Genomic DNA, 57,671 nt, shown 5'->3' with positions numbered 1-57,671 from the left:
CAGAACAATGCAGAAGGCCATAAAATAGTTGGTAGCCCTGAAAAAGAGCAGGTTATAGATAGAAATAAACCAACTTTAACTTTAGATGATGGTTCAACTATTGTCTTAACCGCTGGTAAAAATTATACAGATTCAAATGTAACCAGTAATGGAACAGAAATTATTTATAAAAAAGATAGTGAAAAGGGAGGTGCGGTAACAGCGTATAATATCCTAACCATTCCAAGAGGAGGTCAATTTTTTCTGACACTGTCTGATAAAACCAAAGTTTGGTTAAATTCTGAATCAAAACTTAAGTTTCCTAAAATTTTCAGTGATAAGGAATCAGAACGTGTAGTAGAATTGCTATACGGAGAGGCATATTTTGATGTGTCCTCAAGCGAATTACATAACGGAAAGGAATTTAGAGTAATATCAAAAGGACAGAATATTCAAGTCTTAGGAACTGAATTTAATATAAAAGCATACGCTAATCAAGAGTATATAGCAACAACCTTGATAGAGGGTAAGGTACAATTGCACTATGGAGACCTAGAAAAGTCTTTAAAGCCTAATCAAAAATCAGTTCTAAATTTAAAATCAACATCCATTCAAATATCAGAAGTTGATGTTTTTGATGAGATTTCTTGGAAAAATGGCCTATTTAGTTTTAAAGATTTACCCCTCGAAGAGATTATGGAAACCTTGGCTAGATGGTATGACATAGAAGTTTTTTTTGCTAATCCAGAGCTTACAAAAGTGAAGTTTACTGGTGTTTTTTCTAAAAAACAAGCAATAGACAATATATTAACAATTATAGAGAGTACTAATGAATTAAAATTTGAAACTATAGGAAAAACAGTAAAAGTGAAGTAAAAAAGGGAATGGAGTTTAGACTTGGACATTTAAAGCTCCATCCCCAAGATTTGATGATTAATTAATTATAAATAACTAACTAACAATTGCAAATTTATGAAAACTAAATTGATTAGGGTACCTATTGGGTATTCCAAAAGTTTATTGCGTATTATTATGAGAACCTTTATTTTTTTATGTTGTTTAGCAGCATTTGGATTTAGTCCTAAATCAGGATTCTCCCAAAATGACAATGTTACTATAAAAGTGACTGCAGAATTAACCGTAGAACAAGTGTTTGACTTAATCAAACAACAAACAGAACACTCTTTTATTTATAGATCCGATTGGTTCACAAAAGCATCAAAAATAAAGGTTACAAAAGGAGTTATAAATGCAGCTGATTTACTTGATAAATGCCTTAATAATGGGCAGTTTGGATATAGATTTACCAAAGAAGGGGCTATAATAGTTGAAAAACAGATTGGTCCGAAATTACAGTTGAAAAAAAGTGCTCAAGAGGTAATTATAAAAGGTAAAATTCTAGATCAGAATAACTACCCACTTTCTGGTGCTAATATTCTAGAAAAAGGCACCATCAATGGTACACAATCTGATTTTGACGGGAATTTTACCATAACTTTAAAGAACTCAAATGCTACATTAATCATTTCCTATATTGGTTTTTCAACGAAAGAAGTGTCTGTTGCAGATAGAACAGATATACAGGTTGTCTTAGAGGAAAATGCAGAAGGATTAAGTGAAATAATAGTCGTTGGATATGGTACACAGAAAAAGAGTGATGTTACTGGTGCAATTAGTACCGTAAAGGGAGATGAGTTATCCCAAGTAGTGACGACCTCTCCAACGGATGCCTTACAGGGACGAGTTTCTGGTGTGACTGTAAGTTCTTCTTCTGGATCTCCTGGGGCTACCGCAGATGTTATGATTAGAGGAGTTGGTAGTTTTGGAAACAATCAACCTTTATATATTATTGATGGGGTTCAAGCTGATCCATACTATTTGGATCCTAGTACTATTGAATCAATGGAGGTTTTAAAGGATGCCGCTTCTGCAGCAATATATGGGACTAGAGCAGCAAATGGTGTTATTATTATTACGACCAAAAAAGGAAAAAAAGGTAAGCCTAGAATTGAGATTGGATCTAGCATTAGTATAAATACCAATAGAAATGAAATGGACTTATTGGATGCTGATGGTTATCTTAGTGTACATAGAGCTATGTACGAGAATGCAGGTGCCGATTTACCAATTTACTTACAGTCTCCCCCAAATGTGAATACAGATTGGATTGACGAAACTCATAAAGAGGGGCAATTAAGCTTAATGAATGTTCGTATTAGTGGCGCTTCTGATAACGTAAATTATAGTATTGGAGGAAATTTTGCAGAGGAACAAGGATTGCTAATTGGGTCAGAATTTACTAAAAAAGGTATGAATGCTAATTTGTCTATAACGGAAGGTAAGTTTACGTTAGCTACAAACCTGAATTACAGCGAAACCTATAGAGAACCTTATAAATTTTCATTAAGAGAAACCTACTATATGTCTCCTTTAATTCCTGTTTATGATGAAACTAAACCAAGTGGTTATGGGTTTAGAGATGGCGATATCCCAGATCATAGAAACCCGGTTGGAGAGAACAATTTTATCGAACAGTACACAAAAACAAAATATTTTTTGGGTAATGTAAACTTAAGCTATGAAATAGCAAAAGGTTTAACGGCAAAAGCAAGTTTGGCATATTCAGATTTAAGCACATACAGTTTTAGTTTTAATCAACCGTTTCAAGTAAGGGGTGTTCAAGAAGAAGGCAGAGAATTTGCCTTTATTTCGGAGTATAACAGTGAACTTAAAAGGATCAACCAAGAGTACACATTAAATTATGCTCTTGATTTTGATAAACATTCTTTTAATTTCTTAGCAGGATATCAGAGAATTTCAGAACCTTTTAAGCGGAATTATATCCAAAGCGAAGGATATAAAATAGAACGTACTATAGAAGACGGGGCTATTCAAGAAATTAAAGTACCTGCTAACATACTGGATTCAAACTTTAAAACACTTGATGCTTTCTCAGACGGTACTTTCTCAGGGGAAGGTACTAATGCAGAATATAGTTTGGCATCTCAATTTGGAAGGGTAAATTACTCCTATAATGATAGGTACCTTTTCCAAGGTAGTATTAGACGTGACGGTAGTTCTAAATTCGGAGAGAATAACAGGTATGGGGTATTTCCTTCGTTTGCATTAGGATGGAAACTCTCTGAGGAAAATTTCATGAAAAACCAAAACTTTTTCAATTTCTTAAAGCTAAGATATAGTTGGGGACAAGCTGGTAATGACAGTGCTTTAGGGTACTATGATTATGTTGCTTTAATTGCACAGGGAAAAAGCCAAAATAATGGAGGATATGTATTTGGAAGCCCACAAACATCTTTTTTAGGAGGAATAGCCCGAGATTTACAAAATGATGATTTGCAATGGGAGACCAATACATCTTCTAATTTTGGATTGGATTTTAATGCTCTTTCAAATAAAATAAAAGGATCAATCAACTACTATACCGGAACTACTGAGGATTTGTTAATTACTAAAGTAGTATCTCCATCAGCAGGAGTAAACAGTCCAATAGTAAACGTTGGAGAGTTTAAAAATAGTGGTGTAGAACTAGAACTAGGGTATACCAACAAGGATTCAGAATTTCATTATTCTTTATTTGGAACCTTCACTACAATTAACAGTGAAGTAACCAAGTTAAGTAATGAGGATCAAACACTTTATGGTGTCGGTTTATTATTTGGTTCCGACCATTTCGTAAACCAAACTAAAGTAGGATATGAGCCAGGAGCTTATTTTTTACCTGTAGCAGACGGAATTTTTCAAAACCAGAGTGAAGTTGAAGCACACAATGTTGACGGTAATTTAATTCAACCGGACGCTGCTCCTGGAGATATTCGATTTGTCGATCAAAATGGAGATGGTGTTATAGATTCGGATGACGAGAAGTATCAAGGTACTGCCATTCCTAAATTTGAGTATAGCTTTACGCTTAGTGCAGATTATAAAGGTTTCGATATGAGTTTATTTTTTCAAGGAGTAGGAGGGAATAAAATATATAATGGAAATGACTTTACATTATTGAGTTTAGATACAGGAAGAAATTTCAGGCAAGAGGCATTAAATGCTTGGACTCCTTCAAATACTAATACAGATGTTCCAAGAGCCGTTCTCGGTGACCCAAATAGAAATAATCGTGCTTCTACAAGATTTTTAGAAGATGGTGATTATTTAAGAATAAAAACAATTCAAATCGGATATTCATTACCGGAGAATTTAATTCAAACTATGGGAATGAATAGATTCAGAATGTATATAACAGGACAAAATCTATTTACGTTTACGAATTATAGTGGCCTTGACCCAGAAGTTGGTTCAAGTGTTAGTGGACAAAACCAAGGGATTTTATCAAGGGGTATTGATAGAACATTATATCCAAAATATAAATCATTGATTTTGGGTGTACAATTTGAATTTTAATCTTAAAAACTGAAAAAATGAATACGATATATAAAATTTGTATAATATGTGCTGTAATGACACTCGTTACTTCTTGTAATGAAGAGGAGTTTTTAGAACAAACTTCCCCAGATCAATTGACCTCCGTTTCGTATTGGCGAAATTTAGAGGATGCAGAATCAGGTCTTACGGCAGCATACTCAGAATTAGAAGCAAGAAGTAATTTTTGGGATGGATGGCAAGAAGGTAGACCTGTAATTGAATATTTTAGGTCCGACTATGCTTTGCCTGGTCCTGATGCATCAAATTATAGCCATTGGATGTCTATTTTTAATTTTAATTATACCAACGGACATACTTTTTTAAATGTGTTGTGGAGTACGAATTATAAAGGGCTGAATTTTGCGAATCAAGTTATTAGTAAAGTCGGAGAAATGACACCAGAACAAATATCAAGTGAAGACAAAAAGAGAATAATTGGAGAAGCAACGTTTTTACGCGGTTATTACCATTTTAAATTATTGACTCTTTTTGATCAGATAATTGTTAGAACAGATGTCGTTACAGCAGAAACGTTAGATAAACCCCTGGCAACTAGAACAGAGGCTTGGAACATAATTTTGGAGGACTTTAAAGCTGCGGGAGAAGTATTGAGTACATCATACAACGGACAGAATGTTGGACGGGCAACTAAAGGAGCAGCTTATGCGTACTTAGGCAAAGCATATTTGTATAAAGCTGGTGATGATTCTTCTTCTGAAGTTTCAGACTTTGCAAATGCAGCAGATGCGCTTCAAAAAGTAGTAGACAGTAATGTTTATGATTTGTTTCCTGATTTTGTAGGTAATTTTAATGGAGAAAATGAAAATAATATAGAATCGGTTTTTGAATTGCAATTTAAAACGGGTGATGCTACTTCTTATAACGCAACGAGACTACATGCCTTTATAGGGGATTGGTCTATTGGCGGTTGGGGAGGTTTAGAAGCTTCCATTGGATTAGTTGATGATATGAAAACTGAAGGAATGACTGCTACCAATGGTTTGTATGATAATCGTTTATATGGCTCATTGTACTTTAAAGATCCATTTTATAATAATCCAAGTACTAATGAAATGCAAGGAAGTACTTGGGATGTTCTAATGACGGAAACTTATGGAAGTCCTGAAGCTAAGGATAATAGTGCATATTTTAGAAAGTGGTTGCCGAACTTTGTTAGAGACAATAGCTATGTAGGTGTAAATGTGGTGCTGATGAGATATGCAGATGTACTACTTATGTATGCAGAGGCACTAAATGAAATAGGACGAACAGATGAAGCTATTCCAATAATCAATGAGATAAGAGATGTACATGGGTTAATGCCTGCAATTTCAGTTAGTTCTCAAGCAGCTGTAAGGGAACAAATTCAACATGAAAGAACAATGGAACTAAGTCTTGAGTCGGTACGCTTTTTTGATCTACGAAGATGGGGAATGTTAGATTCAGCGATGAATGAAGCCGGTAGAAGTGGGTTTAATGCTACTCAACACAGTTATTTCCCTGTACCTTTATCAGAAATACAGGCAAATACAGCTATTGATTAAATGAATATAATAAAGAGCACCTGGCAATTAATGATTGTCGGGTGCTTATATATGATTTAAAAAATAATGTAATACTTTGGACTTGTTGTGGGCAAGCCATACTGCATACAATCTTGTTTTTTGGGGTGTTTTGACTAATTCAATGTATTTAACATTGTAGTTTTTGTCATCCCTTAAACTGTTAGGAATAATTGAGATTCCCATTTCATTTTCTACCAATTTAAATATTGTAGGTGCATGAATGGATTGATGCTGTATATTAGGACTAAAACCCGCTTCTAAGCATAAATTTAGAATCTGTTGAAAGAACATAGGGCTAAAATCATTTGGAAATAGTATAAAGCTTTCTTTTGACAGCTGTTTAATGGAGGTAAAGCTAACTTCATTCAAGGGATGATTTTGAGGTAATACAAGGGAGAAATTTTCTTCATAAACAAGTTTGATACCCATAATTGAAGGTATGCTATTTGATCTTATAAAACCGATATCTATTTTATTTGAAAGTAAACTTTCAAGTTGTTCTTTGTTGGTTTTTTCTTGAAGATTAAGCATTATTAATGGTTGATCGGAACTAAACTTTTTTAAGACCTTTGGTAAGTATTTCTGCATAGCAGAACCAACGAAACCAATTTTTAGTTGCCCTTTTTTACCTTCTTTTTTCATTTGCCAGTTTTCTAATGATCTGTCAACTTGTTCAACGATTAAGTTAGCTTCTTGTAAGAATACAGAACCTTCATAGCTTAAAGTTACTTTTCTGTTGGTTCTTTCAAATAATTTAGCTCCCAAGGTTGTTTCCAGAATTTTTATTTGCTGACTTAGTGCAGATTGGGATATATGCAATTTTTCGGCAGCTTTACGGTAATGTAAAGTTGTGGATAACATAATGAAATATTGGACTTGCCTTAATTCTAATTGATTTGATTTACTTATCATTTGATATTTAATATGAATTGGAACAAATCAAAAATAAGTATAATTTTAAGAGTGTAATTAAAATATATAAATATGAATACAGAGAAATATAAGAAGCTAGCAAAAATCTATAAGGCTTTATTGGACACTTATAAAAAAGAGGTGCCTAATGTAGAGAAAATAACTAAGGCTATGGTTGAGCATAAAATCATAGCCAATGAAGATGAAATTATTAATGATCATATTGCATTTAGAACCCTTGGAGTTCCTAACCTAGGAATAGCTTCCTTGGAAAAAATTTTTCTGCATTATGGGTACACAAAAAGAGATTATTACTCTTTTGAAGGAAAAAAATTAAATGCCTACTGGTATGCTCCTCCCAAACCGGAGTTTCCAAGAGTATTTCTAAGTGAATTGAGAGTTTCAGAACTTTCAGATGTTGCCAAGGAGGTTATCTATAAATACACCTCTTCAGTGATTTCAGATCCTATTGATACAATTGATTTGAATGATGTAGCGGCTGTAAATAAGTTTTTTGTTGAACCCTTGTGGAACTTACCTACATTAAAAGAGTATAATACGCTTTTAAATGAAAGTGAATATGCGGCATGGACCATTTATAACCGATATTACCTGAATCATTATACCATTAGTATACATAATCTGAAAGGTGCTTATAAAAGTATCGAGAAATTTAATGAATTTATTGAATCACTAGGTATCACACTTAATTCTTCAGGAGGTAAAATAAAAGTAAGTAAAGATGGATTGTTAAAACAAAGTAGTACAATGGCAGAGTTGGTTTTAGCAAAGTTTTCTGATACAGATAAAGTGATGATTCCTGGTAGTTATGTTGAGTTTGCGGAACGTTTACCTTTACCTTCATCTGGAAATTCAGAAAAGATAAGTCGAAGAGAAGGTTTTGAATCTGCGAATGCAGATAAAATATTTGAAAGTACATATATCAAAAAATAAAAGTAAAAAATGGTCGATTATTTAAGTAATAATGAAGAGAATTATTCTGTATCTACAGGATGTTATAGTTGGAAAGCATCGGGTGCTAGCAAGGATATAGTTTCTCCTGTTGATGGGGCGATACTTGGAAGCGTCAAATTGTCAACGGAGGATGATTATAACAAAGTTGTTATAAAAGCAAAAGAAGCATTTCCGTATTGGAGTTCGTTAACAGCTCCTGAAAGAGGAGATATTGTGAGGCAATTTGGAGACGAATTACGTAACGATAAAAACGAACTAGGGAAATTAGTAAGTTATGAAATGGGCAAGAGTTTGCAAGAGGGATTGGGAGAGGTACAAGAAATGATTGATATATGCGATTTTGCTGTGGGCTTATCTAGACAGTTGTATGGATTGCAGATGCATTCAGAAAGGCCCAATCATAGAATGTTTGAACAATGGCATTCTCTTGGAGTAGTCGGTATTATTTCAGCATTTAATTTTCCTGTAGCTGTTTGGGCTTGGAATGCGGCAATTTCTTGGGTTTGTGGGAATGTTTGTATATGGAAACCTTCTGAAAAAACACCTTTTTCAGCGATAGCTTGTCAAGAAATCTTTAAAAGAGTTCTAAAAAAGAATGGATTGCCAGAGGGCATCTCGAATGTGATTATTGGTGACGCACTCATTGGCAAGTTAATTGCTTCTGACCATAACATAAATCTTGTTTCCGCAACTGGTTCCACCCAAATGGGGAAGAGTGTGGCTCAGAAAGTAGCTGGCCGTCTTGGAAAATCAATTTTAGAATTAGGAGGAAATAATGCAATTATTGTTACCCAGCAAGCAGATTTGAATCAAGCCATTCCTGCAATTGTTTTCGGAGCAGTGGGGACAGCAGGACAACGTTGCACGTCAACAAGAAGATTGATTGTTCATAACGAGATTCTTCCGGATTTAGTCGTAAAATTAGAGAATGCGTATGCTCAGTTGCGCATCGGTAATCCCTTAAGTGAAAATAGTCATATGGGGCCCTTAATAGATCATGAGGCAGTTTCATTGTATGAGAAAACTATAGATACAGCGCTAAGAGAAGGGGGAGAGCTAATTTTTGGAGGTTCGAAAATTGAAGGGGAAGATTATGGTTCAGGTTGCTACGTAAAACCAACACTAATTAGAGCAAATAAAACGATGTCTATCGTAACTAAGGAAACCTTTGCGCCTATCCTATTTGTAATAGGGTATGATGATTTCAATGAGGCGATCCAAATTCAAAACAATGTACCACAAGGACTTTCATCCTCTATATTTACGCTAAATTTGAGAGAGTCTGAATTATTCTTATCACAGAAGGGATCTGATTGTGGCATAGCGAATGTAAATATTGGTACCTCAGGTGCAGAAATAGGAGGAGCTTTTGGTGGAGAAAAAGAAACTGGAGGGGGAAGAGAGAGTGGATCTGATGCATGGAAAGCATATATGCGAAGGCAAACATGCACTATTAATTATTCGACAGAAATGCCACTAGCTCAAGGGATAAAATTTAAGTTTTGATGACCTCTTAAGGTGTACTAGTTTATTTGGATTAAAATTATGATTTCCTCTCAACAAAAACCTCTTTGTTGGGAGGTTTTCATTTTATATGAATTCACTTTTATGGTAATAGTTTACGTAATATATGAGGAATGTTCCCTAGATATGAATGAAATATAGGTAATACTTTTACTTCAAATTTTAGTAACAACAATATAATTAATATATGAAAAAACTAGTTGGGGTAGCATTGATTTTTTTTAGCTTGATAGCATGTCAGGAGTCCATAAATGATTCAGAACTGGCTAAAATAAGGGTAAATGGACATATCGAATTTGCTGATAGTCAAGATAGATTTGGTATTACATTGAACAAGAGAAATGAAGATAATGAGTTTGAACTGTTTATGAAAATTGAATTAGATTCTTTGAACAATTACTCTTTTGAGATGCTAACTGAAAATCCTGGGTATTACACTTTAGATGTTTATAAACAACAACGAGTTGAATTTTATGCAGATGATGAAGATTTAACTATTGACTTTAGAGGTATTGATACGGCAAAAGTTAAAATTAAAAACCCTCCACATGTACATATAAATGGAGGAGAAAAAAATAATGTTTTAAATGCTGTTCATTGGTCGAGTTATCAAAATTATCAATATATGATTGCTGTTGGAAGACAACAGTATAGGGCCTCTTTATCGGACTCTGAGGAATGGAAAAGTGATGTGTTAAATGAATGGGATGTAATGTCAAAATACCACGAGAGGGATATTAAAAACATAATTAAAATGTATAGCAAGTATCCTACAGTTATTAAAGCTTTAGAAGGGTTGTCTTGGAAGAATCATAAGGATTATATGGTTGAGCAATATGATTTATTAGCAGCGAAATTTCCAAATGATTCATACATTCTAAATGCAAAATCAGATTTATTTGAGAAGATTGAAAATGTTTCAAAAACGAGTATCGGTGCTGTTGCTCCTGATTTTACCTTTCCAGATTTAGATGGGAATTTAATTTCTTTAAGCTCTTTTAAAGGAAAATATGTATTGATTGACTTTTGGGCTTCATGGTGCGGGCCTTGTAGAATAGAATCACCTAATGTGCAAAAACAATATAGATTATACAGAGATAAAGGTTTTGAAGTCGTTAGCGTTTCGATTGATAAAAAAGAAAAGGAATGGCGAAAGGCAGTTAAAGAAGATAATTTGGAAGGAACACTTTTGATAGCTAAAGATTCAAAAAAAATTATGAAAGATTATGTTTTCTCAGGAATTCCGTACATGGTATTACTTGATAAGGAAGGAAAAGTAATGGCATTGAACCTAAGAGGCGAGGCTTTACAAGAAAAATTAAAAGAGATATTTCCAGCGGAATAAAAAACAAATAAAAAGAACGCATCATATTTTTGATGTGTTCTTTTTTAATATCGTTTAACAATAAAAAGATTGAAAAGTGGTTGTACGTAATTTAAAAAGCGAACTAATTTAAGAGTTTTTACATAATGATGAAATTAATATTTTGTTAGTTATAGCCATAGCCTGTAAATTATTATAACCCGTAATGTCTAATTTTTTAGCAATATTAGTGCGATGGTTGTCAATTGTTTTTGGACTGTTATAAAGCAATTCTGCAATCTCTGAAGTTGATAGATTTTCGGAAATTTTAACTAAGACTTTTAATTCGCTTTTTGTTAAGGTTTGTAAGTTTTCAATTAAGTTTTCTAATGTTTTAATCTCTTCCTGATGTAGGGAAAAAAAATGAAGACAACTTTTACCTTGATAAAAGTTACCTTTTAAAACTTGATCCATACAGGTTTTAATTTCCTCATGCATACCATCTTTAAATAGGAAACCATTAGGTTTTAATTTTTTAGCTTTAATTAATGTGGGGATATGCATACAATTGGTTAAAAGGATAACCTTTTTTTCGGGATATTTCCTTTTAATAATTTCTAAAACTTCAACTCCGTTTATTATGGGCATTTCAAGATCTAATATAAATAGATCTATTAAAGATAAATAATTCAAAACCTCTTTACCATTCGAGGTATCGATCAGAACCTTATATCTACCATAGGAATTAATTAAAGTTTTTAAGCCTAACCTAACGATATAATGATCATCTGCAATAAGCACTTTTATTTCATTCATAATATTAGAAATTGGTTAGTTGTATGATAAAAATAGAACCTACTGGTTCGTTTTTTTTGTATAAAATTCTAGAGTTTACTTTGGATAGCATTTTTTGACATAAGGATAGTCCTATTCCATACCCTTTTTCATTATTTGTTCCTTTTGAATTTGGGATATTTTCTAACTTTTTAAGCCAAATATTTTCAGCATCTTTGTGAAGACCTATGCCAAAATCGGTAACATGAATTTCGATTAGATGTTCTGAAATACGCTTGATTTCAATGATTATTTTTTCATTTTTATGAGAAAATTTCACAGCATTCGATAGTAAATTTCGAAGGGCAAGATCTACAATGTTTTTATCGCTTTTTATTTTGTTATTGCTTTTATCCGGATGAAAATGGATAATTAAATCTTTGACATAAATGGTACTTTCAATAAGCTTTAAGTTAGATTTTATAAGCTTATTAAGGGAAAATGTACTTAGTTTGATATGAGTACCCGATGTTTGAGTAATAATCCAATTTAGGATATTGTTCAAATTATGAAGTAAATTGTTTGAATTAGATTCAATAATACTTAAGTTACTTTTGATCTCTTTGTTACTTAAACTATCAAAATTATTTCTTAAGATAAAAAGTAGATTTTTAAGATTGGTAATTGGACTTTTTACATCGTGGGCAACTATTGATAGCAACTGATCTTTTATTTGGTTAATTCGAATTAATTCACTCCTATTTTCTTTAATCTCTTTATTAGAATTTATCAATTTTTTATGTTGGATAGCAAGACGCGTCTCTGCTCGTCTCTTTTGTAAATATAAAGTTAGAAGCAAAATGGTAATACATAAAACTAATATACTGGAAATCACTAGTGACTTTAACTGTTGACTTTTGTTTTTTAACTGTAGGGCTGTAATATTATTTATAGAATGTAATTTTTCTAATTCATATTCTTTTTTTAGTAGCTTTTGTTGAACTTCTTTTTGTTCATTTAAAGACACAAAATGTTGATTTCTCAAGATTTTATCATATTTAAAATACTCTTCTAAATATTGAAATGCTTTCGATCTATTATTGCTTTGTTTTTCAATTTGAGACAAATTAAAGTAAGTATTTTTTAGAATTTTATTATTAACTATTGAACTATCATTTTTGAGTATACCAATATAAGCTGTACGAGCCTCCTTAAATTTTTGATTTTTTTGAAAATATTGCCCCAAACTAAGAGAAGCTTCTAATTCTTCCTGTTTATAAGAGAATTCTAATGCTATTTTTTTTGAAGATTTGTAATAGTAAAGACTACTATCTTGATTTTTCTTTAGGGTATAAATTTTACCAATCTTTAGCAAGGTTTTACTTTGTTCTTTTTTTAAGCATAATCTTTGATACCCATCTAAAGCTCTTTTATGATATTCTAAGGCTATGTTTAGCTTTTTTAAGAGTTGATTTACCTCTGCTAATTTATCTTGGGTTTTAAAAATTCGTAATGAATCACCGTTTTTTTTAGCTTCATCTAAGGCTCGACTAAACAGCTCTTCTGCCTTTTTATTATCATTTAAATTAAAGCTGACTATACCAGTATTCATATAATACTTATACAGATCAATTTTTGTGGTTAAGTGAGGAATTAATTCATAACAATCTAAATATAACTCAGATGATCGTTTGTATTCTCCTATGTTGTTATATAGAATACCTAAGTTATTTAAGATGGCAAATTGATTGTCTTTGTCTTTGAGTTTCTTATATAAATTTAAAGCTAATTTATAATGATATTCAGCTTCAGTAAATTGATTTAAGTCATTTTCAATGAGACCTTTCAATGTAAATAGTAAGGCTTTACTTTTTAAAGGTAATTTGTTATCTTCTATTTTGTTCAAAACGTCTAATGCTTCTATATATTTTTCGTTTATAAAAAGGGCCGTTGCAAAATTGAGTTTTATTTTAAACTGAATTAATTCTGATTCTATTTTACTCCTGAATTCATATGCCTTTCGGGCATATTCCAAACTTTTAATCGGGTTTTTATGTATGTTTTGGTAGTATTTATAATTGAGTTCGGTTATCAATTGAGAATAATGAATTGAATCCTTTGGCTTTTGACTAAAACATCCCTCAGAGAATAAAACTATCCCTAAAATAATTATGTTAATGAATTTAAAATGCCTCATACGTTATTAATTCGTTAACAAATATAGTAGAACTTAGGACTTTAATTTAAATAAATCTTAAAATGAGGAATTATCCCTATTTTATTTTTAAACACTTCTTTTAAGTTTGCTATCAACAAAACAATAACATAATGTTATGTTTTTGTAACCAACTAATTTATTAACCAATTCAATTTTGTTAATTATGATAGCAAAACAAAAATTAAAGTATATCAACCTACTATTTTTATTTAGTATTTTGATATTAAGTGGATGTACTGAAGATGATGATATTTTTCAAGATGATTTAACGGGTTTTATTCAATTTGGCTTTTCAAATGAAAGTATAAAAGGTTATTCATTTGGAATTGATAATAGTACTTATATCATTGAGAATACCGATATACTCCCTTATCAATTTGATGTGAGTAGTTTAACAGCAACCTTTGTTGCTATTAAGGGAACTACCGTAACTGTTGATGGGGTAGAACAAATAAGTGGAGTTACTGCAAATGATTTTTCAAACGAAATCACCTACACCCTAACAGCTAAAGATGGTGTTTCGAAAAGGACTTATACCGTAAAGGCTAATGTTTCTCTAGTAAATCCTGATGAAGTACAATGGAACCAATTGAGTCCAAATGCTTTCGATGTAGATTATGAATCACAAGAATACTTTAAGCTCAATGGGAAACATTTTTTAATTACTGGTAAAGAAGGAAAATTTGGTGAGTCTAAATTGTATAGTTCTGTTGGAGGTGAAAATTGGACAGAAGAAACACCAATAGGAGATTTTCCTATAGGGTCAAATCATAATATTGTAGTTAGGAATGGAATTGCTTATGTGGTTGGCTTTGCAGAACTGAAAGACCCTTATGGATTGGGGATACCGGCATATTACCAAAAAGCACTGACATTTGATTTGTATACAACATCAGATGGAACCTCTTGGAATAAAATAGAGGAGGCTTTAGCAATTCCAGGAACATGGGGACCTTCTTCCATAGCTTCAATTAATACCTCCTCGTTCATTGTCGAAAATATAATTTATAGTATAGGGGGAAATACAGCAGTGTTTGGGACCTTGAATGGTTACAAGCCAGACGCAGTATATGTTCCGGCAGCAGCAATTTCTTCTGTAACACTAAAATCATTGGATGATGTAACCTTTGATACAACTGGGATATATACCGTTGATATGCCAAGAAGAACACATTCAGCATCTTTTACAGTTGATGGTAGAATGTATATATTAGGAGGGTTAGATTTGAATGGTGTGCCTTTAAGTGATGTTTGGTCTTCAGACGATGGAGTGAATTGGACTCTTGTATCTGAGGATGCTTTTTCTCCGCGATTTAAAGCGAGTATCGTTACCTATGATAATAAATTATGGATGTTTGGTGGTGCTACTTCAGATGGCACTTGTACTTCTGAAATATTAGTATCTGAAGATACTGGTGTTACATGGGAAAAGGCAAAAACATTTCAACAACTACCAGATAGTTTCACGGCAAGATGTAATGCTAATATTGTAGTAGATCATCAAGGTAATATATTAATAATAGGTGGACAAACCACCTCAATTATTGATGGAAAGGCTCAATATACAACCTTAACAGATGTGTGGTCTGGAAAGCTTAACAAACTTAACTAAATAACTTCTAATAAATAAAGGGAGTTATTGATTATCGAAGGAACACATTTTGTTTGCCTATCGAGTACAATACCGTAAATACCCTTTATTTATCTACTAAAGAATATAGAATGAATATTAAAAATATAATAGTACTTGGTATTTTGCTGTTCTGGAATTTAATGTCTTATGCTCAGGATATTAAAAAAACAGTTTCAGTAAAAACAATTGAAATAGAGGGTAAGATTATTTCAGAAGATGATAATTTGCCTATTTCCGGAGCAACTATACTTATAAAAGGATCAAATAAGGGTGTTGCATCTAATTTTGATGGGCTATTTAAAATTTATGCAAATCAAGGAGATGTCTTAGTGATTTCGTCTATGGGGTTTTCTACAAAAGAATATACTATAAAGGATACCAAAAATATAATAATCTATTTGGAAACAAATGTCGAAGCATTAAAATTAGTTACTGTAATTGGGTATGGTATTCAAGAGAAAAGGGATCTTACAGGAGCAATAGGCACATTAAAAGGTGATAAAATAGACCAAACTGCAGTAAGTTTTGACAACGCACTGACAGGAAAAATTTCTGGAGTTCAAGTTATGTCTAGCTCAGGGAGTCCAGGAAGTGCTACCTCGATAACCATTAGAGGAATTAGTTCATTAAACTCAAATAGTAATAATCCATTGATTGTTATAGATGGGGTACCAATTTATGGCTCTAATAGAAGTAATAATACAACAGACTTTGAAAGAGGATCCGTACCTTTTTCTGGTTTTGGAGGAACATCAGTAGCTAGTCCGTTGGAGCATAAATCTGAATTTGAGAGAAATCCATTATCAATGCTCAATTTAAATGACATTGAATCCATAGAAGTTTTAAAAGATGCATATGCTACAGCTATTTATGGATCACGAGGAGCAACTGGTGTTATTCTAATTACTACTAAAAAAGCGAAATCCAAAAAAACAAGAGTGAGCCTTAGTACAAGTACAACTTTTAGTGACCCAATAAATAAACCAGAACTTTTAAATGCTAAAGAGTATTCTAAGGTATACAATGAGTTCTTGAATAGTGAGAATCAAAATGCTTTTCCTGTGAACGGTAACGAAACCAATTGGTTGGATAATGTTTTACGTACCGGAATAACCAGTAGTACGAATCTTTCAGTTGATAAGAAAGGAAAAAAACTTAGCTATTATTTTAGTTCATCTCACTTAAAACAAAATTCCTATATCGTCAATCAGGATTATGAAAAATTTAATACCAGATTGAATATCGATTATGATTTCTCTGATAAATTAAAAATTGGTTTAAATGGAACTTTTAGTTTTTCAGATAATGATGCATTAAATGCTCCTAGTATTTATAGAAATGCCATATTAAAAGCGCCCAATGTTCATATATATTCAGAAAATGAAGATTATTATTTTGGACTGGATCCCAATAGTTTTGGTACCATTGATAACCCTATAGCCCAAGCGTATAAGGATTTAAACTATGTAAAGGATAATCGAATTATTGGTAATGCTTATATGGAATATAAGCCTATAGGCTGGTTGACTTTAAAATCAGAGGTCGGTATAGATCATTACAATTCTGACGCTTATAGCAGAATCATTAGTAGACCAGACATTGTTGGAGGAAATGCAACTGAAAGAGACTTAAAGAATGAAAAGTTCGTAATTAATAACACAGCTACAATTGTCAAAGTTTTTAATACAGTTCATTCTATTAATAGTACTTTAGGTCAGAGTTTTGAAACATCTAGAGAGAAATCTCTGGCAGTGAACGGCCGAGAGTTTGCAAATGATGATATTTTAGATATTCATCAAGCTGGTATAGTTCAAATTGTAGATCCAATAGTTCGAGAATGGGCGCTTTTTTCTGCTTTTGCAAGATTTAATTATCAGTATAATCATAAATATTTAGGGGGCATCACTTATCGAATAGATGGCTCTTCCAGATTTAATAAAAATAATAGATACATTGGGTTTCCTTCCTTTTCATTAGGGTGGAGGGCCTCGGAAGAAAAGTTTATAAAGAAATTAGACTGGGTTAATGAACTAAAGTTTAGGGGGAGTATAGGTTTTTCTGGTATTGATGGGTCTAGTGGTTATTACGGAAACCAAGGTCGCTATAAGTTGTTAAGAGCAGGAGGTTCTCTACCATTGAATTATTACGGTTCGGAAATCTTACAGGTAGAACAACCAAATAATCCAAATCTAGAATGGGAACGCACAAAGACTTTAGATCTTGGCGTCGATATTGATCTTTTTGATGAAAGGTTTAGTGTAACCGTTGATTATTATCATAAAAAGATAAACAATTTATTATATGCTTCTGCAGTTCCTTGGTATCAAGGATACGCTTTACAGCAACAGAATATTGGAGATATGGAAAATAAAGGCTGGGAAGTTCAACTAAATACAGAAAATATACGGACCCATAATTTTAAGTGGATAACTAGTTTCAATATTTCGAGAAATACCAATAAAATACTGAAGTTAAATTTTGAAGGCAATGATGTCACTGGAGCAGAATTGGGTTACAAATATTTTGCAGAGGGTAAATCAGCTGGACAATTTTTTCTCTATGATTGGGATGGGGTAGATGCATTAACAGGTAATCCAGTATGGAATTACCCCGACGGTTCTCAAAGTACAACACCTCCTCAGACATTAGAGAACCCATCTCAATATAGAAAACCAATGGGAGATGCATTACCTGATTTTTATGGAGGATTAACAAACAGTTTTTCATATAAAAATTGGAAGTTGGATGCGTTCTTTACATTTTCATCGGGGAATCAATTGTACAATGGTACAAAAGCACTTCTTTATACTTATACTACAGATAAAGCCCATAATTTAAGCAAAGACATATTAGACTATTGGCTTATTACTGGACATCGTACAACTATTCCAAAACTGAATAACTCTTCAATTGTTTCTAATGGTTTTGGTAGTGGAGCAGTAGATTATACGGCGGGAAGAGATTCTGATAGGTTTTTAGAGGATGCATCATATATCCGTTTAAAAAACATAAAGGTTTCTTATAGCCTCCCCCAAGAGATATTAAACGATTTACATTTAAATGATTTGTCAATATTTATCCAAGGAAATAATTTGTTAACATTTACAAATTATTCAGGTCTTGATCCAGAAGTTAGTGCATTTGGTTCATCAGCTTTATTAAGTGGTTATGATGAACTAACGATGCCTCAGTCAAAATCATATAGTCTAGGGGTAAATATTGGATTCTAAAATTTTATACTATGAAAAATATACATATTCAACTACTACTCTTCACCTTAATAATTAGTGTATGGTCATGTGACGATCGTTTAGACCTAGCGCCAACAGACATTTTAATTGAGAGAGAAGTTTTTTCAACAGCGGAAAATGCAGAGGCAGCTTTGTCTGATGTTTATCATAAACTCTTTTTAGCCAGTACAGGGAATACACACGTTATTGCTGATGCATCTTTGCCTTATGTGGGCTTAATTTCTAATTCGTTCTACTCTAATTATTTTAATGGAAATTTGGTTTCCACAGATTCAGAAGTGGAAAATATTTGGACAAAATATTATGAAACGATTAATGTCGCTAATGTGTTTATTGATAAGGTGCCTGTTTTTGGTACATATGACGAAACTCTAGAGTTGCAACATATTGCTGAGGCAAAGTTCAATAGAGCATATTCCTATCTTATGTTATTATGTTATTTTGGACACGGTGGATTAACAGCTAATTTCGAGGGACTCTGTGTACCTTTACAATTGAAACCTTATGATGGGTACAATCCTTCAGATTTAATTCCGAGAAATACAAATTCTGAAGTTTATACTCAAATTGAAACAGATTTAAAGGAAGCTATAGTTGATTTGCCTGAAACATATGCTGATAGAAATAAAACTAGAGTTAGAGCAACTAAGGCAACTGCACGAGCACTTCTCTCTAGAGTTTTACTCTATAAAAGAGATTATGAAACCTGTGTTGAGGTGGCTACTATTGTCGAAAATAATCAGGAGTACTCATTAGAAAAGGAGTTGCGAGAATTGTTTCCAAATAACCCAGATGGTATCGTTTCTAACTTTAATGATGAAGTGATATTCGGGTTTCCTGTAAGCTCAAACGGTGGTAATTTTCAATTTGGAGCACACAACATTCCTTATTATATCAAAAACATTTACGTATCGTCTGACTTCATAGAAGCTATGGATCCTAATGATAAAAGAAGATTAGAGTTGATTTATGAAGGCAACCCAAACAATACAAATCCGGCTACAATTTATGAGCAAACAACTTTCAAGTATAACAATTCTGATCAAAGGGATGATGTTCAAATAATTCGATTCGCAGAGGTATTGCTTAATAAGGCAGAGGCATTAACTCAACTGTATGGAGTAAATATGGAAGCTATCGAATTACTAAATCAGATTAGAGAACGAAGCAATTTAAATTTATTTGTTGAAGCTGATTTTCCAACCAAGGAAAGTTTATTAACAGCATTATATTTTGAAAGATATGTAGAATCTGCTTTTGAGGGCAGAGCTCGATTTGACTTTATTAGGACAGAAAGACCCCTGAGAAATATAAATTTAACAGAAGATGAAAAAATATTTCCTATACCACAAAGAGAAATTGATTTGTCAGATAATGTACTTATCCAAAACCCAGGATACAATTAGAAAACAATTTAGAAAACAATAAAAATTAATATAATATGAGAATAATGTCAAAATTAGTTGTGTTTATCTTCGCTATTATGATTAGCTATCAATTAGAAGCACAAGAGTATAATATAAAATTCCTCAAAGGAGTCAAATGGAAGAAAGCATTAAAGATGGCTGAAAAAGCAAATAAGCCTATTTTCGTAGATGCTTATACGACCTGGTGCGGTCCATGTAAAATAATGGATAGGGATGTCTTTACAAATAAAGATGTAGCTAAATTTTTCAATGATAATTTTATCAATTTAAAAATGGATATGGAAAAGGGAGAGGGCATAAAACTTAAAACAGATTGGCAAATTGAAGCATTTCCAACATTACTATACTTTGATGAATCGGGAACGATTATTCATCGAGTTGTAGGAGCTTATGATGTTGAAGAATTTTTAGAATATTCTAAAATGGCTTTACAGGACGATAAAGTGGCTATCAATCTGCAGCGGAGATATGATAATGGAGAGAGAAATGGGGTTTTTATTTATGACTATCTAGTATCCTTGAGATTAGGATATCATAAAGATTTAGAGCGCTCAGTAGCTTTAGACTATATTAGTTCATTGACTAATAAGGAATTATTAGAAAAGGATAATTGGAAAGTTTTAAAGCATTTTATGAAAGATCCAAATTCAAAAGAGTTTCAGTATTTGGTGAATAATGCTGATAAACTTAAAGAGACTAACGGAAATAAAGAGGTGGATGATATGCTTTATAAAATTATAGCAGATAAAATTCAAACATGGACCTACTGGTATGGAAAAAAGCCTTTTGAAACAGAAAAAGAAGCCGCCCTAATTGATTTTTTACAAAGTTCTGAGTATAAAGATGCTCCAGGATTACTTGGTAAATTACTAATAAATAAATTCAAAAGATTGGAGGATAAGAGTCAATATATAGAAACTATCGACTATGTGGTTAAATTTAATTTAACATCAGATACTGCCGATATAGTTAATTATGTAAATACCATCGTAAACACCTATGAAAGTGATGTTGCATGGGCTAAAGCTTTAAAGTGGATACAGATAGCAGAAAATAAGGAAACGAAAATCGAACACAAAGCAGCGATATTAACTGCGAAAAGTAATGTTTTAGCTAAGTTAGGAAATAAGACTGAAGCAGAACTTGCTCAATTAGCAGCCCAAAAGGCAGATAAAGAAGCTGAAGCAGCGGGAACAAAGATACACACAATCCCTATGATGAAAATGAACGGAGGAGGATTTTAAGAAGAGATAACTATTTAAATATAGCTTTCTGATTTTTATACAAAGATCAGAAAGCTTTTAAAAAATTGATTTTTAACTATGAATACAATTAAAAGTGTTAGTTTTATATTTGGGTTTGTACTAACCAGTTTTTATGGTTACGGGCAGATGAAAGCGGCAAAAGCTATTCCCCCAAGTGTAGAAAAACGAGTAATGATTGAGGCTCCAGTGGATACTGTGTGGAAATATTTACTTGTTTTTTCTAATGTAGAAGAATTTGGTTCGTCAATTGTTTTAAATGCAAAAATAGAAGGAAAGGGTATAGGAACTGTACGTGAAGTTTTTTTTGCAAATGGTTCAAAAAGAAAAGAAGAAGTCGTGGTGATTTCTCCAAGATTTAAGAAAATTGGTTTTAAAGTTTTGAATCCAAATTCCTTATTTTCGAGTTACTTCTACTATTTTGAAGTCAATAGAGCAAATGATTTAGAATGTTTTGTGACTATTAAAACGTATTATGTTCTTAAGGATAAAGTTGATAAGAAGGATAAAAAGAACTTAAAAAGAGATGTTTTAAAAGAAACAGGAAGTTTCTTAGAGGGATTAAAAAATCAATTAAAAACAAATAAACAATAGTAATAATTATATGGAGACTATATAGTTTCTTTATTTTTATCTAATAAAGAATTTCCTATGACTATTCAGGATTCAATAGCGCGCCAAGACAGTATAAAATTCATAAAACTATTACCTGCTAAAAAAATAGAAAGCGGAGAAGGAGCTATGCTACCTAATGAGGTAATTGAATGGTATGAAATACAGCCATCTCTGCAAGTTGAAGAGGAAAATTCTTCTTTTTTTAACGATTATATAATACATTTCGGTGTTGTCTTAGTGCTCGTATTTGGCTTTATAATTTATAAAAGAATGAAGTCATAAAACAATAATTGTCCTATTTCTTATGAGAACCGAAGATTGAAAAAGAGATTGATTATTTGAAATCAAAACTTTTTAGATGTTTAGGTTTGTCCTTTCTATATTCCTAAATTTTATTTAAACACAAGTTGTCGGGTAAAAGCATGTTTTTATTTGACTGAGCTTTAATATACTATATAATGAAAACTTTTACAATTAATAATGAATTGATTTTTAACGAATTATACAAAACTTATTATGACGATTTATTTGGTTATCTTTTATCTTTCTCAACAAATAAAATAGTGATTGAAGATGTTATTCATGATACATTCGAACAAATTTGGTTTAAAAAAGAGCAAATTAAGATTGAACATTCTGTAAAGAACTATTTGCATAAAATGGCTTATAATAAACTAGTCGATTTTCACCGCCTTAATAACCGTTTGAATCTAATTAATTCAATTCGCCATTTAGAAGAGGTTCCTGAGATTATTGAAACAGAATCATATGAAATTACCTATAAACAACTATATAATTGTTTAGGAGTATTACCTCCTAAATGTAAAGATGTTTTTGTAGCAAGTAAGTTGGAAGGTATGAAATATAAAGAGGTAGCCTCGCATATGAATATCTCTGTTAAGACTGTTGAAGGTCATATGGCAAAAGCGTATAAGATTTTGAGATCGTGTGTAGTCTGTTGAGTAACGCGAATTAAATGAGTATCCCGAAATTAGTTGAGGATACTTCATATAGTAACATCTAGAATAGGATGTGTTAAAAAAAATTTGGAAAGACGTAAAAATGTATATGAGACTAATTTTTAACTTCGTATATAAATATTACTTATAATTTATATGAGTTAAATATGTTATAACTAACAATAGTATCACCCTATTTTTCTTAATAATATTTTCATATCAAATAATTTATAATTTACTCTATTTAATTTTAATTGTATTTTTTAATACAATAATTGATTTGCAACAGAACTACATCAAGTTATTAAAAGTATATATAACTAATGTTAGAACTATCTATTTCTTAATGTAATAAGTGATTTGTATTTTTTTATTTTTAAGATGATAATCAGGAATGGCTTGACATTATTATAAAGACTTTTTCGTAGTTTTTTATATGCCTTGGTTATTTGTCCTTCAACAGTTTTTATGGAAATTCCTGTGAAATCTGAAATTTCTTTATTCGTTAGGCCTTCAACTTTACTCAATTTAAAAATTTCCTTACATTTTTGTGGTAATTTATCTATTTCTTTGAGGATTAATGCTTTTAAATGTTCTCCATCTTCACAAGAAGAATCTTCTACTGTTTTTTGAAGTGAGGAATGGTATTCTTTTTCGATTAAAGATTTACTTTTCTCCCGATTACATTCATTTAGGAATTCGTTATATACGGATCTATATAAATAACTTTTTACGGAAAAATTGACATTCAAGCTTTTTCTTTTTTTCCAGATTTTTAAAAAAACGTTTTGCAATAAATCCTGAGCAGAGGCTTGATTTTTACAGAGTGAAAGAGCATACGAAAAAAGTTTTTTATCATATTGGTGCACTAAAAATACATAGGCATTTTCATTTCCTTTTTGCAATTCTTTTATCAAGATTCTATCATCTTTAAAGTTCATAAAGGGAAGGTTTTGAGTTTTTTTGTGTTAGTTTTTGGGTAAATGTAGAAAAAAAATATAAAAAGTGAGGGTGTTGAGTTTTGTGTTTGTCTTAGTATTAAGTGATTAGAATTTAAATGGAAAATAAAGACATAGAAGAATTAATTATAAAATATCTAAATGGTGAAGTATCTCCATCAGAATTGGATGCACTCAGCACATGGGTTGCCGTAGAGGGTAATGCTAAGGTATTTGAGAATTTTGTGAAATTGCATTATAAAATTCTTCTTATCGTTTCAAAGCCTGATACTGGTCAAATTTTACATAATTTAAAAGTGGAAATTAAAAAGAGTAAGAGGTTGAAAGCTTCAATGGTTTATAAATATGCTTTGGCAGCTTCATTAATTCTATTCCTTACGTTAGGTTTCTTAATATCCTACACTTCAGATTCTAGCAATCAAAACAGAAATCAAATAAATTCAGTAATAAGACCTGGTAAGGACAAGGCAATATTAACCTTGGAAGATGGGAGAGAAATTGAATTGGATGAAAAGGAATCTTTTAAAAATAAAAATGCCGTTAGTTCTAAAGGACAATTAGTGTACACTACTAATGTTAATAATTATAGTGAAGCGGAACTTTTAAAGTATAACTATATTACTGTACCAAGAGGAGGAAAGTTTGTTCTGAAATTAACGGATGGAACAAAAGTTTGGTTGAATTCTGAATCCCAACTTAAATACCCAGTCAGTTTTAAAGAAGGTGAGAACAGACAAGTTGAATTAGTATATGGAGAAGCTTACTTCGATGTCTCTCCTAGTACTCAACATAATGGATCAAAATTTAGAGTAAAGAATGAACAGCAATTAGTAGAAGTATTGGGTACTGAATTTAATATCAAAGCTTATAAAAACGAAACTGAAATTTTGACAACTTTAGTAGAGGGAAGTATTGCGATGAATAATGGTAGTCATACGGCTATATTGCTTCCAGGAGAACAGTCTAAACTCATTTTAGGGGTCAATGGTTTCGAAGTATATCGAGTAGATGCAGCTGATGAAGTTTCATGGGTAGAAGGGAAATTTAGCTTTACAAATAGAACACTATCTGAGATTGTTAAAGTGTTATCTCGATGGTATAATATAGAAATTTTAATTACTGACGAAGATATAAAGAATATAAAGTTTACAGGAGTTCTTAGTAGAAATGAATCAATTATTGAAATTTTAGAAACAATTCAAATTACAAACAATATAAATTATAAAGTAAATGAAAATAATACAAAAATTACAATAAAGAAAAAGGGATAAAACAAAACCTCTCACAGCCGTTATATCCCCTTAATTAGTAAGCAATCAAAAGTTTAACCACTCAAAACAAATTTATGAAAAAAAAACTGACTAACACTCTCTTTCTTCATAGAAGGAAGATTCTAACTTTAATTATGAAAACATTTATTTTCTTATTTTGTACAACCCTTTTTAGTTTTACTTCTAAAATTGGGTTTTCACAAAATGTAAGGATTAAAATTCCTACAGATCAAGTAGTATCTGTAAATGAAGTGTTTAAAATAATTAAAAATCAAACGAATTATACTTTTATCTATCGTTCTGATTTATTTGATAATTATCCTAAGATTAAGTTAAATAAAGGAACTATCAGAGCTAATAAACTACTTGAAAAAACTTTGGCAAATGGCAATTTTATATGTGATTTTTCATCTGGAAAAATAATCGCCATAAAAAAGAAAATAAAGAGAACTGATTATCAAAAGGATATTAGTACACAATCACAAGAATTTGTTACTGGGACTGTAGTAGATGAAAAAAATATTCCAATACCCGGAGTTAACATTATAGTAAAAGGAACAACAAAAGGAACAATGAGCGATTTTGATGGTAATTATAAGATTCGTTTACCATCTTCTAAGACTAACCCAATTTTGCTATTTAGTTTTATGGGATATAAATCTCTTGAAGTTCAAGTAAAGGAGAGAAGTAACATTAATGTGGCACTAGAACCGTCACCAGCGGCCTTAGATGAAGTAGTTGTTATAGGTTATGGTACTTCTACTGTAAAAGATGTAACAGGCTCCGTATCCAGAATAAGTGAGAAGGAAATAGGTTATGCTCCTATGGGAGCAAGTGTGCAGAGTATACTTCAAGGGAAATCATCAGGAGTAAATGTGAATATCCAGTCTGCTTCTCCAACTTCACCTATTAGCGTAGTAATTAGAGGTGCATCTTCGTTATCAGGAAATAATCAACCACTTTGGGTAATTGATGGTGTACCCCAATATTCAGCATCAACTTCAGGGGATATTGCAAATACCTTATATAATCTTAATCTTAATGATGTACAAAGTATAGATATTTTGAAAGATGCTTCTGCTACTGCGGTTTATGGATCTAGAGCAGCAAACGGAGTTGTTATTGTTACTACTAAAAAAGGCGGTACTTTAATGGATCCAACTATTGAGATTTCTAATAGAGTAGGGCTTCAAAAGCAAAATTTTAATGATTTTAAATATATGGAAACCCCGGATTATGTAAGGTTTTCTGATGCCTCGGCTAGAGAATCAGCAATGACCAAAGGGGGATTTGATTATTTTGTAAGATCTTATCTTGATAGACAAGCTTTTTATGATTTAAATACAAGTGAATTTGATAAAAGTGATTTTAAAATATTAGAAGGAGCATATTTTCCTGGTAATACGAATTGGCAGGATGAAATGACCACTAACCCTTTAACTTTACAGCAGGATTTATCAGTGAGGGGAGGATCAGAAGCAACTACTTATTTTGTGTCTTTTAATCATAAAAAGAATGAGGGTATTATAAAAGGAGGAAAAAGTATTCTTTATGGAGGAAGATTAAATTTAGACACTAGGGTGAGTAATAAGTTAAGGTTCGGTGTAAATTTAAATGCTTCTACTCGTAAAACGGATAACAAAGATGGAATGTTAGGAGTTTTAAACAAAATCAGACCTGATATTCCACCATTTAATGAAGATGGAACAATCTTTACTCAAGATCCTTATACTGAAAACCCTTATACAACTTTGAGAAATACAAACAAAGGAGAAGGATTGACTCTAAGTGCTACCGGTTTTTTTGAGCTTGATTTAACAAATAAACTTCAATTAAAATCATCTTTTACTAATAATTATTCTAATAGTGAATCTTTGGAATATAAAAGAAGAGGTTCTGTATTTAATTATAATGGACAGCGAACTTTTAATGATGCTAAGAGCTCAATTAATGTATGGGAAAACACACTTACTTATGCAAACCTTTTTAGAAAAAAACATGATCTAAGAGTATTAGCAGGTTATTCTATGGAAAATAGTATTTCTGAAAGTTACTATATAAGCGCAACTAATTTTCCAGATGATGAAATTTTAAATAATTTTGGGTCAGCCGCAAATCGACCTTACATAAGTGATTCTAAAAGTGAAAATTCATTGATATCTCAGTTTGCACGTTTACATTATAAATTTGATGATCGTTATATTATTTCTGGAACTGTACGTAGAGATGGGTCATCTCGTTTTGGTGCGGATCAGAGATGGGGTTTTTTTCCTTCAGGTGCTATAGCTTGGTTGATTACTGGTGAGAATTTTATGAAAAAAGAAAAAATAGAACATATTTTTTCTTATTTAAAGCTAAGATTTTCTACGGGTCTTACGGGTTCCCAAAACCTAGGGAATTACGATTGGATTACAAGTGTAGGGTCAAAACAGTATAATGAATTACCAGCTATTGTACCCAATTCCATCGGAAACCCTAATCTACAATGGGAGCAAACCAAAATGACAGATATCGGTCTTGATTTTGGTCTTTTTAATGATCGGATTAGAGGAACTTTTGGTGTCTATAAAAAAAATAGTAGTGAATTGATTTATGATTCACCCCTACCTCCGAGTAGTGCATTTAATGATATATCATCTAACGTGGCATCTGTTGAGAATAGAGGAGTTGAGTTTGATATTAAATATGATATTCTAAAAAAAGAAGACTCACGCTTGACATTTGATTTTAATATTGCTTCCAATAAAAATAAAATCACAGAGATTAATGGTACCGCAGAAGAACTAAATTTTCCTAGTAATTGGAATATTTATATGAAAGTGAAACCAGGTGACATAACAGGTGAGTGGTATGGTTTTAAAACAGCAGGTCGTTTATTAGTTACCGCAGAGGAATCTATTGCTTTGCAAAGCGTTGACAACGAGGGTAACAAGGTATACTATACTGATTCAGAAGAAACTCTCGGAGATATGTATTATATAGATCAAAATAAAGATGGTGTAATAGATGAAGAGGATAGAGTCAACCTTGGGTCATCCACCCCAACCGCATTTGGTGGGTTTGGATTAACATATCAGTATAAAGGATTTATGATCAACACAACTTTTAACTATGCTTTTGGGCATAAAAGATTATGGAATTTACCAAAGTCCGATATTAGAGGAACAGGAAGGTACAATCAAAACAATTTAGTGGCAGATCAAAGTGCAATTTTAAATTCACCATATGACGCGAAATTTCCAAGAATCGGGCATTATGGATTAGCAAAGAATTCTGATTTTTCTGATTTATATTTATATGATGCGTCATATTTACGATTGAGTACCTTAAATGTTGCTTATAGATTACCTCAAAAATATTTAAATGGGACACTTCTAAAAGGTGTTGACCTTACTTTTCAAGCCACTAATTTACTTACGATTACAAAGTACCCTGGCTTTGATCCACAAGGTAATTGGTCTTCATCTTCTATAGGTGCGGGTATGGGTGTTGATTATGGGACTTATCCATCCGCTCAGATATTCAATTTTGGTGTAAAACTTACTATAAAATAACAAGCAAAATGAAAAAATATATATACAAATTACATTTATGTCTCTTTTCTATCTTTTTAATCTCCTGTAGTGATTTTTTAGAAAAGGAACCACATTATTCATTAAATGAGAATAATGCTATTACCGATTTTAATAAGGCTGAAGCAGCTATTGGGGGTATTTATTCTACTATTCAAAAAGATACATGGGCAGGAAAATTGTATAATTCTTTGGCTTCAAAATCAGGGTTTGTAAACTGGTATGAAAATAATTATAGTATGCAGTATTCTCAACTCAACGCTTCAACAGAAATAACTGAAGCTTGGGAAAACTTCTATATAACTATTAATGCCGTGAACTTTGCTATTGATGGAATTGAAAACTTGCCTAGTGAATCAATTCCTAATGAGCAGGCAAGGAAAGCTTTAATAGCTGAGGCCAAATGTATGCGAGCTTGGACTAATTCTAATATTCTATGGAATTTTGGTCATTGGTGGTCAGGAGATGATGATCCTTATGGTCTGCTTTACAGAGATGAGGTTGTAAATTTAAGTAATGTAGAAAAAGCACGGTTAAGTGTGGGAGAAAGCTATATTAAAATTTTTGAAGATTTAGATTATGCTATTGAAAACTTGCCAAATTTCACGACGCCTAGGCATTTATCAAAGGAGTTTGCCAAAGTTTTGAAAGCTAAAATTATTTTGTATCGCTCTGGGTATAATAATAGTGACCAAGATTTGAATTTAGCTTTGAACCTTGTTCAAGAAGTATTGGAAAATTCACCATCAAATTTCTCTATGGAACCTGATATGGGAAATGTATATAAAGAGTCATGGGATTCTAAAGAAAATCTTTTTGCTATGTATTTAGAGAATAATAGTAGTAGAGCTTATACGTCTAGAGGGTATTCTTATTATATTGTTTATAGAGGAAATAGTCTTCCTTTAGCTACAGGAGCAACACTTGATGCAGGATTGAATTTTGGTGCTGATTGGTTTACAGAAGACCCTAGATGGGATATAGTTACAGGAGATGTTAGAGCTCCTGAAACATGGGATGATAGAAGGTTTTGGGCTTGGAAAAAATTAGCTCGACTTGGAATGTATGAGGGACAACAAAATTCAGAAGAAAAATACGCAACTTATTATTTTCGATACCCTGAATTATTCCTAATGAAAGCAGAGTTGCTTGCAAGGACAGGGGCTTCAATTCAAGAAGCTATTGCTCCAATAAATGAAATGAGAGCGCAGAGAACAAATCCTACTTTACCAAGTGTAAATCCAATTAATAGGGATGAACTAATGGATAGTATTTTTAAGGAATACTTTTTTGAACTCTTTCTAGAAAACGGAAGTGAGTTTTTTGCAGCTGCCCGTTTCAGAACTAATGGTAAAAGGTGGATTGAAGTCATAAAAAAAGATGTCCCTTTTTTAGAGAACAAATTATGTTGGCCGATTCCAGATGCCGAAATTATTAGTAACGTTTTAATGGAGCAAAATCCAGATTTAAATTAATTAGAAAAAATTATGAAATTGATCAATATACTTAAAAAGACATTTTGGTTTATGTCGATAACATTTGTGGTGTCGTCTTGTGAAGATGATATTGAAATTACCGTTCCTTATCCAAAAGATATAACATTTAACGATATTAAATTAAACCGCTTCTCATTCGAAATACGAAATAATCCGTTTGAAGTAGGAAGTGAAGAAAGCGGAGTGCTAATTTTTAATGCAATAGATACTGGTAATGGAGAGTTTTCTGGTTTTGCAATATCTAACAAAAATTGGAGGTCTTATCCATGGAGTCTTAGCCCTGATTTTGGTTCGAATAGTTTAACGCCGATTGAAAAACAAGCGGCCATTGATTCAACAGAGTTTAGTGTTTTTACCAATACACCAAATCGAACTGGTAATTTTTTAGTAGGAAATACAGAAAATGAAAATGCATTTTTTTCATTGAAAGAACCACGTATTATAGAGCATATTTTAGTTGCTAATACAACATATAATTATCTTTTATCAAAATATGGAACCATTTATTCAGGCACTCTGGATCAAAGTACGCTGCATAATACTATTGACGGAGAAAAGGTGAGAAATATTAAAATTCCGAATACTTCAACGAATAGGTACGGTAGATTCTTTCTACCAGGACCTGAGGATAGCAAGCTATTAAGTCTAGAAAACCATGAAAAGATAGAACGTGTAAAAGCCGGTTCAATTGCGGCGGACATAGCCAGATCTAGAGGTGCCTCTATTGAAGAAATAAAAAGGGATTCCGTTGAAGCTGCCAATGCAACAAATAAAGGTTTTATCAAATTAATAATTGAAGGATACAATCAAGGAAATAAGACTGGAGAGATAAATTACTATATGGGAGTAAGGCCAAAAGCGAACCCATTAAATCTTGAGCATAATGTTATTTTAGATGACTGGTATAAGGTTGATTTAACTCAACTAGGTAGCGTTGATAAAGTTTTGTTTAAAATGACTTCTTCATATGTTAACAATGAAGATAATATGTTATACCCGTCTTTATTCTGTCTAGATGGGATACGTTTGAGAAAATAATTGTAATAAACTTAGTATCTCTATAAAATCAGATGTATGAGATAAGTAATTTAATTTTAAAAAATGAAGGATAACATTATGAAAAAAATATTTTTGGTAATACTTGTTGCATTTCTTTTGGGGGTGTCCTGTAATGAACAAGAAAAGAAAATGAATAAAGTAAATTTTGCTATAATTTCGGGTGAATTATTAAACGACAAGGATAAAATAGTGCATATATACAATCCAAACACCTTGATAAAAAAAGAAATAGAAGTGAAGAGTGATGGTACGTTTATAGATACATTAAAAAATATTGAGCCAGGCATTTATCATCTTTATAGTAATAGAAATAGAGTCAAGTTTTACCTAGAAAAAGAGTATGATTTAAATTTAGTAGCTGATGTAAAAAACTTTAGAAATACATTACATATTACAGGTAAAGGGAGATTGGAAAGCGAATATATGAACAAAAGAGACTCAATTGTTAATAATCATTTTAGTAAAAAAGAAGAACTTTTTACATTAAATGAAGACTCTTTTAAATTAAAATTAAAGGAGCTATCTAATGATTTGCAAATCAATTTAAAAAAATCAGAAAACCTTAATCAATCATTTGTAGAGAAAGAGAAAAGAAATATCAATTATATATTTTTAAGCAATTTAAAAAAATACGTTCGCTATCACCCTTATTATACCAAAAATGATGAGTTCGAAGTTTCTAATGAATTTTTAAAGGACTTTAATGATTTTGATTATAATAGTGTTGTTGATTTTACTTTTGCACCTGCTTATAAAGAAATTGTTACCGATCACTACATGGATAAAGCTAGTGAAATAAGGAAAAAGGATTCTATCAGTAGAAACAACTCTTTGTTTAAATCGATTGAAACTATTCCAAATCAAAGAATTAAAAATATCTTAGTTTTTGAAAGTGTTAAGCAAGGTATATCTTATGCAAAAGAGTTAGAAGATTATTACCAGAAGTTTCTAAAAATTTCTACGAACAAAGAAAATGAAGGAGAAATTACAGAAATGTACTCAAAATTATTAAAAATTCAAAAAGGAAAAACATCTCCTAAGTTTCATAATTATTCAGACATAAATGGAAAAAAAGTTTCTTTAGACGATTTTAAAGGGAAATATGTGTATATCGATGTATGGGCAACTTGGTGTGGACCATGTATAAGACAGATTCCTTTTTTAAAGGAATTAGAAAAAAAGTATCATAATAAGAATGTCGAATTTGTAAGTATATCGGTTGATGAAGAAGAGAATTACGAGAAGTGGAAGAAAATGGTGAAAGAAGAGGAATTGGAGGGGATTCAGTTAATTGCTGATAATAACTTTGAGTCAACGTTTATAAAGGAATACCTAATTAACGGAATTCCAAGATTTATTTTAATAGATCCACAAGGTAAAATTATAGATCGTGATGCTCCTAGGCCTTCCAATGAGAGCTTAATTGAATTGTTTGAGGAAATAGGGATTTAGAGTTTTATTTGAGTTAGTTACCTTTTCCCCTAAAAAGGGCTACTTACTAGGTAGCCCTTTTCTTATGAATAATCAGAATCGTCTAATCGTTTATGAAGTGAAGTAATGAGTTTATCTAGAAATTTTGTTTTACTAGTTTTACGTGCCCTGATTTCAATAAACGTATGGTAATAGTTACCTAGGTTAATATTGAAAATTTGTTCTAAAGGAGAAGCTAATTTTTTTATATCTGCTGTCCCACTATTAATAACACCACTGCTATGGAGGGCGTAAATCAATTCTATTAAATCTGTTTTGCTTCCTGTCCAGAATAATGTTGAAGAAGAATTTTTCATAGTATTAGGTTTTGTGTCTTTAAAAGCTTGAAGTTTTTCAATTTCTTGCTGTAGGTATACAATAAGCATATCGTATGCCATTATCGTAGCTACAGTTGTGTCTTGACTTGTGGAAAATTGGTCATCAATAAAAAAGTGAAAGGAGCCCGTTGGTAATCTTAGATCAGATTTTCCTCTTACAAAATATTGTTCGTCTAGAATAGTGGCACCTCGGCGGTAATAATGATAAAACTCTAAATTTTCATTAAAAAACATTTGTAGTTTATTAATATGATTATTGAGGTACTTTATTTGGAATTTAGAACTACTTCTAGGACGTTTACTTTCAATATTGAATAAGCGAACATAATAAATTAAGCGGCTAAATATTTGAGGTTTAATATGTTTAAAAAAGCTGATTTCTTCAGTTTTCGTTTTGAAACCATTTTGAACTACTCTTTTTCGTAACATTTTTATACATTTTTCTGCATTGCTAATCCCGTTTTCTGCTTTGTATAAAATATCATCAGAACGAGACTCCAATGATTCTAATTTTGTTTCAAAATCTAATATTAACTTTTGGTATTCCATACTTAAAAAAGCTAATTCTTATTTTAATGAGTTATGCTAAGGACTAATACTTGTCTTGAAAAAAGTCGTAAACCTTCATCATACGATATTCTTGTGTGACTACACTTCATATGATGAAGCATAGTAAGAATTAGATTTCTCATAATTATTATAATCTTTAGAAATTTTATGGATATAATTTACTGTCTTTTACTGAAATTTTTAAGAATCTAGTTTGTTTACTCCTTAAAAGTTAATATTTACTCCTTTTTAGGTAAATGAAAATCCATTTTGGATAAGGTTGGGAAACTAACAAGGATTTGTCTTGATTTAAATTTTGTAAATTGTATACCAGAAATAACCAGTTTTCATTACATCATGTTAGTAACAGTTGGGAATACATATGCAACTTATGAACTCATTGACGATATCATTTATATCACTTATCGCAAAAATGTTATTCTAAATTTACAAGCTGCTGAAATTGTAATAAAAGATCAATTTTCTCTTCACTCAGGTTTGAAGCGTGGAATACTATGCGATATAAGGCACGTGAAAGCAATTGATAAAGCAGCAAGAGTTTATATGGCTCGAGAAGGATCTATCCTAGTAAGTGCACTTGCACTTATTGTAGATTCTCCTGTATCTATAATGATGTCTGAATTTTACTTGAAAACCAGTAATTCAGCCGTTCCCACAGCATCATTTAAAAGTACAGAAGAAGCCTTGTTATTTCTTAATAAGTATAAAGTACTGTAGTCCAAATAAGCAAACTCTTTTTAGAAGGGCGTATAAGTCCATTAAAGAAGTTCATATGGAAGAAAAAAATCTAGAAAGGATACATGTTATCAATGAAATGTTATTGGAATTGGCCGTAGGTAATTTTTATTATAGAATTGAACGTTCCTCAAATAACGATGAAGTTGAAGCTTTAATAATGACTTTAAATATGTTTGCAGAAGAAATGCAAAATGCAAATATCCATCAGAGGATTTTAAATTCATCCAAAATCCCTTTGGATATAGCTCAAATGAGCTTTGTCTTGAATCAAACTTCTCTTATTCAAATGGTCAATGCAAATGCTTCTGGAATCTTGTCGTATTCAAATGATACTTTTATAGGAAAACCATTTACATCATTCTTAGAAAATGAAAGTGCGCTAAAATGGGATACCGTAATAAAGCAATTCTATGAGAAGAATTTATTTGAAACATCTACACAATTAAAATTTAAAACTAAAGAAGGACTTAGTATTCCCAAAACGGTTTATATTTCCTTATTTCAGAATTTAAAAGGAACCGAGAATTGGCTATTATTAACAGTGATACATCATTCCAGTTATAAAGAACAGCTGGATTTAAACCTCAAAGGCAAAATAAATAATAAAGCTATAAATTTTCCTAACTCAAAAAAGAATAATCTCAAACAAAAAGTAAAATTGAGTTATGAGGATATAAGGAAAATAAGAACTGGATATGATAGAATTGTAAACAATGTCGAAATGGAATTCCCATCATTAAGAGAATTTGCCTTGGAATTGGGAACCAATGAATTTAAATTGAAATATGGATTTAAGGCACTTTATGGAATTACAGTACATCGTTTTTTAATACAAGAACGTTTGCGCAAGGCACAAATGTTAATTCAATATAGTGACGATTCAATAAAGTCTATAGCTTATGCCGTTGGATTTAAAAGTATGCCACATTTCTCTAGAGTGTTTAAGAAAATGTTTAACTATACGCCAAGTGACTTAAGAAATTACCATAACATAAAAGATAATAAGCTTTAAAGTAATCCCATTTGAGCAAGGAAACATCCTTTAAAAATAAATTGAATTCCAGAACTTTACCAAATCTAATTAAAGTTTATGACCTTGCTTCAGAAATCATATGGCTATATCCTGAGTGGTGGGCAAATTCTATTTATAATATTATTTGTCTATGCTGCATCCAGTAAATGGATTGAATTTTCTGAGTTTGAAATTCAACTTGGACAATCACCTACATTATCCGCATATGCTGAATGGTTAGTTTGGGTACTCCCAGGAATCGAATGTGTGGTCGCCTTACTTTTTATAATTCCTCGGTATGTTTTAGTCGCGTTTTATTTAAGTTATGCGCTTCTTGTGATGTTTACTACATATATAGTAGTAACCCTTTATTTTAGTGATTATATCCCTTGCTCTTGTGGAGGCGTTCTTGAAGTTTTGGGATGGAAGGAGCATATTCTGTTTAATGTTGCCTTTATTCTTTTAGCCGTTAGTGGTATTTATTCATATGAGTATATCCATAAAAATAATGTTCTATGTCAAGAAAAAAGATTGTAATACAACTTTCGTTAATTGCTTTTTTAAGCATTGGTTTCGTGACGTTTTTATTTTTAAAGTCGGAGTATAGAATGCATAGAAATAATGCCTTTGTAAGAAGGTATCCTCACCATCCTGTAAACAAAATACAGGATGTACCTATTGGATACAATTCTTATTATTTTGCAGGTTACTTTGAAAATAAATTGTACTTGGGAAATACAACTGCTCCTTTACACTTATTAGAAGTAAATATTAAAACTAGAGATACCTCACATATAATGATTAATCTTAATGAAAGTGATTTACCTTTTAATGCTGTAAACGTAAAGCTATCTCCTCCTTACTTTTTTGTGATGGATGGTTCCGTTCCATGTATTTATAGAGGAAAAATAAATAATTGGGATGCTCATTTGTGGATGAAAGACGAGGTCTACTTTATGAATGCTATTCCAATTGATTCTAATAGGTTATATATAAAATCAATTCACTTGGAGACTAAGGCGTCTATCTTGGGCCTTTATTCTAAGGTTGGGAATAAAAAAGGAAAGGTTACCTTAAATTTTGATTTGTTAGAGAGACAAATAGATGGTGTTTTTGATGTAGATGGTATGATGGTAACAGAAAAAGAATTAAGTGTTTTAAGCTATGTCTACTATTATCGTAATCAGTATTTGATTCTAGATAAGAACCTACAAATGGTCCAAAAAAATACAACTATTGATACTGTTGCAACTGCAAATATCAGCTTATCTGAACCTATCAATAATGGCGAAGTAAAGATGAATGCTCCACCACTCTTTATAAATAAATTAGCCGCGTTGTCACCCAAGTTAATGTTCATAAATTCTAATAGACTGGGAAGGTATGAAGAGTCTAAAATGCTCAAACAAGCATCAATTATTGACGTATACAACTGGAGAAAAAAAACGTATGACTTTAGTTTTTATTTCTATAACATAGAAAACGAGAGTCTCAGAGAACTTCAAGTGTATGAAAATTACCTGGTAGGACTAGTAGGGAATAGCCTATCTATATATGAACTAAAACCACAATTTTTTGATACGTATTAGCTTTAAAACTATAATGATAATAAAATCTATTGGCCAATAGCAGGAGTAAGATCGAAAACCTGATTATAGAGTAGATCATTAATTCTTAAAATCATTCGTATTATGGAAACGAAAAAATTAAAATTATGGATACCGGTGTTGGCAATTATTTTTGCTGTAACTAGTGCATTTACAACTTCAGTGAATTCAAACCTGGATGAGGCAAGTACCATCAATGGATATATTGATAGCCCTGCACCATGTATGTCAGAGCCTATCAAATGTTTGCCTACGGGTAATAATGTATGTACCAACGGAAAACAACAAGCGTTTGGTAAGTTCAATGCAAACGATACCACCTGTCCAAGGGTTGTGTATAAGAACTAGTTGAAAAACACCCGAGAGGAAGCCAAAAAGGCTTCCTCTTTTTAATTTTTAGTAAGCTGTAAGGCATTCTTTATTTGTTGTAAGCTATATTCTAAATGCCCTTTAACAAGGATATCAGAAGTTCTTTCAAGTCCATCTTCTATTTTTAAAAGTAGTTCTCTAAAAATTGAGTAAAATAAAGAGGTTGAATATTCAGAATATTGATATAATCTTGAATTTGCTTCACTATAGGTATACTTCTTTTCCTTATTAATTGCGGAAGAAATTAGGGATATATATGCTCGTTGCAATTCCATTCTTTCCGGTGAAATTGTAATCTTAGTAGATGTTAGTTCATTCCAAATACCTCTATTTAATTCAGTTAATAATTCTTTTGAAATCATTTCAAATCCTTTTGTTTTTTCCATATATGACAGGCGGTTGAGCTTTAAAGGATGTAGCAAATCTTTTAATATTTCGATTTGATAAAGTACAAGCTTATTAGAAGAACTTGTGTGTTCGATTTTATCAATAAAATGAGGTTGTATAAGCCAATTAGGAGCTTCAAACGCATTGCGAATTAAATAGTCCATAGCCTTGCGCTGAGGATCTAAAGGAATAGGTTTATATGTACTTTCACCCAGGTTTTGAGTGTGGTGTATTAATTTAAGCCCTCCTATTAAAGAGCTATTGTGTAACATTTGGTTTTTCCAAAAGATTAGGGTTTTGGAGTATATACGATTATAAAGGGATGAATCATTAGAGTTTTCTACAACCGTTGGAAGCAAGAGTAGAACTCTTTGCATATTTTGTAAACCCAATTCACAACTGAGTATAGGGTCATCACTGTCAGAAACTTCGTTGCTATGAGTTGGTCCTATTCGGTCATATTGAGAGATATAAAAACGGTACCACGGTATAGAATCTTGTAATTGTATCATACTTTTTAAAGTGACATGTTCCTCTTCTTTTGAGTTGAACCTTTGATATCCCCATATGATGGTATATTCATCTGTAGGACCTACTCTCTGATGTAATAAATTGGTGGGTATGCCATCCCAAGGTTGAACAACATAATTTGACCTAGTATAATTCATAATACTAGGGGTATGACTCATTTTTTGAAGCCAAGTGGTATCTCTGATTTTTTTAGTCGGATAAGCAAACTCTCCATAATTACCATCTTTTAAACCAAAGGCGTGACCCAGTTCATGAGCAACTATAGATTGAATCAATCTACCAATGAGATCTTTTGGAAAAGGGTAGGTGTAGGCTCGGGCATCCAAGGCACCACACCTTATAAAATAAGCATCCGAAATATTCTCAATGTCAGCACCTATAACCACAGTCGATTTTAAAATTTCCCCAGATCTAAAATCAATTACATTGTATGCCGTTGATCCTAATGTCTTATCAACACCTCTTTGGTTAGTACTGCTGTCCCAGCGAATTAATGAACTATTTATAGAATGAGCTATCCATTCCGTATTTTCTTTATCCGTTTCTTTTATTTCAATTGCACCTTTAAATCCTGCAGCGGTAAATGCTGGTAACCATTCTGAAACAGCTGCCTTCACATACCTTTTTAAGGAATCAGGTATATTTGGATCTAAATAAAAGGTAATTGGTTTTATCAGTTCTTTACTTTTGTTATTTACCAATCGCCACCTACTTATATTAGCTTTTGCAGGTTTATGAAAGTGATTTATTGGATCATACGCGTTTTCAATAGCATAACCCAATCTGTGATCATGAAGCCTTGATTTCATAGGTTTGGGCAATAAAGAAAAACTGAAATAGTACGTTTTTAATAGCTCCATTTGGGAATTAGCAGTGGTGCTATTTTTAAAACGAATGAGTAGTTCATTATCCGAGTAAGTATATTTAACAGTAGATAGGTTGGAAATCGTTTGTATTTCATTACGAAAAAAAGAAGTTACATCTATTATATGTTTTTCTTTGGATGTTGTATCTGTAATTGGGTAAACACCAATAATCTTGGGTTCCATTTTTTTCTTATCTCCAGGTACAATTATAGCACCAGATGATGATGTAATTACGGGCTCTATTAACAAAATATTTGAACCTTCTTTTATCCATTGAATATGTTTAAATGTAATTCCATTAAGAAGGAATAGCATATCTTGTTCCAAAATATTTTCATCAATTTCAAAAAGTATACGCTTAGGACTTGTTCGTATAGCAATCAGGTCTTGGATATCTTTTACCCTATTGTAAGCCTGCCCTGAAATAGGGCAGGCGACTAACAAAATAAATAAAAAAAACAAAGGACAGCTTAAAAACTCTTTGGTGTTAATTGCTAATTTTAAATTTGAGTTCTTCATTACCATTAGAGATTTAGTACCCTTCGTTTTGCGGAAGTAGGTTAGTATTAAGAAGTAATTCGGATGCTGGTAAAGGCAATATCTGTTCTGTCTCTTTATAATTTGGTTTTAAAGAGTTTAGTTTTTCTAATGCGCGATTGGTTCTTTTTAGGTCAAACCAACGATGTGCCTGTTCTGTAAAAAATTCTATTCTTTTTTCTTTGTATAAGGCTTCTAGTAAAAAGGTAGGATCTGTAGAATCTAGTGAAGGTAAATTTGCTCGCTTTCGTATTATATTTAATTGATGTTGAGCGTTTACAAGGTGATTTAAATGAATGTTTGCCTCAGCGGCAATAAAATATAACTCAGGTAGTCTAATAAATATAGAACATTCCTTAGTCTCTCCAGAAGCTGAATTTATTTTATACTTGTAAGGGTAATACCATTCATTTGTGCCATCTGAAACCTTGCCAATCCAATGTTCAAAACGAGAATCTCCATCTTCAAAAGAGGCTATAAAATCATTCGTCAAAGAGGTATGGGGAGGAGGGCCTGAAACAAAAATATATGTGAGTGCTTCCACAGTATTTGAGCCATTATTACCTGTGTCTAATTGCCAGAGGGTTTCTGGACTGTTCTTTAGAAATACGTTAGAAATGTCTGTGTTAAGTGCATAAGTATTTGCAGATAAAACGGCCGTTGCTTCCTTTAAAGCCAAGTCCCAATTTTTTGCATAAAGGTGAACTCGAGCTAAAAAGGCGGTACAAATCCATTTGTTAGGAATAGTATTTAAAGTAGTGTTAGTTTCTTTAAGCAGCGATTTGGACAAGTTCAAATCAGCGATAATTTTAGTGTATACCTCTGGTTCACTTAATTTGGAAACTCCTTTGTTTTTAGTGTAATCAGTTGTGTCGATATATGGAATTTTACCATATAAATTGACCAACTGAAAATGAATATAAGCCCTTATAAAATACGCTTCACCAAGGAATTCTTTTTTTTCAGTACTTGTTAAGGTTTTGGAGTTGCTAACACCTTCAATTACAGAATTTGCAGAATAAATAAGACTAAATGCACTATTCCACCAACTTGAAATTATAGAATTTGTGGGTAGAACACCATTTTCATAAAAAGATTTTGTTTCTATCTGATATGAATTATGAAATGTTAACTCGTCAGCATAATGACCCATGATATATGAAAGACCAGAGGTTCCTCCTGTAAGTAAAGAATTATCCCTTAGATCACTATACACACTGGATAATGCAGCTCTAACTGTTGTTGGGTCCTCAAAAACAATGCTTCCAGTCAATTGATTGTTTGGGGGTTCAACAGCTATAAAGTCTTCACATGAGACAAATACAAGATTGAATTGAATTGCAACAAATATTTTTAAATAAATGGAAATTTGGTATATTCTATGATTATATTTCATAATTAATGAGGTTAAAATGTGATTTTTGTTCCGATAGAAATGACTTTTAAAGGAGGAAGAACACTACTAGATCTAGTCTCAGGGTCTAGACCATTATATTTTGTAAGTGTCAATAAATTTTGTCCTTGAATAAAGAGTTGACATTTACCATCAAGAGTACCCGATATAGGAAGGTTATAATTCAAGGATACTGTTTTGAGCCTTATGTACGAGGCATCAGTTAATACAGCATCACTTTCACTATAATTTGTGTATGCCTCAAACGCATCAGAATTAAGTCCGCTGGTGTACTTTTGTAAACTAGTTTCGTCGCCTGGATTTTGCCAACGACTAAGAACAGCCGTAGTTTGATTTCTTTGACTGCCTGGCACTCCTGAGGAAGCATAAAAATCGTAACCCAATTGTTTCGTAAACTGAAACAGTGCATCCAATGAAAATTTTTTCCAAGTGATATGATTTGAGAAACCACCATAATATTTTGGATCTAAGTTTACTATAGTTTGCTTATCTTCAACTGGAGTGATTGCTCCGTCACTATTAACGTCAGTAAACGTATACAAACCGCTCTCTTGGTCAACACCATTAAAATCATAAACTTTTACAATGTTTAATGATTCCCCTATAACTAATTCATTTGCATAGGAAGAACCTTCTAATTCAGGAAATTCGAGTAGTTCATTTTTAGCAATACTTAAGTTTATGGAACTAGACCATTTGAATTTTGAATTTGAAATATTTGTGGTATTTATAGCAAATTCCCAACCTTTATTTTCAATTATCGCGTCTAAATTCGCTGTAACTATATTGAACCCTGTCGTTCCTGGTAGTGGTATACCAATGAGTTGGTTAGATGATTTATTAGTATAGAAATTAGTGCTGAAAAATATTCGATCATTATATAAACCAAGATCCAGCGCAATTTCAATCTTTTTGTTTTTTTCCCAATTATAGTTTGGGTTATATAAGCGTGTTGGGTGAATGCCAGTAACTCCATCATATTGAGAAGAACCTACAGTATAGGTATCTAAATATTGATAATCCCCAATTTGATCATTACCAGTTACACCATAACTTGCCCTTATTTTTCCAAAACTTAAGAACGGTAGGTGCCTTTTAAATAGCTTTTCTTCGGATAAAATCCAGGCCGCACCAATTGCTCCAAAATTTGAAAAGCGTTTTTCTTCTCCGAAACGACTTGAACCATCTCGTCGGCCCGTTAGATTTATTATGTATTTCCCATTTTTGTTCATATTTAATCTGCTGAAGAATGCATTGTACTTATAGTTGGACTCCGTGTTTCCTAAAATGTAAAGATTAGAGGCTGCCGCTATATTTTCAATGAGTGCATTACTAGAAAAACCGCTAGCATATTGCCCTAACCTTTCACTTCTTTGATCTTGAAAGGTTAGGCCAAAAAGAGTTGCTATTTTAACGTCATTCAGATTAAAATTCCAATGCAGTTGTGGTTCAATAATCCAAGATTTTCTGCTACCTGCGTTATGTATCGCTGATGAGGCCTCGCTTCCAAGACCATAGGCAGGATTTAGAGTGGTTGAAGGAATAGTTCTTAATTCGGCTAAACTACTCTCAGTATACCCTAAATTGCCAATTATTTTTAAATTTTCTAATAGCTTGTAATCAATAGTTAAATTACCAATTAAGCTATTTCCACTTGCGGAATATTCTGATTCGAGTTGGCGTAGGGGATTGTTCCATGTTGAATTAGCCCAATTTAAAGTACCATCTTCATTGTAGAGTTCTGGAGCATTGGGAGGTAGATATAAGGCTTCCCTAACCAAATCTGTAGATAGTAAATTATTATTGTCTTTAGTGTAATTCATCGAAAAATTTAGGCTTAGTCTGTCATCCTTTGTTCTATGTTGAAGCGTAGACAACAAAGAGAATTTAATATTTTCGAATTCTCCAGGAAATACAGTGGTCTGTCGATTTAAATTGTTACTAATCATAAATTTTGTTCGCTCTGTACCTCCTCTTATGGAAGATTGAACACTTGAAAATATCGCTGTTTTTCCGAAAAATTCTTTCTGCCAATTGGTGTCTCTACTTTGTGACCAAGTACCATTGATATCATAGGCATTGCTAGGTATTTCTGTCACCCCATCATTTCGGTACGCTTCTTGACGCATCGCGATATATTGAGGAGTGGATAGTAGGGGGAGTCTATTAGAGACATGTCCAAAACCAGTTGTTATATTAAAATTATAGGTGGTTTTTCCTGCTGTACCACTTTTTGTGGTTATCAATACAACACCATTAGCACCTCTTGATCCGTAAATTGCAGTGGCATCAGCATCTTTAAGAATTTCTATACGCTCGATATCTGAGGTGTTGATATTGTTTAAAGGATTGCTTCCTTTTCCTCCTGGCAATATCGACCCAGAGGTTTGTACGTCACCAAGACTATTAGAAGAATAGGGTACACCATTTACAATATAAAGAGGAGAGTTCCCCGTTTGTCTAATGCTATTTTGACCTCTTATTTTTATAGAAAATTCTGAACCAGGAACACCTGAAGATTGCACAATTTCCACCCCCGTAACTCTTCCTTGAAGTGCTGAAAGTGGATTGGATACAGGTTGGAATTCAATATGCTCTTTAGATACTTTAACAATACTTCCTGTAGTTACCTTTTCGGAAACTTTATAATAACCAGCGTTTAAAGTTATGGCATCTAATTCAGTAATGTCCTCTATCAACTGAATGTTTATTTTCTTCCTATTGTTTATAGCTATTAACTGTGTTTTGTATCCCAAATAAGATACTCTAAGAGTGTCATTATAAAAAGCTTTAATAGAATAGATACCTTCTTGATTCGACATTGTGCCGCTCTTTCTACCAGATATACCGATATGAACATTATGAATTGGGTTTTTAAACTGGTCAGTTATTTTTCCTTGAATAATGATTTTTATACTATCCTGAAGTGATAGATTACAATTGTTGTAATTTGCATTAGAATAGCAAAATGTGGTAATAATATAGAATGTACAGAATATAAGGGTTCTGCCCAGACTTTTATGATTTTTTTTCATAATTTTGAATGAGTTAAGTGTTACTTAATTTAGTAAGCCTCCTGAACGATTGTGGCAACAGTGGTTGGGAGGCTTTTGTTTTTTTGTAGGATCAGTTCATAGCTTATATTTTTTAATTTAAACGTTAATCAGACTAATTTATATCTGTGAATTAGTCGCTTGAAAATTTAAATAAACTGGATCTTTATAAATAAGAAGTCCTGCAATGAATCAAATGTGCAAAAAAAAGCATGGAACTCACATTATTGTATCAGGGGTACTGGTATACCGAGGAACAATAAGTGAGCCCACGCCATAGACGTGAGCATCGTACTTATCTTCTCGTTCCTTTCAAATTACCAGTTTTCTGATACGAGATTCAAAGCGAATGCTTCAATATGTTTAAATGAAGAATCGCAAATTTATATAAAATATAGTCAAATATAACAAAAAATATCAAATGTGGGTTTTTTTACCCACAAATTTTCAATTTAATCTTATCAACTTGTTATTTGTAACTAATGTGAAGAGATGGATAACACCAAGGATATTTTTTTGAAATTGTTTGGTAAACAAATAAAGCAATTAAGGGTAGAGAAAAAATTAAGTCTTCGTGAGTTGTCTATACGCTGTAATATAGACTACAGTGATATTAGCAAAATAGAAAAAGGAAAAAGAAATATTCAATTATCCACATTACTAGAATTGGCTAAAGGTTTAGAAGTTCATCCTAAAGAATTGCTTAATATTAAGTACAAGTAATTTTATATCAAAAAAACCTCTGATTATATAATTCTTTAGTCTTTAATAAGGATTAAGATTTTAAGTATTTCCAATTAATACACTATTCTAGCTTATAATACTTCTGTGTTCTATTTTTAAAATACTTTCATTTAAAGGTTAGGATGTGATTATTTTATTTTTTTAATACTTCCAATTTATTGTTTAGTACCACTCCAGTTATTTTCAAATTCACACTGCTTTTTACTTATACTTTAGTCTTCATTATTACCTTTTTTCTTCAGCAAAACAACAATCTTTAGATGTGATTCAACGGCATAAACCAGGTTCGTTACTCACACTTTTTTATACGTTGTATCACATCTAAAGATTGAATCCAATAGGGCATCAAAAAAGGTAACAACGAAGGCTCTATGGAAAGTAAATTAAAATATCCTAGCGAAAAATCATTTTTAAATACCCAAAATGAAGTGGTCCTAAAATTAAAAAAGGAAAACACTCTAGATATAATAAGTAAATGAATTTAACTAAATATTAATCTTTAAATCTAAACAAATGAGTTCTATTAAAAACTACGTACAATTAATTGGAAATGTTGGGAAGGAGCCAACAATTACGAACCTAGAAGGAGGCAAAAAAGTTGCTCGTTTTTCATTAGCCACAAATGAGCAATACAAAAATAGTAATAATGAAAAGCAAACAGATACGAACTGGCATACCCTTGTTGCCTGGGGAGCTAAAGCGGATATCATAGAAAATTATGTATTCCAAGGAAAAGAGTTAGGTGTTGTTGGAAAATTGAAGACAAAAAACTTTACTACAGAAGATGGAAACAAGCGCTATGTAACAGAAATAGAAGTAAGTGAAATTTTATTCTTTAATGGTAATTAATTGTAATAAGAGAGAGTGATACCTTACTAGGTACACTCTCTTTATGTTTAACCTAAATATCATATTATGAAAAATGTAATAAGTGAAATAACTGTTAGTTATATGGATAAAACACCAGAAACGTACTGGCGTAAGATAAATTCATCAAAAGATGCAAGTGAATTGTTATATGAACATTGGAATAAAAATACCATTGCCATGTATGAGTCCTTTAAAGTAATTCTTTTAGCTAATAATAATAGGGTAAAAGGAATATTTCAGTTATCTCAAGGTGGTATTAATAGTACGTTGATTGACGTACGAATTTTATTTGCAGTGGTTTTAAAATCCTTATCAGTTGGCATAATTCTTTCCCATAATCATCCATCAGGAACATTATCACCAAGCGAAGCAGATAAAAATATTACCAAAAAAATAAAACAAGCAGCAGTATTTTTCGATATCAAAGTTTTGGACCATTTGATTATTACTCCCAATGGCAACTATTATAGTTTTGCAGATAATGCTTTGCTGTAAAACCAGTAATTGAATAATTGTTTAAACACTTAACTTAAAAAGACCTTTGTTAAATAAGGTCTTTCATTTTGTACCACGCCTTTTTTTTTTCTCCATAATATCTCAATCATAGTTGTTAGTGGTATTTCAATGTATTTAGCCATAAATCTCGTTTTTCTCTTTTCTACTAATTAAATACATTTATATAGGATTTTTTTTGAAAATAGGCAACTGACTTTTGTCAGTTTGTTTGAATTTTTTTCGCGGTCGCGAATAAAAAAGGAAAAGCAAGAGGATAACACGCTAAAGCGGTGTTACACTACAACTATTGTATTTAAATAGCTTGTAATGAAGTGTTTATATGTTTCTTAATGTTTCATACTCTTATGAAATTAATGGATAAACCTCTTCAATTCAATAAATTCAATATTTATTTCACGGAAATATGGATAAAGGTTATGAAAAAGAGTCGTTTGAAAGTATAAGTATAAAAACTTCAGTGGCTAAAAAATTTAGACTCTATAGTAAAAAGCTTCATAAGTCAAATTCAATGACGCTTCTATTAATGTTAGAGTTTTTTGAAGCTAATAATTTATCTCCAGATAAATCTTTGGATTCAACGATTTATACATTAGAAAATTTAATTAAAAAAAGGATTAGTGCAGTAATTGCAATTTTAAGAGATATTGAAAAAAAACAGACCAAACCCACTGTAGCTATGCTACAGGCATTGTTTGAAGAAATGGAACCTAAAAGTAAATCATTGTTGGTTGAAAGGAAAAATAGAAAGGAACTTCCAACCCGATTTAGTGAGAAAAATAATAATTTATAAGCATAAGTTTTATGTATATCACCATAACCCCTCAAAAATTGGGAGAGTCATTTTCTCAGAGTGTGGCAAATTATGTCGATTACTTGGAAAAAGAAAACATTGGAATTGAAAGTAATGAAATGGAACATTTTTTTAATCAATATGAGGATGAAATATGTGCCAAAGATGTTAGTAAAGGTATTGATAAGAATACCAGTAAGCTAAAAAAGAAAGAACCAAAGTTTTACGCTATTACGGTTAGTCCAAGTAAATATGAATTGAGCCAATTACAAAATAGTAGCGCAGATTTAAAAGCCTACACCAGAGCACTAATGAAAGATTATGTGAATTCATTTAATAGAGAAATTAATGGTAAACCAATCACAATTGATGATATAAAATATTATGCGAAAGTGGAACACCAAAGAAGGTTTAAGGGAACTGATAAACAAGTGAAAGAAAATCAAATCTTTGCCACTAAAATATTGGCTCTAAAAAAAGATATTCGGGAGGCGATTAGTTTAGGGGAGAAGAACAAGATAAAAAAAATCCAGAAAGAAATAGACAAGTTAGAAAAAACTGCGCCTCATCAACTAAACGGAAAAAGAATTGTTCAAGGAATGCTCAAAGAAGGGAACCAAAGTCATATACACATTATTGTAAGTAGAAAAGATGCTTCAAATTCAGTGAGTTTATCGCCAGGGAGTAAGTATAAGGCAGCAAATACGGTTATGAATGGGAAAATAGTAAAGCGTGGTTTTGATAGAGATCTATTTTTTGAAAATGCAGAGAAGAGGTTTGATCAGCAATTTAAGTATAAAAGGAATTATGCCGAAACATATCAAGCAAGAAAAGTATTTTTAAAAAATCAGCACCTGTATTTCTCAACAATATTAGGGTTGCCTTCGGACGAAAAGGCAATTGCATTTAAAATTTTGGGTAATATGGGAGTGCCTGGAATAAATATACCAGCCACAAAGGTTAAACTGGCTCTTAAGGTTATAAAACAACTAAAACGTGGTGTTGAACTAGGAATAAATTCAAGCTCTATAGGAATATGATAAATTTAATCGCCCATATTATACTTTATGTGGTTGTCCCCTTGGTAGTTATTTGGGTAGTGTTTTATGTATATTTTTACGAGTCTAGAGAAAACAACGTACCTAAAAAATATGTGGTCAATTTTAAAGTAAAATCTGGAGGTTTTAAAATTCAAAACATAAGAAGAGGAGTGTCAATTATTGGGTCGGCAGGTAGCGGAAAAACAGAAAGTATTGTTTTTAATTTATTACAACATTTTAGTAAATATGGATTCTCAGGTGTTATTCATGATTATAAAAATTTTGAACTCACAGAGATGGCTTATCCGTTATTTGAGGATCATAATATTCCTTTTTTTACAATATCTTTTGATCAAATTCATCATAAGGTAAATCCAATAGCTCCAAGGTATATGGAAAATGAAGAAAGTGTAAATGAAATATCTCGTGTATTAATTGAAAATTTATTGGAGCAAAAAGAAGAGGGCAATTCAGGAGCCACAAAATTTTTTATTGATGCAGCCGAAGGATTGATTGGTGGATTAATTTGGAAACTCAAAACAACATATCCTCAATTCTGTACACTACCACATTTAATTGCTGTTTATCAGTATCTAGACAGTGATAGCCTTATATTGTTTTTAGAGTCCAACAGAACTTCTAAAGCAATGGCAGATGCTTTTATAAGTGGTAAAGAATCGGATAGACAAACAGCAGCAGTGAAGAGTACCTTGGCAAACGCTCTTAAAAGAATTAGCACTAAACGTATATTCATGGCATTGTCAGAAGATGAGGTACCACTAAATATAAATAGTAATGATCATGTTAGGGCTAATGTTATTTCTTTAGTAAACAACCCTAAATTCCAGACATCCTATTCCCCTGTAATTGCAATGATTGTTCATACAATCACTAAACAAATGAGTGTGCGAAATTCAAAGCCCTCTTTTTTACTTATGGAAGAAGCTCCTACAATCCGACTTTTAAATATGCAACGCATTCCAGCTACACTTAGAAGTTATAACATTGCTACAATTTATGTGATGCAGGATAAAATTCAAAATGATATTCTCTACGGAGAAAAAGTAAGTAAGGCAATATTAAGTAACCTCTCTTATCAATTTTTTGGAAAAGTAAATGATCCGGACACAGCTAAATATTATGAACGCTTCTTTGAAATTGTTAAAAAATCCACTAAGAGTACTAGCCGTGGATCTAATCTAGATTTTGATACTCGCCTAACAATAGGAGAAAAGGAAACTCCAAAAAATAGAGCAGATATCTTTTTTCGCTTAAAGCAAGGAGAATTTATTTGTTTCGCTGATGGAAAAGATCAAAGAACGCAATTTAAATTGCAAAAGATGAAAAAAATATCCCCTCCAAAAACAGTAGAATACACAGAAAAAGAACTGCAGTTGAATTTTGATAAAATTCATAATGATGTTCATAGTATTTTTCATTCTCAATAAATTATAAAATCATCTGTTTTTCAGTGTGTAGGTGCTTTAGGGATAAGGACTCTTTTTTTTATTTGGATCCATACATAACCCCAAGGTGGGAAAGTTTAGTAAACGTATTTTGTATTTTAATAGAGTATACAATTCCAATGAATGTAATGGTTGAAGGATTTAATCCTAAGGCATATTTCACAGAAAAAACAACAAAATAAAAATTCCCAACTTGGGAGTATCTATTGAAATATAATCTTAGAAAGTTCTCAATATTGTACAACGAAAGTCAAATCAATACAAAGCCGTTGTTAAAAATTAGATGAGCAAAATGACGGCTTTGTTATTAAAAAAATTACAAAATGGGAGCAACAATTATTACAAGTGATGATTTAAGAGAGTTTAAATTGGAACTAATTCAAGAATTTAAAAAAATCATAAACGGACAAAGTAACCTTAAACAAAAAAAATGGATTAAGTCTCCAGAAGTTCGAGAGCTATTAGGAATTTCTCCAGGAACTTTACAGAACTTGAGAATCAATGGTACATTGCCCTACACAAAAATAGGAGGAGTGCTTTACTATAATTATCAAGAGATCATAAATATTTTAGAAAATAATAGGATTCATAATAAATTTTAAAATATTAAATTGAAAGAGATTAATTATATCAAACACCTGAATGGAGTATTTATACAATTCTCTAATGACTCACGATTGAACCCTACTCACATAAGTCTGTATGTAGCCTTATTCCAAATTTGGAATACGAATTATTTTAAAGATGAATTTTTTATCAATCGAGAGGAAGTGATGACCTTGTCCAAAATAGGATCAAAATCAACGTATCATAAATGTATTAAGGAATTAAGTCATTGGAACTATTTATTGTATTCTCCCTCTCATAATCCTTTTAGAGGGAGTAGAATTAAGATGTTTGATTTTGAGACAAGTGATGAACAAGTTCTAGCTTGGAAGAAGTCTAATTTAGAGACAAGTACAGAACAAGCATTGGTATCTAATAACAAACATATACAAATTATTAAAAACAGTGAAAACATAAACAAACATGAAATTTTTGAAATTTTAAATGCACAGAATTGTAAAACTAAAGAGAAACAAAGCACAACTGACCCATATCAGGACAACTTAAAGACGAGTTCAAATAAAAACTATGATGAGCCTTTATGAATAACCTTAAACCACATATCATTAGTGAAGGAAAACTTCAGTATCAATTAGGTGAACTTGATGGGAATCAGATAATCTACGATTTTGATAAAATGCTAATTTACCTTAACGCTAAAGGAAAATTGTTATTTGGTTCTAAATTTAAAGTCTATGAAGAAGACCGAGCGGTGCTTTTTAAACTCTGTAATTATTTTATCAAGGATGAAACCAATTGTAAAAAACTAGATGTTGATATTCATAAAGGAATCTTGCTTACAGGACCTGTAGGTTGCGGTAAAACAAGTCTAATGAAGTTATTGAGGTATATGGTTCCACATCAAAAACCGTATAAAATAATACCTAGTCGTAATATTTCATTTGGTTTCAATCACATTGGATATAAAACCATAAACGACTATGGAGATAATCATTATTATTGTTTTGATGATTTAGGAGTTGAGCCAATGGGAAGACATTATGGAAAAGATTGCAATGTGATGGGAGAAATTTTACTGTCAAGATATGATTTGTACTCAGAACAAAAAGTTAAAACACATGCCACTACAAACTTAAATGCAAAAGAACTTGGAGAGCGTTACGGTTGCAGAGTACGTTCGCGAATGCGTCAAATGTTCAACTTGATTAGTTTTGATTCCAACTCACTAGATAAGCGATCTTAAACGGTTATTTCAAATACTTTTGTTTTTAAAACGAATAGAACGGGTATTTAAAATAAGTGTTTGTAGTTGTTTAGGTTATTATGTAGGCTTTACTAAAAAGGGGAAGCCTACAGTATAAAGCAGTGAAATAAAATAATGCATATGTCTGCTATAGCCTATAATTTGAAGAAATACTTAAAATTTATAAAAAATCATATAAAAAGTGGAGCGGGACAGCTTGCTTTATTGTTTTAAGTAAAAAATGTTATTGGCAAGTCTTTTTAGCAATATTAAGAGATTCAAAATTAACTTTATAATTACCAAGCAACAATAAATAAGCCTCTTTAAGAGGCTTATATCTATTCGTTTTTTACAAAATTATAGACTTGTGCAACGGTTACCGTTGTTGTGCTTAGTACTTTTTAGTAATCAGTATATTTATTCGGATTTTCTAATTGAATTTTTGGATTATTTTCCAGAAAAATGTCAAAATAGGCAGTGTGTGTTGCTCCTAAAAGGATAAAAACTTTGTCGTTTTCGGTCATTTCTATATCGTTAAAATTACTATACATTTTTAGATTCCGTTGGTAGAATTTAGTAATTTCATCAACTCCTTCCTGATTTCCTTTGGTATGTTGTGTCGCTAAAAAATTGTATAAGTTAAATGTTTCCATTTTATAATCTCTCGTGTTGATCGTCCTAAATTGTTCTTTCAATTTTAAAGCGTTTACCCTTTGATAGTTATTCATAACTTCTGAAATGTAAAGACTGTCAGCGACTTTATTATTGGCAATCTCGACTAAACTTGGGTAATCAAAACCTGTTTGGCTGTCTATTCCATAAATTCGATTTGAGCCACTCAGTCGCGCCACTTCAAGTCCAATTGAATTTAATTCGTCCGAGTAATTTAATCTTTTAGTTTGGTCTTTTACATATTCCGAATATGTCGAAGCTATATAGTCATTGTTTTTAGGTTCTAACTCAAGGCAAATAATAGTGGGTTTAAATTTAACGATTTTTTCAACGAGTTTTTTTAAGTCAGCTTTTTCATTTGGGTCATTCAAATCTATTTGAGAAGAATTTGCGTCTGATGTTTGGCTTAAATGAACAGTTCCAAAATTTAAAACCCTAATTTTTCCGTTTATTTCTGTTTCAGGGTTTTGTTCGTTCTTACTGTTTTTTTGCTCATTTTTGATTTCGGTATTGCAACCAAATAGGATTAAAGTTGCTAATCCAATTAGTAGTTTATTCATTGATTTAATTTAGCTTTTTGTATTAAGCACAACGTGTTTGTATGAAACGTAGCGTGTAAAAAGACGCTAACTTTTCGGATTAACACAGAGCCGAATTTTTATATTTTGTTTTTAACTTATCAATCTTAAAAGCCAAATTTAAAAATTTGGCGGTCTTTGTAAATAAACACAAACCTCTCGGAAAGCCTTTATTAGCTATGTTTTATACACAGTACTTTGTTGTGCACTGGTTTTTTGTTTTTCTAAATTCCACCAGAAGTACAAAATATTCTCCTCGTTTTGGTCAGAAATGGCAAAATCTCCATTCCCTTTTGGAATTCCTTTTATTGCATTTTGTAATTCAGTCAGTTTTGCTTTTCCGAATTGAATTTCAATTCCGTTATCAAGTTCATTAATCATCCAATGATTTTCCGATTCAGACGTTTTGCAATTCAGAGTCAGATTTGGTTTTGATTTCCATTTGGCATTTCCGTTTTGGTTATTCGGAACATTCAGTTGCGCTTGAGTTGGCAATTCAGTCGTTATTTTCTTTTTAGTTGACCATTCGCAGGCATTCATTAAATTCAATAATTCAGAAAGGTTTTCGCTCGCTTTTAAATCAACCGTAAAGTTCCAACCTGGATAATTTCGGTTATTGTCATTATAAGTCCAAATGTAAACTTTCCCTTTTCCTTTATGTTTTTCAATTTTCGCTTTCATTCTGTTTCCTCAACTTGTACACTGGTTTTTTGTGCAATTTTCTTTCTAACAAATTCAGTTAATTTATGGAAATTGTCAGTTCCTATTTCAGTTTCACTTATTACATACGATGAGTTATTCCCAACGTTAAGGTCAATAAACAAATTCTTGTCTATCACTCTAGTACTTTTGAAAGCTTCCCATTTTATTTTTGCCTCATATTTATAGTCTTTATATCTAAAATGGTCATCATTAAATTCCCAAAAAGAATTTTCTTTCGCTTTTATTTGTCCGTTTTTTTCCGTTTCCACTAATTCAAAAAACGTATTCTTACTTTTCTTGTAAAACGAATAATAATCATAGAAGTTAATCAAGTAATGAATTCCGATTGCGATGAATAAAAATCCAAGATTGTTTTCTCCATAAATTATTAGTCCACCCAATAAAATCATTGGAATTGCCCAAATCAGTCTTTTTTTATTTTTTTTCAGATTCTTATTCCAAGCAGTGTTGAAATTCAGAGTCATTTGTTCGTTATAGATTTGTTCTTTAAATGGCAGTTCAAATTTCATCTATAAGTTCGGTTTTTAACTTGTGCACAACGTTAAATATATGGCAAGTTGGGCAGAAAATAAGCGATTACTTTTGGATTAAACACAAGCCAAATCTTTTTATTTTGTTTTAATTTTTATCTTTTAATACCAAATCAAAAGATTTGGCGACTTTGTAAATAGACACGAATTTTTGGGTTAAGCACAAATCGCCCAATTTGCTATATATAGTGTTGTACAGCGTTTTTTCTTTTCAATCTAGTCTATCCATTCTTTATAATATTCATCCTCTGAGTATAATTTTGTGTTTTTTGCTTTTTTTAAAACATCATTTTGCTCAGATTCAGGATAATCACTTAAATATGAAACAGCTTTTATAAAAGCTCCATATCTAATAATGTTTTTCTGATTTTTCATTAAGATTACAGATTCCAAAATGTCAATCGGTATTAAACCCTCTAAATCATAATTCCAAATATCTAAATAGGATTCTAAATAATATTCCTCGGCATTATTGATATCATTTTTCAATATTAGTTTTCTAATCAATTTTTCTAGTAAATCTTTACTTTCAGTGTCATTTTTAAGTTCTACTTTCCAAATTAATCTAATTAATAGATATTCATTTATCCATTCTGTTTTGTCTTCAATCTTTAATTTTCCTATTTCTTGAATCAATTGATGATTTGAATAATCATTCTCTTTTGCAAAACTCAAAACCTCCTCTAAATAAAATTCCTCAAATTTTTCTATTTCAGAATTTCCTCCGTCAATATTTAATTTTTCTTTTTTAAGATTTATGTATTCAATATTTAAATCAATGATTCTTTTCATCTGTTTCTCTAATGCTGTACAACGGTTTAGGCTATGGTTAGTACGGGAATAAATAAGCGATTAATTTCCGATTGAGCACTTAGCCAAAACTTTTTATTTTGTTTTAATTTTTCTATTTCAAAGCCAAATCAAAAGATTTGGCGGACATCATAAAAATACACTAAACTTTTGATTAAACACCAAACCCGTATTACTTATAGCCTTTGTGCCCGTTGCACAAGTTAAGAAAAAAGCAGTAATGCAATTGCTTAAAAAACGAATGTTTCTTATCTTTATATATGCAGGGGAAAAAGACATATCAAGAGAAGCTATTCAATCAATTTAGACTTAGCGAACGTGTACCAGAAGACAATTTCTACCGGCGGCTTCATAGAGCTATAGATCTTAATTTTCTTTATAAAACCACTCAAAAGTTCTATGGATCAAGCGGACAAAAAAGCATCGATCCCATTGTGTTTTTTAAACTTTGTTTAGTGGGATATTTAGAAAATATAACTAGCCCTCGCAAGCTTATTGCACATTGTAGCATGCGTTTGGATATACTGTATTTTTTAGGTTATGATATAGACGAAGAATTACCCTGGCACTCTACCATTAGCCGTACACGACAATTATTTCCAGAAGACGTCTTTGAATCTGTTTTTATAAAGGTTTTTGAACTATGTGTGTCAGCAGGTATGGTCGCTGGACATACCCAAACCATAGACTCAGCCCCTGTAAAGGCGAATGCTTCTATGGATACATTAGAACTTAAAGTTCCCGAAGAAGATTTAGAACATCACCTGCGCCAAATTCGTAACATTAGCAATCGAGATAAGCACACCCCTTTAAGGCAATCTAAAGAAAACAAAGCAGATAAAAATCAGCAAACTTTATCTGCATCTACCAAAGAATTACAGGCTATAAAAAGCCGTAATACCAAATGGGCAAAAGATCAAGATGCTCGCCCAGGAGCGGGCGTAAAAGGCAGTCGCTACACGAGTAATAAGACCCATTATAGTCCAACCGATCCCGATGCGCGTATTATTGTAAAACCCGGCAAAGCAAGAAAACTTAATTACCTCAGTCAGCTTACTGTAGATACTGCAAACCATGTTATAAGCGATATAAAAGCGTACCACGCAGACGGTAAAGACAGTCAGCACTTACCAGACATTGTTAAGCGTGTAAAACAACGGCTTTGGAAATCACAGCTGGTTTGGGAAAATTGTGTAGCCGACACGGGCTATAGTAGCGGAGAGAATTATGCGTTTCTAGAAGCTATAGGTTTAAAAAGTTTTATCCCTGCTCATGGGACTTATAAAGGTGGTCCAAATGGATTTACTTATGATAAAGAGAAGGATCATTACACCTGTCCAGAAGGTAAAACCATACCGTTTAAAAAGGTATTTATAGAAAAAAAGAATAACACCAAAAAGAAGGAATATCGCGGGTCAAAACAGTTGTGTATTGACTGCCCGATTCGTACATCGTGTTTAGGGAAATCAGCCCAAGAAAAGAAATTTACCGTTACCTATTATCGTGAGGAATACCAACGTAATATAGCTCGAGTAAACAGTAATCAAGGGCGCTACTTGAAAGGAAAACGGCAAAGCACCGTAGAACCCGTATTTGGAACCCTGACACAGTTTATGGGTTTAAACAAGGTAAATACTATTGGTATAAAACAGGCCAATAAATGTATGCAACTCTCAGCTATTGCTTACAACCTCAAAAAATATATGAAATTTATTGAAAAACGCACTAAAAGTGGTGCAGGAGCACTTGTGCTTTATTTTAGTCTCAAAAACACCTTTTATAAAGCTATTAAGTCGCTTTTAGGACCCTCTAAATCACCTAAAATTTTAAGTGTATAAAAAAAAACCGTCTCTAAAGACGTTTTTTTATCACAGTTGAACTATTTATTATTGGCTTGTGCAACGGTTACCATTGTTACCCACTGGCTTTATTTTATATTTCTCAAATGTATTTCATATAAGGGTTTTAATATTTTATAGTCTATATAGATTGTTCCAAATGGGATAAAACAAGCAATTAAAATTTTCCAAGTTGTTTTTTTGAATTTTAAGTTATTTTCTATTGCTAAATTAATAGTATTTATAACAAATAGCAGAAAAAGTATACCGTGAATAGGACCTAAAATTGAAGTTAATAAGGTTATATTGTAAAGTTGTTTCCAAGGCATAGAAAAAAAGAGTAATATAAGTAAAGAACTACCTTCTAGAACTGCTAACAAACGTAGTCTGCCTATATTTGAGTTTAAAAATGATTTCATTAAGTTAATTATTAATTAAAGGAATTAGTAAGTGTCTAATATGTTTTTGTTAGCTAGTTTATCAAATCCCATTTTATAAAGAATATCAGCTCTAGTATTTTCTTTGTGATTTAATGTTTCTATTGTTTGTATAATATCTTTTTTAAAGTTAATCCGAGGGTAATTTTTGTGAGTATCTGTAATAAATTTATTAGGAAGTTGAAAATGATGACTCCCAATAACATCCATTGTAGCACCTTTTGCTAATAAATAAGGTTCATTACCAAATTTATTTATATCCACATTAGGGTATAAATGCATATCAATGGCTTTTTTTATAATATTAGCTTTATTAATGGGAGCTCCATTTTTAATGACAAATTTTTTAGCATAATCACCGCCGTAATTAGCAAAACATTGTTTAGAGCAAATATGATTGTGTTTGTCTGTTAATCCAGAATCGTGTAAAATAGAAGATATAAATAGGAGTTCATTGTCTGTTTTTATTCCTTCTGAAATGGCGATTCCTGCACTCCAGAAAAAAGTTCGATAACAATGTTTTAGGAGAATAGGGTTATAGATATCATTTGCTTCTTCAATAGCTAAAAGAGCTAATTTTGAATCTGGAATTTTTAAATCATTAAAATTAAATTTAGAATACGATTTTAAACCTAATTGAACTGATATTTTTTTTATATTTTCACTTAGTTTCGATTTTATAAGTAAAAATTTAAAACTTGAAATTTCCTTTTTATTTAAAACACCTGATTTTGTAAGAGTATTATTGTTCATTTTTATTTTTT

At 31.7% G+C, this 57,671-nt stretch carries 47 protein-coding genes and 1 pseudogene (1 of these 48 running past the window's edge); 34 read left to right on the top strand and 14 right to left on the bottom strand.

The window, feature by feature from the left end; genetic code table 11:
- The 3 genes from BFJ87_RS04790 to BFJ87_RS04780 form a co-directional block, all read left to right on the top strand.
- Positions 1–855: the 3' portion of a FecR family protein gene (locus tag BFJ87_RS04790; RefSeq protein ID WP_077400721.1), read on the top strand. 276 nt of this gene lie to the left of the window's left edge; 855 of the gene's 1,131 nt are visible here — the last part of the coding sequence; the start codon falls outside the window, past its left edge; the stop codon is at positions 853–855.
- 96 nt (positions 856–951) lie between these two features.
- Complete coding sequence (locus BFJ87_RS04785) at positions 952–4,395, top strand: SusC/RagA family TonB-linked outer membrane protein (RefSeq protein WP_077400718.1); 3,444 nt, start codon at positions 952–954, stop codon at positions 4,393–4,395.
- A gap of 116 nt (positions 4,396–4,511) precedes the next feature.
- Positions 4,512–5,960, top strand: coding sequence for a RagB/SusD family nutrient uptake outer membrane protein (locus BFJ87_RS04780; protein WP_245799589.1), 1,449 nt, complete (start codon positions 4,512–4,514; stop codon positions 5,958–5,960).
- Between the two features lie 45 nt (positions 5,961–6,005).
- Here BFJ87_RS04780 and BFJ87_RS04775 read toward each other — a convergent pair whose 3' ends face one another.
- Entirely contained in the window at positions 6,006–6,893 is an 888-nt protein-coding gene (locus BFJ87_RS04775; RefSeq protein WP_077400712.1) for a LysR family transcriptional regulator, read from the bottom strand.
- 72 nt (positions 6,894–6,965) lie between these two features.
- Between BFJ87_RS04775 and BFJ87_RS04770 the strand changes: the two genes are divergently transcribed.
- The 3 genes from BFJ87_RS04770 to BFJ87_RS04760 all read left to right on the top strand — a co-directional run bounded on the left by BFJ87_RS04770 (position 6,966) and on the right by BFJ87_RS04760 (position 10,737).
- Positions 6,966–7,847, top strand: a complete 882-nt coding sequence (locus tag BFJ87_RS04770) for a DUF1338 domain-containing protein (protein WP_077400709.1) — start codon at positions 6,966–6,968, stop codon at positions 7,845–7,847.
- 9 nt (positions 7,848–7,856) lie between these two features.
- Positions 7,857–9,374 carry an L-piperidine-6-carboxylate dehydrogenase gene (gene amaB / locus BFJ87_RS04765; RefSeq protein ID WP_077400706.1) on the top strand — a complete coding sequence of 506 codons (1,518 nt, stop codon included), beginning with the start codon at positions 7,857–7,859 and terminating at the stop codon, positions 9,372–9,374.
- Between the two features lie 205 nt (positions 9,375–9,579).
- Positions 9,580–10,737, top strand: coding sequence for a peroxiredoxin family protein (locus BFJ87_RS04760; RefSeq protein ID WP_077400703.1), 1,158 nt, complete (start codon positions 9,580–9,582; stop codon positions 10,735–10,737).
- A gap of 108 nt (positions 10,738–10,845) precedes the next feature.
- On the opposite strand, the gene BFJ87_RS04755 is transcribed toward BFJ87_RS04760, so the two are convergent.
- Together BFJ87_RS04755 and BFJ87_RS04750 are read right to left on the bottom strand one after the other, a co-directional pair.
- The gene (locus BFJ87_RS04755) at positions 10,846–11,511 is read right to left on the bottom strand and encodes a response regulator (RefSeq protein WP_077400700.1); all 666 of its coding nucleotides are present in this window, start codon (positions 11,509–11,511) and stop codon (positions 10,846–10,848) included.
- A 4-nt stretch (positions 11,512–11,515) separates the two neighbouring features.
- Positions 11,516–13,666: a tetratricopeptide repeat protein gene (locus BFJ87_RS04750; protein ID WP_077400697.1), complete on the bottom strand. Its 2,151-nt coding sequence runs from the start codon at positions 13,664–13,666 to the stop codon at positions 11,516–11,518.
- A 184-nt stretch (positions 13,667–13,850) separates the two neighbouring features.
- Between BFJ87_RS04750 and BFJ87_RS04745 the strand changes: the two genes are divergently transcribed.
- The 7 genes from BFJ87_RS04745 to BFJ87_RS04715 all read left to right on the top strand — a co-directional run bounded on the left by BFJ87_RS04745 (position 13,851) and on the right by BFJ87_RS04715 (position 22,837).
- Complete coding sequence (locus BFJ87_RS04745) at positions 13,851–15,299, top strand: DUF6242 domain-containing protein (RefSeq protein WP_077400694.1); 1,449 nt, start codon at positions 13,851–13,853, stop codon at positions 15,297–15,299.
- A gap of 110 nt (positions 15,300–15,409) precedes the next feature.
- Entirely contained in the window at positions 15,410–18,550 is a 3,141-nt protein-coding gene (locus tag BFJ87_RS04740) for a SusC/RagA family TonB-linked outer membrane protein (RefSeq protein ID WP_077400691.1), read from the top strand.
- Between the two features lie 11 nt (positions 18,551–18,561).
- The gene (locus BFJ87_RS04735; RefSeq protein ID WP_077400687.1) at positions 18,562–19,977 is read left to right on the top strand and encodes a RagB/SusD family nutrient uptake outer membrane protein; all 1,416 of its coding nucleotides are present in this window, start codon (positions 18,562–18,564) and stop codon (positions 19,975–19,977) included.
- 44 nt (positions 19,978–20,021) lie between these two features.
- A complete protein-coding gene (locus BFJ87_RS04730) occupies positions 20,022–21,242 on the top strand; it encodes a thioredoxin family protein (protein WP_171974467.1) in 1,221 nt (406 codons plus the stop codon).
- A 78-nt stretch (positions 21,243–21,320) separates the two neighbouring features.
- Positions 21,321–21,854 carry an SRPBCC family protein gene (locus tag BFJ87_RS04725; RefSeq protein WP_077400682.1) on the top strand — a complete coding sequence of 178 codons (534 nt, stop codon included), beginning with the start codon at positions 21,321–21,323 and terminating at the stop codon, positions 21,852–21,854.
- A 57-nt stretch (positions 21,855–21,911) separates the two neighbouring features.
- Positions 21,912–22,157, top strand: a complete 246-nt coding sequence (locus tag BFJ87_RS04720) for a hypothetical protein (protein ID WP_077400679.1) — start codon at positions 21,912–21,914, stop codon at positions 22,155–22,157.
- A 176-nt stretch (positions 22,158–22,333) separates the two neighbouring features.
- Positions 22,334–22,837: an RNA polymerase sigma factor gene (locus tag BFJ87_RS04715; RefSeq protein ID WP_077400676.1), complete on the top strand. Its 504-nt coding sequence runs from the start codon at positions 22,334–22,336 to the stop codon at positions 22,835–22,837.
- Positions 22,838–23,166: 329 nt separating this feature from the next.
- On the opposite strand, the gene BFJ87_RS04710 is transcribed toward BFJ87_RS04715, so the two are convergent.
- Positions 23,167–23,775, bottom strand: a complete 609-nt coding sequence (locus tag BFJ87_RS04710; protein ID WP_077400673.1) for an RNA polymerase sigma factor — start codon at positions 23,773–23,775, stop codon at positions 23,167–23,169.
- A 116-nt stretch (positions 23,776–23,891) separates the two neighbouring features.
- Between BFJ87_RS04710 and BFJ87_RS04705 the strand changes: the two genes are divergently transcribed.
- The 5 genes from BFJ87_RS04705 (at position 23,892) to BFJ87_RS04685 (ending at position 32,643) form a co-directional block, all read left to right on the top strand.
- Positions 23,892–25,064 (top strand): FecR family protein, encoded by a 1,173-nt coding sequence (locus BFJ87_RS04705; RefSeq protein WP_077400670.1) that lies wholly within the window; start codon positions 23,892–23,894, stop codon positions 25,062–25,064.
- Positions 25,065–25,138: 74 nt separating this feature from the next.
- A complete protein-coding gene (locus BFJ87_RS04700) occupies positions 25,139–28,618 on the top strand; it encodes a SusC/RagA family TonB-linked outer membrane protein (RefSeq protein WP_077400667.1) in 3,480 nt (1,159 codons plus the stop codon).
- 8 nt (positions 28,619–28,626) lie between these two features.
- On the top strand, positions 28,627–30,111 hold the full coding sequence (locus BFJ87_RS04695; protein ID WP_077400664.1) for a RagB/SusD family nutrient uptake outer membrane protein: 1,485 nt from the start codon (positions 28,627–28,629) through the stop codon (positions 30,109–30,111).
- A gap of 12 nt (positions 30,112–30,123) precedes the next feature.
- Entirely contained in the window at positions 30,124–31,170 is a 1,047-nt protein-coding gene (locus BFJ87_RS04690; protein ID WP_077400661.1) for a DUF4465 domain-containing protein, read from the top strand.
- Between the two features lie 63 nt (positions 31,171–31,233).
- Positions 31,234–32,643 (top strand): TlpA family protein disulfide reductase, encoded by a 1,410-nt coding sequence (locus BFJ87_RS04685; protein WP_077400659.1) that lies wholly within the window; start codon positions 31,234–31,236, stop codon positions 32,641–32,643.
- A gap of 62 nt (positions 32,644–32,705) precedes the next feature.
- On the opposite strand, the gene BFJ87_RS04680 is transcribed toward BFJ87_RS04685, so the two are convergent.
- On the bottom strand, positions 32,706–33,548 hold the full coding sequence (locus BFJ87_RS04680; protein WP_077400656.1) for an RteC domain-containing protein: 843 nt from the start codon (positions 33,546–33,548) through the stop codon (positions 32,706–32,708).
- A gap of 270 nt (positions 33,549–33,818) precedes the next feature.
- Between BFJ87_RS04680 and BFJ87_RS04675 the strand changes: the two genes are divergently transcribed.
- The 5 genes from BFJ87_RS04675 (at position 33,819) to BFJ87_RS04655 (ending at position 37,274) form a co-directional block, all read left to right on the top strand.
- The gene (locus BFJ87_RS04675; protein ID WP_139344207.1) at positions 33,819–34,286 is read left to right on the top strand and encodes a DUF7793 family protein; all 468 of its coding nucleotides are present in this window, start codon (positions 33,819–33,821) and stop codon (positions 34,284–34,286) included.
- Between the two features lie 55 nt (positions 34,287–34,341).
- A complete protein-coding gene (locus tag BFJ87_RS04670) occupies positions 34,342–35,319 on the top strand; it encodes a helix-turn-helix domain-containing protein (protein ID WP_077400650.1) in 978 nt (325 codons plus the stop codon).
- 78 nt (positions 35,320–35,397) lie between these two features.
- The gene (locus BFJ87_RS04665; RefSeq protein ID WP_077400647.1) at positions 35,398–35,856 is read left to right on the top strand and encodes a MauE/DoxX family redox-associated membrane protein; all 459 of its coding nucleotides are present in this window, start codon (positions 35,398–35,400) and stop codon (positions 35,854–35,856) included.
- Positions 35,835–36,908 carry a hypothetical protein gene (locus BFJ87_RS04660; protein ID WP_077400644.1) on the top strand — a complete coding sequence of 358 codons (1,074 nt, stop codon included), beginning with the start codon at positions 35,835–35,837 and terminating at the stop codon, positions 36,906–36,908. Before BFJ87_RS04665 ends, BFJ87_RS04660 begins: the two co-directional genes overlap by 22 nt.
- 102 nt (positions 36,909–37,010) lie before the next feature.
- Positions 37,011–37,274: a DUF6520 family protein gene (locus tag BFJ87_RS04655; RefSeq protein WP_077400641.1), complete on the top strand. Its 264-nt coding sequence runs from the start codon at positions 37,011–37,013 to the stop codon at positions 37,272–37,274.
- 41 nt (positions 37,275–37,315) lie between these two features.
- Here the strand turns inward: BFJ87_RS04655 and BFJ87_RS04650 are convergent, their stop codons facing one another.
- Genes BFJ87_RS04650 through BFJ87_RS04640 form a run of 3 tightly spaced genes read right to left on the bottom strand, consistent with a single transcriptional unit; the run spans position 37,316 to position 44,065 of the window.
- Positions 37,316–39,598, bottom strand: coding sequence for a zinc-dependent metalloprotease (locus tag BFJ87_RS04650; RefSeq protein WP_171974466.1), 2,283 nt, complete (start codon positions 39,596–39,598; stop codon positions 37,316–37,318).
- A 13-nt stretch (positions 39,599–39,611) separates the two neighbouring features.
- Entirely contained in the window at positions 39,612–41,012 is a 1,401-nt protein-coding gene (locus BFJ87_RS04645; RefSeq protein ID WP_077400635.1) for a RagB/SusD family nutrient uptake outer membrane protein, read from the bottom strand.
- A gap of 11 nt (positions 41,013–41,023) precedes the next feature.
- Positions 41,024–44,065, bottom strand: a complete 3,042-nt coding sequence (locus BFJ87_RS04640) for a SusC/RagA family TonB-linked outer membrane protein (RefSeq protein WP_077400632.1) — start codon at positions 44,063–44,065, stop codon at positions 41,024–41,026.
- Between the two features lie 510 nt (positions 44,066–44,575).
- Between BFJ87_RS04640 and BFJ87_RS04635 the strand changes: the two genes are divergently transcribed.
- The 10 genes and pseudogenes from BFJ87_RS04635 to BFJ87_RS17160 form a co-directional block, all read left to right on the top strand.
- Entirely contained in the window at positions 44,576–44,806 is a 231-nt protein-coding gene (locus BFJ87_RS04635; protein ID WP_077400629.1) for a helix-turn-helix domain-containing protein, read from the top strand.
- A 534-nt stretch (positions 44,807–45,340) separates the two neighbouring features.
- Positions 45,341–45,676 (top strand): single-stranded DNA-binding protein, encoded by a 336-nt coding sequence (locus tag BFJ87_RS04630; protein WP_077400626.1) that lies wholly within the window; start codon positions 45,341–45,343, stop codon positions 45,674–45,676.
- 66 nt (positions 45,677–45,742) lie between these two features.
- On the top strand, positions 45,743–46,192 hold the full coding sequence (locus BFJ87_RS04625) for a JAB domain-containing protein (protein WP_077400623.1): 450 nt from the start codon (positions 45,743–45,745) through the stop codon (positions 46,190–46,192).
- 424 nt (positions 46,193–46,616) lie between these two features.
- Complete coding sequence (locus tag BFJ87_RS04620; protein ID WP_077400620.1) at positions 46,617–47,003, top strand: BfmA/BtgA family mobilization protein; 387 nt, start codon at positions 46,617–46,619, stop codon at positions 47,001–47,003.
- A gap of 11 nt (positions 47,004–47,014) precedes the next feature.
- Entirely contained in the window at positions 47,015–48,043 is a 1,029-nt protein-coding gene (mobB, locus tag BFJ87_RS04615) for a MobB family relaxase (RefSeq protein ID WP_077400618.1), read from the top strand.
- Positions 48,040–49,491: a type IV secretory system conjugative DNA transfer family protein gene (locus BFJ87_RS04610; RefSeq protein ID WP_077400615.1), complete on the top strand. Its 1,452-nt coding sequence runs from the start codon at positions 48,040–48,042 to the stop codon at positions 49,489–49,491. Before mobB ends, BFJ87_RS04610 begins: the two co-directional genes overlap by 4 nt.
- Positions 49,492–49,832: 341 nt before the next feature.
- The gene (locus BFJ87_RS04605) at positions 49,833–50,111 is read left to right on the top strand and encodes a helix-turn-helix domain-containing protein (protein ID WP_077400611.1); all 279 of its coding nucleotides are present in this window, start codon (positions 49,833–49,835) and stop codon (positions 50,109–50,111) included.
- Between the two features lie 171 nt (positions 50,112–50,282).
- Positions 50,283–50,660: a hypothetical protein gene (locus BFJ87_RS04600; RefSeq protein WP_338064781.1), complete on the top strand. Its 378-nt coding sequence runs from the start codon at positions 50,283–50,285 to the stop codon at positions 50,658–50,660.
- Complete coding sequence (locus tag BFJ87_RS04595; RefSeq protein WP_077400606.1) at positions 50,657–51,319, top strand: ATP-binding cassette domain-containing protein; 663 nt, start codon at positions 50,657–50,659, stop codon at positions 51,317–51,319. Before BFJ87_RS04600 ends, BFJ87_RS04595 begins: the two co-directional genes overlap by 4 nt.
- A gap of 126 nt (positions 51,320–51,445) precedes the next feature.
- Positions 51,446–51,538 (top strand): annotated as a pseudogene (locus BFJ87_RS17160) (transposase); the annotation flags it as partial.
- A 182-nt stretch (positions 51,539–51,720) separates the two neighbouring features.
- On the opposite strand, the gene BFJ87_RS04590 reads toward BFJ87_RS17160, so the two are convergent.
- The 4 genes from BFJ87_RS04590 to BFJ87_RS04575 form a co-directional block, all read right to left on the bottom strand.
- Positions 51,721–52,551, bottom strand: coding sequence for a DUF5694 domain-containing protein (locus tag BFJ87_RS04590; RefSeq protein ID WP_077400603.1), 831 nt, complete (start codon positions 52,549–52,551; stop codon positions 51,721–51,723).
- 195 nt (positions 52,552–52,746) lie between these two features.
- A complete protein-coding gene (locus BFJ87_RS04585; RefSeq protein WP_077400600.1) occupies positions 52,747–53,250 on the bottom strand; it encodes a hypothetical protein in 504 nt (167 codons plus the stop codon).
- A complete protein-coding gene (locus BFJ87_RS04580; protein ID WP_077400597.1) occupies positions 53,247–53,801 on the bottom strand; it encodes a hypothetical protein in 555 nt (184 codons plus the stop codon). Before BFJ87_RS04580 ends, BFJ87_RS04585 begins: the two co-directional genes overlap by 4 nt.
- Before the next feature lie 237 nt (positions 53,802–54,038).
- On the bottom strand, positions 54,039–54,614 hold the full coding sequence (locus BFJ87_RS04575) for a hypothetical protein (RefSeq protein ID WP_077400594.1): 576 nt from the start codon (positions 54,612–54,614) through the stop codon (positions 54,039–54,041).
- Between the two features lie 278 nt (positions 54,615–54,892).
- Between BFJ87_RS04575 and BFJ87_RS04570 the strand changes: the two genes are divergently transcribed.
- Positions 54,893–56,470, top strand: coding sequence for an IS1182 family transposase (locus tag BFJ87_RS04570; protein ID WP_077400591.1), 1,578 nt, complete (start codon positions 54,893–54,895; stop codon positions 56,468–56,470).
- A gap of 89 nt (positions 56,471–56,559) precedes the next feature.
- Here BFJ87_RS04570 and BFJ87_RS04565 read toward each other — a convergent pair whose 3' ends face one another.
- Together BFJ87_RS04565 and BFJ87_RS04560 are read right to left on the bottom strand one after the other, a co-directional pair.
- Positions 56,560–56,889 (bottom strand): DUF3817 domain-containing protein, encoded by a 330-nt coding sequence (locus BFJ87_RS04565; RefSeq protein ID WP_077400588.1) that lies wholly within the window; start codon positions 56,887–56,889, stop codon positions 56,560–56,562.
- A gap of 24 nt (positions 56,890–56,913) precedes the next feature.
- The coding region (locus tag BFJ87_RS04560) for an HD domain-containing protein (RefSeq protein ID WP_338064780.1) at positions 56,914–57,671 on the bottom strand (758 nt) is incomplete at its 5' end.

Source organism: Cellulophaga omnivescoria (genome assembly GCF_001999725.1).
Lineage (GTDB): Bacteria > Bacteroidota > Bacteroidia > Flavobacteriales > Flavobacteriaceae > Cellulophaga > Cellulophaga omnivescoria.
This window is presented reverse-complemented; position numbering and strand designations above follow the sequence as displayed.

Bases quoted from the DNA above. Each gene is read 5' to 3' on its own strand.
- BFJ87_RS04785 (WP_077400718.1), top strand. From the start codon at position 952: ATGAAAACTAAATTGATTAGGGTACCTATTGGGTATTCCAAAAGTTTA.
- BFJ87_RS04775 (WP_077400712.1), bottom strand. From the start codon at position 6,893: ATGATAAGTAAATCAAATCAATTAGAATTAAGGCAAGTCCAATATTTC.
- BFJ87_RS04770 (WP_077400709.1), top strand. From the start codon at position 6,966: ATGAATACAGAGAAATATAAGAAGCTAGCAAAAATCTATAAGGCTTTA.
- amaB (WP_077400706.1), top strand. From the start codon at position 7,857: ATGGTCGATTATTTAAGTAATAATGAAGAGAATTATTCTGTATCTACA.
- BFJ87_RS04760 (WP_077400703.1), top strand. From the start codon at position 9,580: ATGAAAAAACTAGTTGGGGTAGCATTGATTTTTTTTAGCTTGATAGCA.
- BFJ87_RS04755 (WP_077400700.1), bottom strand. From the start codon at position 11,511: ATGAATGAAATAAAAGTGCTTATTGCAGATGATCATTATATCGTTAGG.
- BFJ87_RS04750 (WP_077400697.1), bottom strand. From the start codon at position 13,666: ATGAGGCATTTTAAATTCATTAACATAATTATTTTAGGGATAGTTTTA.
- BFJ87_RS04745 (WP_077400694.1), top strand. From the start codon at position 13,851: ATGATAGCAAAACAAAAATTAAAGTATATCAACCTACTATTTTTATTT.
- BFJ87_RS04740 (WP_077400691.1), top strand. From the start codon at position 15,410: ATGAATATTAAAAATATAATAGTACTTGGTATTTTGCTGTTCTGGAAT.
- BFJ87_RS04735 (WP_077400687.1), top strand. From the start codon at position 18,562: ATGAAAAATATACATATTCAACTACTACTCTTCACCTTAATAATTAGT.
- BFJ87_RS04730 (WP_171974467.1), top strand. From the start codon at position 20,022: ATGTCAAAATTAGTTGTGTTTATCTTCGCTATTATGATTAGCTATCAA.
- BFJ87_RS04725 (WP_077400682.1), top strand. From the start codon at position 21,321: ATGAATACAATTAAAAGTGTTAGTTTTATATTTGGGTTTGTACTAACC.
- BFJ87_RS04720 (WP_077400679.1), top strand. From the start codon at position 21,912: ATGACTATTCAGGATTCAATAGCGCGCCAAGACAGTATAAAATTCATA.
- BFJ87_RS04715 (WP_077400676.1), top strand. From the start codon at position 22,334: ATGAAAACTTTTACAATTAATAATGAATTGATTTTTAACGAATTATAC.
- BFJ87_RS04710 (WP_077400673.1), bottom strand. From the start codon at position 23,775: ATGAACTTTAAAGATGATAGAATCTTGATAAAAGAATTGCAAAAAGGA.
- BFJ87_RS04705 (WP_077400670.1), top strand. From the start codon at position 23,892: ATGGAAAATAAAGACATAGAAGAATTAATTATAAAATATCTAAATGGT.
- BFJ87_RS04700 (WP_077400667.1), top strand. From the start codon at position 25,139: ATGAAAAAAAAACTGACTAACACTCTCTTTCTTCATAGAAGGAAGATT.
- BFJ87_RS04695 (WP_077400664.1), top strand. From the start codon at position 28,627: ATGAAAAAATATATATACAAATTACATTTATGTCTCTTTTCTATCTTT.
- BFJ87_RS04690 (WP_077400661.1), top strand. From the start codon at position 30,124: ATGAAATTGATCAATATACTTAAAAAGACATTTTGGTTTATGTCGATA.
- BFJ87_RS04685 (WP_077400659.1), top strand. From the start codon at position 31,234: ATGAAGGATAACATTATGAAAAAAATATTTTTGGTAATACTTGTTGCA.
- BFJ87_RS04680 (WP_077400656.1), bottom strand. From the start codon at position 33,548: ATGGAATACCAAAAGTTAATATTAGATTTTGAAACAAAATTAGAATCA.
- BFJ87_RS04670 (WP_077400650.1), top strand. From the start codon at position 34,342: ATGGAAGAAAAAAATCTAGAAAGGATACATGTTATCAATGAAATGTTA.
- BFJ87_RS04665 (WP_077400647.1), top strand. From the start codon at position 35,398: ATGACCTTGCTTCAGAAATCATATGGCTATATCCTGAGTGGTGGGCAA.
- BFJ87_RS04660 (WP_077400644.1), top strand. From the start codon at position 35,835: ATGTCAAGAAAAAAGATTGTAATACAACTTTCGTTAATTGCTTTTTTA.
- BFJ87_RS04655 (WP_077400641.1), top strand. From the start codon at position 37,011: ATGGAAACGAAAAAATTAAAATTATGGATACCGGTGTTGGCAATTATT.
- BFJ87_RS04650 (WP_171974466.1), bottom strand. From the start codon at position 39,598: ATGAAGAACTCAAATTTAAAATTAGCAATTAACACCAAAGAGTTTTTA.
- BFJ87_RS04645 (WP_077400635.1), bottom strand. From the start codon at position 41,012: ATGAAATATAATCATAGAATATACCAAATTTCCATTTATTTAAAAATA.
- BFJ87_RS04640 (WP_077400632.1), bottom strand. From the start codon at position 44,065: ATGAAAAAAAATCATAAAAGTCTGGGCAGAACCCTTATATTCTGTACA.
- BFJ87_RS04635 (WP_077400629.1), top strand. From the start codon at position 44,576: ATGGATAACACCAAGGATATTTTTTTGAAATTGTTTGGTAAACAAATA.
- BFJ87_RS04630 (WP_077400626.1), top strand. From the start codon at position 45,341: ATGAGTTCTATTAAAAACTACGTACAATTAATTGGAAATGTTGGGAAG.
- BFJ87_RS04625 (WP_077400623.1), top strand. From the start codon at position 45,743: ATGAAAAATGTAATAAGTGAAATAACTGTTAGTTATATGGATAAAACA.
- BFJ87_RS04620 (WP_077400620.1), top strand. From the start codon at position 46,617: ATGGATAAAGGTTATGAAAAAGAGTCGTTTGAAAGTATAAGTATAAAA.
- mobB (WP_077400618.1), top strand. From the start codon at position 47,015: ATGTATATCACCATAACCCCTCAAAAATTGGGAGAGTCATTTTCTCAG.
- BFJ87_RS04610 (WP_077400615.1), top strand. From the start codon at position 48,040: ATGATAAATTTAATCGCCCATATTATACTTTATGTGGTTGTCCCCTTG.
- BFJ87_RS04605 (WP_077400611.1), top strand. From the start codon at position 49,833: ATGGGAGCAACAATTATTACAAGTGATGATTTAAGAGAGTTTAAATTG.
- BFJ87_RS04600 (WP_338064781.1), top strand. From the start codon at position 50,283: ATGACCTTGTCCAAAATAGGATCAAAATCAACGTATCATAAATGTATT.
- BFJ87_RS04595 (WP_077400606.1), top strand. From the start codon at position 50,657: ATGAATAACCTTAAACCACATATCATTAGTGAAGGAAAACTTCAGTAT.
- BFJ87_RS04590 (WP_077400603.1), bottom strand. From the start codon at position 52,551: ATGAATAAACTACTAATTGGATTAGCAACTTTAATCCTATTTGGTTGC.
- BFJ87_RS04585 (WP_077400600.1), bottom strand. From the start codon at position 53,250: ATGAAAGCGAAAATTGAAAAACATAAAGGAAAAGGGAAAGTTTACATT.
- BFJ87_RS04580 (WP_077400597.1), bottom strand. From the start codon at position 53,801: ATGAAATTTGAACTGCCATTTAAAGAACAAATCTATAACGAACAAATG.
- BFJ87_RS04575 (WP_077400594.1), bottom strand. From the start codon at position 54,614: ATGAAAAGAATCATTGATTTAAATATTGAATACATAAATCTTAAAAAA.
- BFJ87_RS04570 (WP_077400591.1), top strand. From the start codon at position 54,893: ATGCAGGGGAAAAAGACATATCAAGAGAAGCTATTCAATCAATTTAGA.
- BFJ87_RS04565 (WP_077400588.1), bottom strand. From the start codon at position 56,889: ATGAAATCATTTTTAAACTCAAATATAGGCAGACTACGTTTGTTAGCA.